This is a genomic window from Burkholderia sp. LK4 (genome assembly GCF_001043615.1).
Taxonomy (GTDB): Bacteria; Pseudomonadota; Gammaproteobacteria; order Burkholderiales; family Burkholderiaceae; genus Burkholderia; species Burkholderia cepacia.
This window is the reverse complement of the sequence record NZ_LDUL01000121.1, coordinates 1-49,139: the sequence shown is the minus strand read 5'-3', so window position 1 is coordinate 49,139 and position 49,139 is coordinate 1. Positions and strand designations below refer to the sequence as shown.

The 49,139-nt window shown below is 69.0% G+C and carries 39 protein-coding genes; 29 read left to right on the top strand and 10 right to left on the bottom strand.

Annotated features, from left to right (window positions below; all coding sequences use genetic code 11):
• Nucleotides 1–189: 189 nt before the first annotated feature.
• From VK92_RS37910 to VK92_RS37895, 4 genes are all read right to left on the bottom strand, one after another.
• Nucleotides 190–1,530, bottom strand: a complete 1,341-nt coding sequence (locus VK92_RS37910; RefSeq protein ID WP_048028891.1) for a type II toxin-antitoxin system HipA family toxin — start codon at nt 1,528–1,530, stop codon at nt 190–192.
• A gap of 2 nt (nt 1,531–1,532) precedes the next feature.
• The gene (locus VK92_RS37905; RefSeq protein WP_048024704.1) at nt 1,533–1,973 is read right to left on the bottom strand and encodes a helix-turn-helix domain-containing protein; all 441 of its coding nucleotides are present in this window, start codon (nt 1,971–1,973) and stop codon (nt 1,533–1,535) included.
• Between the two features lie 160 nt (nt 1,974–2,133).
• Complete coding sequence (gene ribBA / locus VK92_RS37900) at nt 2,134–3,258, bottom strand: bifunctional 3,4-dihydroxy-2-butanone-4-phosphate synthase/GTP cyclohydrolase II (RefSeq protein ID WP_048024702.1); 1,125 nt, start codon at nt 3,256–3,258, stop codon at nt 2,134–2,136.
• Nucleotides 3,255–4,193 carry an alpha/beta hydrolase gene (locus tag VK92_RS37895; RefSeq protein ID WP_048024700.1) on the bottom strand — a complete coding sequence of 313 codons (939 nt, stop codon included), beginning with the start codon at nt 4,191–4,193 and terminating at the stop codon, nt 3,255–3,257. The genes ribBA and VK92_RS37895 overlap by 4 nt, the downstream gene beginning before the upstream one ends.
• Before the next feature lie 281 nt (nt 4,194–4,474).
• Here VK92_RS37895 and VK92_RS37890 point away from each other — a divergent pair, with 281 nt between their 5' ends.
• The gene (locus VK92_RS37890; RefSeq protein WP_021162732.1) at nt 4,475–5,665 is read left to right on the top strand and encodes a helix-turn-helix transcriptional regulator; all 1,191 of its coding nucleotides are present in this window, start codon (nt 4,475–4,477) and stop codon (nt 5,663–5,665) included.
• A gap of 199 nt (nt 5,666–5,864) precedes the next feature.
• On the opposite strand, the gene VK92_RS37885 is transcribed toward VK92_RS37890, so the two are convergent.
• Complete coding sequence (locus VK92_RS37885) at nt 5,865–6,530, bottom strand: cation diffusion facilitator family transporter (RefSeq protein WP_048024699.1); 666 nt, start codon at nt 6,528–6,530, stop codon at nt 5,865–5,867.
• A 92-nt stretch (nt 6,531–6,622) separates the two neighbouring features.
• Nucleotides 6,623–7,519, bottom strand: a complete 897-nt coding sequence (locus VK92_RS37880; RefSeq protein ID WP_048024697.1) for a LysR family transcriptional regulator — start codon at nt 7,517–7,519, stop codon at nt 6,623–6,625.
• Nucleotides 7,520–7,642: 123 nt separating this feature from the next.
• On the opposite strand from VK92_RS37880, the gene VK92_RS37875 reads away from it, so the two are divergent.
• From VK92_RS37875 to VK92_RS37860, 4 genes are all read left to right on the top strand, one after another.
• Nucleotides 7,643–8,938 carry an MFS transporter gene (locus VK92_RS37875; RefSeq protein WP_048024695.1) on the top strand — a complete coding sequence of 432 codons (1,296 nt, stop codon included), beginning with the start codon at nt 7,643–7,645 and terminating at the stop codon, nt 8,936–8,938.
• 64 nt (nt 8,939–9,002) lie between these two features.
• Nucleotides 9,003–9,893: an amidohydrolase family protein gene (locus VK92_RS37870; RefSeq protein WP_048024694.1), complete on the top strand. Its 891-nt coding sequence runs from the start codon at nt 9,003–9,005 to the stop codon at nt 9,891–9,893.
• Nucleotides 9,894–9,901: 8 nt separating this feature from the next.
• Nucleotides 9,902–10,789, top strand: a complete 888-nt coding sequence (locus tag VK92_RS37865) for an isocitrate lyase/PEP mutase family protein (RefSeq protein ID WP_048024693.1) — start codon at nt 9,902–9,904, stop codon at nt 10,787–10,789.
• Nucleotides 10,790–10,860: 71 nt separating this feature from the next.
• Nucleotides 10,861–12,189: an MFS transporter gene (locus tag VK92_RS37860; RefSeq protein ID WP_048024692.1), complete on the top strand. Its 1,329-nt coding sequence runs from the start codon at nt 10,861–10,863 to the stop codon at nt 12,187–12,189.
• Between the two features lie 280 nt (nt 12,190–12,469).
• Here the strand turns inward: VK92_RS37860 and VK92_RS37855 are convergent, their stop codons facing one another.
• A complete protein-coding gene (locus VK92_RS37855; protein ID WP_048024691.1) occupies nt 12,470–12,961 on the bottom strand; it encodes a papain-like cysteine protease family protein in 492 nt (163 codons plus the stop codon).
• A 261-nt stretch (nt 12,962–13,222) separates the two neighbouring features.
• Between VK92_RS37855 and VK92_RS37850 the strand changes: the two genes are divergently transcribed.
• Entirely contained in the window at nt 13,223–14,242 is a 1,020-nt protein-coding gene (locus tag VK92_RS37850) for a DNA-binding protein (protein ID WP_048024690.1), read from the top strand.
• Nucleotides 14,243–14,355: 113 nt separating this feature from the next.
• On the opposite strand, the gene VK92_RS37845 is transcribed toward VK92_RS37850, so the two are convergent.
• Nucleotides 14,356–15,924 carry a hypothetical protein gene (locus VK92_RS37845; protein ID WP_048024688.1) on the bottom strand — a complete coding sequence of 523 codons (1,569 nt, stop codon included), beginning with the start codon at nt 15,922–15,924 and terminating at the stop codon, nt 14,356–14,358.
• 308 nt (nt 15,925–16,232) lie between these two features.
• Between VK92_RS37845 and VK92_RS37840 the strand changes: the two genes are divergently transcribed.
• The 8 genes from VK92_RS37840 (at nt 16,233) to VK92_RS37805 (ending at nt 26,208) form a co-directional block, all read left to right on the top strand.
• Nucleotides 16,233–16,853, top strand: coding sequence for a TetR/AcrR family transcriptional regulator (locus VK92_RS37840; RefSeq protein ID WP_021162725.1), 621 nt, complete (start codon nt 16,233–16,235; stop codon nt 16,851–16,853).
• Nucleotides 16,854–17,087: 234 nt separating this feature from the next.
• Entirely contained in the window at nt 17,088–18,146 is a 1,059-nt protein-coding gene (locus tag VK92_RS37835; RefSeq protein WP_048024686.1) for an NADP-dependent oxidoreductase, read from the top strand.
• Nucleotides 18,147–18,239: 93 nt separating this feature from the next.
• Entirely contained in the window at nt 18,240–18,539 is a 300-nt protein-coding gene (locus VK92_RS37830) for a putative quinol monooxygenase (RefSeq protein WP_021162723.1), read from the top strand.
• A gap of 147 nt (nt 18,540–18,686) precedes the next feature.
• A complete protein-coding gene (locus VK92_RS37825) occupies nt 18,687–19,142 on the top strand; it encodes a (2Fe-2S)-binding protein (RefSeq protein WP_021162722.1) in 456 nt (151 codons plus the stop codon).
• A 1-nt stretch (nt 19,143) separates the two neighbouring features.
• The gene (locus VK92_RS37820) at nt 19,144–21,378 is read left to right on the top strand and encodes a xanthine dehydrogenase family protein molybdopterin-binding subunit (protein ID WP_048024684.1); all 2,235 of its coding nucleotides are present in this window, start codon (nt 19,144–19,146) and stop codon (nt 21,376–21,378) included.
• 15 nt (nt 21,379–21,393) lie between these two features.
• Nucleotides 21,394–22,692 carry a c-type cytochrome gene (locus VK92_RS37815; protein WP_048024682.1) on the top strand — a complete coding sequence of 433 codons (1,299 nt, stop codon included), beginning with the start codon at nt 21,394–21,396 and terminating at the stop codon, nt 22,690–22,692.
• Between the two features lie 152 nt (nt 22,693–22,844).
• Nucleotides 22,845–24,290 carry an NAD-dependent succinate-semialdehyde dehydrogenase gene (locus VK92_RS37810; RefSeq protein WP_048024680.1) on the top strand — a complete coding sequence of 482 codons (1,446 nt, stop codon included), beginning with the start codon at nt 22,845–22,847 and terminating at the stop codon, nt 24,288–24,290.
• Between the two features lie 439 nt (nt 24,291–24,729).
• Nucleotides 24,730–26,208, top strand: coding sequence for a sensor domain-containing diguanylate cyclase (locus tag VK92_RS37805; RefSeq protein WP_048024679.1), 1,479 nt, complete (start codon nt 24,730–24,732; stop codon nt 26,206–26,208).
• Nucleotides 26,209–26,266: 58 nt separating this feature from the next.
• Here VK92_RS37805 and tagH read toward each other — a convergent pair whose 3' ends face one another.
• Together tagH and VK92_RS37795 are read right to left on the bottom strand one after the other, a co-directional pair.
• Entirely contained in the window at nt 26,267–27,706 is a 1,440-nt protein-coding gene (gene tagH, locus VK92_RS37800) for a type VI secretion system-associated FHA domain protein TagH (RefSeq protein WP_048024677.1), read from the bottom strand.
• A 44-nt stretch (nt 27,707–27,750) separates the two neighbouring features.
• Nucleotides 27,751–28,137, bottom strand: a complete 387-nt coding sequence (locus VK92_RS37795) for a TssQ family T6SS-associated lipoprotein (protein ID WP_048024676.1) — start codon at nt 28,135–28,137, stop codon at nt 27,751–27,753.
• A 631-nt stretch (nt 28,138–28,768) separates the two neighbouring features.
• On the opposite strand from VK92_RS37795, the gene tssJ reads away from it, so the two are divergent.
• From tssJ to VK92_RS37720, 15 genes are all read left to right on the top strand, one after another.
• Nucleotides 28,769–29,284 (top strand): type VI secretion system lipoprotein TssJ, encoded by a 516-nt coding sequence (gene tssJ, locus VK92_RS37790; protein ID WP_042977289.1) that lies wholly within the window; start codon nt 28,769–28,771, stop codon nt 29,282–29,284.
• Nucleotides 29,281–30,696 (top strand): type VI secretion system baseplate subunit TssK, encoded by a 1,416-nt coding sequence (gene tssK, locus VK92_RS37785; protein ID WP_048024674.1) that lies wholly within the window; start codon nt 29,281–29,283, stop codon nt 30,694–30,696. The genes tssJ and tssK overlap by 4 nt, the downstream gene beginning before the upstream one ends.
• 15 nt (nt 30,697–30,711) lie before the next feature.
• Entirely contained in the window at nt 30,712–32,034 is a 1,323-nt protein-coding gene (locus tag VK92_RS37780; protein ID WP_048024672.1) for a DotU family type VI secretion system protein, read from the top strand.
• 1 nt (nt 32,035) lies between these two features.
• Complete coding sequence (gene tssM / locus VK92_RS37775) at nt 32,036–35,665, top strand: type VI secretion system membrane subunit TssM (RefSeq protein ID WP_048024671.1); 3,630 nt, start codon at nt 32,036–32,038, stop codon at nt 35,663–35,665.
• On the top strand, nt 35,647–36,345 hold the full coding sequence (tagF, locus tag VK92_RS37770; protein WP_122982963.1) for a type VI secretion system-associated protein TagF: 699 nt from the start codon (nt 35,647–35,649) through the stop codon (nt 36,343–36,345). The genes tssM and tagF overlap by 19 nt, the downstream gene beginning before the upstream one ends.
• A 75-nt stretch (nt 36,346–36,420) precedes the next feature.
• Complete coding sequence (locus VK92_RS37765) at nt 36,421–38,802, top strand: serine/threonine-protein kinase (RefSeq protein WP_048024668.1); 2,382 nt, start codon at nt 36,421–36,423, stop codon at nt 38,800–38,802.
• Nucleotides 38,789–39,913 carry a type VI secretion system protein TssA gene (gene tssA, locus VK92_RS37760; protein ID WP_082160881.1) on the top strand — a complete coding sequence of 375 codons (1,125 nt, stop codon included), beginning with the start codon at nt 38,789–38,791 and terminating at the stop codon, nt 39,911–39,913. The genes VK92_RS37765 and tssA overlap by 14 nt, the downstream gene beginning before the upstream one ends.
• Nucleotides 39,914–39,986: 73 nt before the next feature.
• On the top strand, nt 39,987–40,541 hold the full coding sequence (gene tssB, locus VK92_RS37755) for a type VI secretion system contractile sheath small subunit (protein WP_048024666.1): 555 nt from the start codon (nt 39,987–39,989) through the stop codon (nt 40,539–40,541).
• Nucleotides 40,534–42,042 (top strand): type VI secretion system contractile sheath large subunit, encoded by a 1,509-nt coding sequence (gene tssC, locus VK92_RS37750; protein ID WP_048024664.1) that lies wholly within the window; start codon nt 40,534–40,536, stop codon nt 42,040–42,042. The genes tssB and tssC overlap by 8 nt, the downstream gene beginning before the upstream one ends.
• 71 nt (nt 42,043–42,113) lie before the next feature.
• Nucleotides 42,114–42,605: an Hcp family type VI secretion system effector gene (locus VK92_RS37745; RefSeq protein ID WP_027791618.1), complete on the top strand. Its 492-nt coding sequence runs from the start codon at nt 42,114–42,116 to the stop codon at nt 42,603–42,605.
• Between the two features lie 16 nt (nt 42,606–42,621).
• The gene (gene tssE / locus VK92_RS37740; protein WP_048024663.1) at nt 42,622–43,170 is read left to right on the top strand and encodes a type VI secretion system baseplate subunit TssE; all 549 of its coding nucleotides are present in this window, start codon (nt 42,622–42,624) and stop codon (nt 43,168–43,170) included.
• Nucleotides 43,171–43,174: 4 nt separating this feature from the next.
• Complete coding sequence (gene tssF, locus VK92_RS37735) at nt 43,175–45,046, top strand: type VI secretion system baseplate subunit TssF (protein ID WP_048024660.1); 1,872 nt, start codon at nt 43,175–43,177, stop codon at nt 45,044–45,046.
• A complete protein-coding gene (gene tssG, locus VK92_RS37730) occupies nt 45,043–46,137 on the top strand; it encodes a type VI secretion system baseplate subunit TssG (RefSeq protein ID WP_048024717.1) in 1,095 nt (364 codons plus the stop codon). Before tssF ends, tssG begins: the two co-directional genes overlap by 4 nt.
• 12 nt (nt 46,138–46,149) lie before the next feature.
• On the top strand, nt 46,150–48,810 hold the full coding sequence (gene tssH, locus VK92_RS37725; RefSeq protein ID WP_048024659.1) for a type VI secretion system ATPase TssH: 2,661 nt from the start codon (nt 46,150–46,152) through the stop codon (nt 48,808–48,810).
• The coding region (locus VK92_RS37720) for a contractile injection system protein, VgrG/Pvc8 family (protein ID WP_048028889.1) at nt 48,807–49,139 on the top strand (333 nt) is incomplete at its 3' end. The genes tssH and VK92_RS37720, both read left to right, overlap by 4 nt.

Here is a 49,139-nt window from a genome sequence, read left to right as displayed (position 1 = left end):
GCGGATTCCATGAGGGGGCGGGGGCGGGATTGGGCACGGCGACCATTGTGCGGCGGTGGCGCGGGCGCGCATCGTCCGGGTGGACGAGCCCGGCACAATCCGTTCCGGGCGGGCGCCCGATTCAGTACATCGAAGCGCGCCACCGGAAGCCAAAGCCCGCCGCGAACCCGACCGTCTCCCGTCGATCCGTCACGCGAGATCGCCTGCCTTGAGCTTGCGGACCTGACGACGCATCCCGTCGAAGATCGCATCCGCGACGTCCATCGGAAATTCCGCCGGGATCTGCGCCGCGGCTTCCGCGATCGCAGGCTCCGTGCGAGCGACGACGGCCGCCATCGCGGCGTGCACGTCGTCTTCGGTCAGGCCGACGCGCCGGCCCTGCGCGACCCAGTGGCGCGGCTGGATCTCGCCGATCACGTAGTGCCGGTTCTTCCCGCACACGGCCATCGCGAGCCGCGCGCGGCGCGGCGGAAGCTGGTTGCGGCGCGTACCGATGATCGGATGCGCGGACAGCACATCGTACAGTGGCGTGCTGCGGTACGTGTTGCCGGGCAGGTGCGCGATGCTGAAGTTCTTCGCATGCCCGTCGATCGCCGCCAGCACCCAGAACACGAGCTGCGCGACGAAGAAATTCATCCGGTCGGGCGCGGCGTCGGCCGAATTGGCGAGGATGCCCATGATCGTGTCGATGCCCGGGCCGCCGTCGGATTCGTATTTCGCGCCCGACGGCGTGCCGGTCGCCTGGCACATGTCCTCCTGCGGCAACCGCAGGATCCACGTGCGGTCGCGCGAAGCACGCCGGTCGAAGCGCTCGACGATCAACGCCTTCTGGTCGTCGAACCGGCCGATGTCGCACGCCGCGACCGGCAAGCCGTACGCGGCGACGAGCTTCGCGCACAGCCATTCGTTTTCGACGGAGGTCCGCATGTCGGCCTGCATGTTTCCGACACGCCCGAGCGGCAGCTTGAAGATGTGCGTCGTCGGCGTGCTGCCCGACGGCCGCAGCCAGCGGTTTCCCTGGCGCAGCAATGCCGTCTTTTCCTGCGCGCCGGCAATCGACAGGCGCAGGTCGCCTTCCGGCTCCGCATGGCCGGGCAGCGGCGCGGCGGTCGCGTGGCGCAGCGCCTCGGCGACGGCCGTATCGTCGAGCGTCACGCCGTCGATCGTCTCGAGATCGATGGGCGTTTCGCCGGGCGGCAGCATCTGGATCGCGCCGACGCAATCGCGGCCGATCGACGCGAGCAGCTCGAACGGCGCCGTCGACCGGAGCCGGTAACGCTGCGCGATGCGGCGGCGGATCGGCTCGCTGTCCGGCAGCAGGTTGTCGAAATAGTCGGCGACGATCGCGCCCTGGTGCGGCTGGTTGCCGGGCGTGAAGGGCAGCGACAGCGACAGCGGCCGCCCCTGTGGATCGTCGAGCCAGGCCGGCAGGTAGACGAGACGCTCGACGCCGCGCCGGACTTCCCAGTAGCCCACCGGAATGCCGTTCATCCACAGGTCGAGCCGGTCGTGACGGGCACGCGTGGCCATCGTCACCAGTCCTCCCGCTTCGAAACCCGTGGCTTGCCGGGTGTCGCCGTCGCGGGCCGCTTGCGCGCGGCGCCGGCCGCAGGCCGGGCTGGTTTCTTGGCGGCCGTGGTGCCGCGCGCCGCATCCGGCTTGCGTTTGCTCGCGGCGGGTTGGCGAACCGCCGGCGCGGCATCGGCATCGGCATCGGCATCGGGCTCAGGATCGGCCGATGCCACCGAAGCGTCCTGCGTGCCCAGCGCGAGCGTCATGCGCACGCCGAGCGTGTTCAGCACCTTGAAGAGCCGCTCGATGCTGACCGCCGACGGGTTGGCTTCGAGCTGCGCGTAGGATTGCTGCGTGACGCCCAGGCGGGCGGCCAATTGCGCCTGCGTGAGCCCCGCGGATTTCCGGAAGCCGACGAGTATCGGACGCAGCTGGGTCAGGGTCTGGACAGGAAAGGCCATCGGGCGCTCCGCGGAATGACAGGCGATCGTTTGTAATCGGAAAATACAATCTACAGCATGTATTGTCAAAATACAAACCAAAGACTGTATCCAACAAAAACAAACGATAGCCTGTCAAGCGGGTGACCCGCCGACCATCCCGCGTCAACGCGGCAACGCGTCACGCCGCCCGCAGCGGGTTCGCATGCGCGCTTCGCACGCTTTCCGGATCGTCGTCGCCGAGCGGAATGAACGCCATGATCTCCAGGTCGTGTCCCGACAGCGCGGGCAACCGGAACGGGCTCGACAGCACGTTCAGCCGCCGCACGCCGAGCTCGCGCAGGATCTGCGAGCCGATTCCCGTCACGCGTCCGTCGCGCCGCGCATGGCCGGCCGGCATCCGCATCGCGTCGCCGCGCATGTCGCAGTCGAGCAGCACCGCGACCCCGCAGCCGGCCGCGTCGATCCGTTGCAGCGCGGCATGCAGCGGCCACGAATGCGCGGACGGCTCCGCATCGAGCAGGTCGAGCAGCGAATGGCATTCGTGCACGCGCGTCAGCACCGGCGTCGACGGATCGGGCTCGCCGCGCACGAGCGCGAGATGCGGCGCGCCGTGCACGGTGTCGCGATACTCGATCGCACGGAATCGTCCCCACGGCGTATGCAGCGGCCGCTCGCCGACGCGTTCGACGAGCGATTCGTGTTCGCGCCGGTAATGGATCAGGTCGGCAATCGTGCCGATCTTCAGCCCGTGATGCGCGGCGAACGCCTTCAGCTCGGGCAGCCGCGCCATCGTGCCGTCGTCGTTCATCACCTCGCAGATTACCGATGCGGGCGTGAGCCCCGCGAGCGCCGCGAGATCGCAGCCGGCCTCGGTGTGCCCCGCGCGCACGAGCACGCCGCCCGGGCGTGCGGCGATCGGGAACACGTGGCCCGGCTGGACGAGATCGTCGGGGCGGGCGCCCGCCCGCACCGCCGCGCGAATCGTATGCGCGCGATCGGCCGCCGAAATGCCGGTCGTCACGCCTTCGGCCGCCTCGATGCTGACGGTGAACGCGGTGCCGAACGGCGTACCGTTGTGATCGGCCATCGGCGGCAGGCGCAACTGCTCGCAGCGCTCGGCGGTCAGCGTCAGGCAGATCAGCCCGCGCCCGAAGCGCGCCATGAAATTGATCGCTTCCGGCGTCACGTGATCGGCCGCGATCACGAGATCGCCTTCGTTCTCGCGATCCTCTTCGTCGACGAGCAGGACCATCCGGCCCGCACGCAACTCGTCGACGATCTCCAGCGTGCCGGCGACGCTCATGGCGCCTCCGTCGCGTCGAACGCGCGGCGCAGCGCGTCGGCGCCGAAGGTCAGCACGCGGTCGGCCGCATCGATCGCGCCGAGCATGCTGGCGAAACCGTGAAGCTGGCCCGGCCAGCGCACGACGGTCACCGGCGTGCCGGCCTGTGCGAGACGCAGCGCATACGCTTCGGCCTCGTCGCGCAGCGGATCGAATTCGGCGCTGACGATCGTCGCCGGCGGCGCGCCCGCGACGTCCGGCGCGGCGAGCGGGCTTGCAAGCGGCGACGCGCGATCGGCGCCGTCGTCGAAATAGTGGCGCTTGAACCAGCGCATCATGTCCGCCGTCAGGAAATAGCCGTTGCCGAGCGTTTCGTACGACGGATGCTCGGTCGCGCAATCGACGACCGGATACAGCAGCAACTGGTGCGCGATTGCGACGCCCGACCCGCGCAACTGCAGTGCGGCGACCGCCGCAAGATTGCCGCCGGCGCTGTCGCCGGCAACCGCCAGCGCGCCGGCGCATGCGCCGAGATCGCGCGCGCTGGCGGCGGCCCACCGCACGGCGTCGCATGCGTCGTGCGCGGCGGCCGGGAAACGCGCCTCGGGCGCGAGCCGGTAGTCGACCGACAGCACGAGCGTGCGCGCACGGGCCGCGAGGCTGCGGCACAGGTTCGCGTGCGAATCGATGCCGCACGCGACGAAGCCGCCGCCGTGGAAGAACACCGTGAGCGGCAACGGCCCGTCGGCAGCGGGCCGATACAGCCGTGCGGACAACTGACGGCCCGATGCGGGAATCTGCCAGTCCTCTTCGGCGGCGACGGCTTCGCCCGGGGCGAATGCGCCACCGGCGGCGAGACTCGCGCGATACGCGGGAACGGTGAGCTGCGCGAAATCGATCGCGGGTGCCTGGGCGAACGCGGCGAGCAGCGCCTGCGCCTGTGGGTCGAGCGGCATGGGGACTCCTGTCTGAATCGGATGCGGTTTGAATCAGGTAAACCCGTGTCGCGGTTTTCCCTGAGTCCGCGCCGGACGCTTGCCGGCACGGCCTGACGGGCATTCCAGCGTAGCGGGCAGGGCGCCACATCATCCGATCGGACGATGGTTGGTTCGCCCGGATGGCCAATTCTCACCATTCAGTGAATCTCCCGATGACGCCGGAATTTAGACGCGTCTTAATCATGGCGGCGCGGTTGGGTCGCGTCGGAAACATGTCGTATGGAGGATGGAGCGTGCTGATGGAGACGAGATGGGCTCCGCAAGAGAGCCAGGCAACCAGTGACGAAGCCGACATCGGCGTCGCGGATTTCAGCGAGCTGATGGCGCGCATCTACCAGGGCCCGCTGGAAACGCCGCCGTGGGCGGGCGCGCTCGAGCTGGTTCGCCGGTTGCTGCAGGCCAACTACGTGACGCTGATCCTGCGTGCGGCCGCGAGCGACCGCCGCGCGCCGCTGTCCGTGCACGCATCGGAATACGGCCCGGTCGTGCCGGGTGACGGCGAAGCGTCGTACAACAACTACTACTATTCACTCGATCCGTTCGTCGGCCTGCCGGCCGATCGCGTGGTCACGGTCGACGATGTGTTCGGCGACACGGGCTGGCTGTCGAGCGAACTGTACAAGCAGTTCCTGAAGCCTCAGGACGTGCGCTACATCCTCGGCGCAGACCTGCGCACACCGTCGGGCGTCGAGTGCCGGTTCCGCGTATGCCGCAACCATGCGTCGAAGCAGTTCTCCGCGCGCGACAAGGCGATCTGCGCGTTGCTGCTGCCGCACCTGAAGCGTGCGGTCGAGCTGCATTCGCGGCTCGACACGGCCGAGGTCGAGCGCTCGATCTACGCGAACGCGATCAACCGGATGCAGATCGGCACGATCACGCTCGACGAGAACGGCACGATCATCGACATGAACAGCGTCGCCGACGAGATCCTGAAGCAGAACAACGGTCTGACGATTGCGCGCGGCACGATCGAGGCGACCGACGCGCAGGAGAACCGCACGCTCAAGCGGCTGATCCGCCACGCGGTGATGGGGCACCACGGCACGGCCGCGGCGACCGTCGAGGCGATGCCGATCACGCGCAGCTTCGACAAGCCGCGCCTCGGGCTGCTGGTGCGCACGGTGCTGCTGTCCGACTGGTCGGAGGACAACAAGCGGCGGCCGGCCGTCACGCTGTTCCTGCGCGACCCCGACCGCAAGCCGCAGGGTGCGCAGGAAATCATCCGCAAGCTGTTCGACCTGACGCCGGCCGAGACGTCGCTCGCGCTGCTGCTGACGAACGGGCTGACGCTCGAGGAGGCCGCGGAGGAATCGGGGATCAGCAAGAACACCGCGCGCACGCACCTGCGCGCGATCTTCTCGAAGACGGGCGTCACGCGCCAGGCGACGCTCGTGCGGATTCTGCTCGGGAGCGTCGTGCCGCTCGGGTAAGCGACACCGACGCCGATTCATCGGAACCGGCCGCATTCGTCCGGCGATACATCGGCAACGATCGACGCGTCACGCGCCACGTGCCACGCCTTGGCGACGACATCATGCGAAAGCGGCTCGCATTCGCGCGAGCCGCTCCTTCATTCAGCGCAGCCGCTCGCGGAGACCGGATGCCCGACGCCGGCGCTGCCGGGCACGTTCACGACCCGCGCGTGGAACGACCCGCCCACGACGCCAGCGCCGGCCACTGCGCGCAGCCGCGCCGGATGAAACCGGCGCCCGTGCGGATCACGAGCGCGCCGATCGCGAGCGCGGCCAGATCGTCGAGACGGCCGAAGCCGACCCGTGCCGCGCCCATCGCGAGCGCCGCCAGCAGTGACGCCAGCGCATCGGTCCGGACATGCCAGCCGCTCGCCTCGAGCAGCGCGGAGCCCGTCTCGCGTGCCTTGCGCAGCATCCAGTGCGACAGCGCGGCCTTGCCGGCGAGCGTGACGGCAACGAGCGCGAGCGTCGTCATGCCCGGCTGTACGACGGGCGGCGCAGCGAACCGGTTCGTCGCGTGCCAGATCATCTGCGCGCCGGTCGCCACGAGCAATGCGCCGAGGCTCGCGAGCGCAAGCGGCTCGCAGGTCGGGCGCCGTTCCGGCGGCAGGCGCGCGTCGAGCCGGCATGCAACGAGGATCAGCGCATCGGCTGCGAGATCGATCGCCGCGTGCGCGACGTCCGCGAGCAACCCCGACGAATGCGCGGACCATGCCGCGACCGTCTCGACGACGAGCAGCAGCAGGTTGATCGCAAGGCTGGCGGCGAGGGCACGGGACGTGGCCGCATAAACGTGGGGCGTGGCGCGCGACGTGCGCTGCATGGCGGATTCGTCTGTCGAAAGCGTGGGTCAGACCCGAACGCTACCGGGCGACGGTGGCAGATCGGTGACAACGCCGGATGCGGCGCGGCCGGTCAGCGCTGCACGTCCGCCGACGGCAGCAGCGCGGCGAAGCGATCCGCGAGCGTCGGGCGCGACCGCGCGGGCCAGATCGCGCTGAGTTCGAACAGCGGCAGCGCGCCGCCATCGCGGATGGTGCTGTAGGCGACGCCTTCGAACGCGAACGTATGAATCGAACGCGGCAGCAGCGACACGCCGCACCCGGCGGCGACGCACGAGATCACGGTCAGCGTGCGGTTCACGTCGAGCACGATGTCGACCGGGTGTCCGGCCTGCCGGAAGGCGCTCAGGATGCCCGCGCGGATCAGCGGCAGCTGGTCGTGCGGAAACCAGACGAGCCCGGTGCCGGCGAGATCCTGCAGCGTGACCGTGCCGTCGGGCTGGCGCCGGAAATCCTTCGGCAGCACGGCGACGAGCGGATCGCGCCGGATCAGCTGCTCGCGCATCCGGCCGTTGACCGCGACCGGCGTATGCAGCAGGCCGATGTCGATCTCGCCGCGCTCGAGCGCGATCGCCTGCTCCGCATTGCTCATCTCGCGCATCACGAGTTCGACGTCGGGCGTGTTTTCGCGCAACGCGCGGATCGCGCGCGGCAGCGTGTCGAACAGCGCGGCGCTGACGAACCCGATCGTCAGGCGCCCGGCGCGCTGCGCGCCGATCTCGCCGGCCCGGTGTGCGGCCGCGTCGAGGCGCGCGAGGCTCAGGCGCAGGTCGTCGACCATCGCGAGGCCGGCCGCCGTCAGTGTGGCCCCGCGCCGCGAGCGGTCGAACAGCCGGACACCCAGCTCCTTCTCCATCCGGTTCAGTGCCTGGCTGAGCGCCGGCTGCGCAATGCCGAGCTCGCTGGCCGCGCGCGTGAAGCTGCCCGTATCGACGATCGCGAGGAAGTAGCGAACGTGCCTGATTTCCATAAGCTCACGTTATGAATAATTATTCAAAACATGGTAGCGAATTATCCCCGCGCTTCATAGGATGCTCATCGGGCCACACCATCCGGCGCACGACACCGGCATGACCACACGAGGAGACCTGCATTGAACTGGACCCGTGAGCTATCGACGACCGAACGGCGCACGTTGCGCGGCTGCTTTGCCGGCTGGGCACTCGACGGGCTCGACACGCAGATGTTCAGTCTCGTGATCCCCGCGCTGCTGACGACCTGGGGCATCGGCAAGGGGCAGGCCGGCCTGATCGGCGGCGCGACGCTCGTGGCGGGCGCGCTCGGCGGGCTGCTGGCCGGCATGATCGCCGACCGCTACGGGCGCGTGCGCGCGCTGCAGATCACCGTGTGCTGGTTCTCGCTGTTCACGTTCCTGAGCGCGTTCGCGCAGAACTTCGAGCAGTTGCTGGTGCTGAAGGCGTTGCAGGGGCTCGGGTTCGGCGGCGAATGGACGGCCGGCGCGGTGCTACTCGCCGAAACGGTCGGCGCGCGCCATCGCGGCAAGGCGATGGGCATCGTGCAGAGTGCCTGGGGCTTCGGCTGGGGCGGCGCGGTGCTGCTGTACATGCTGGTGTTCGCCTGGCTGCCGGCCGAATGGGCCTGGCGCGTGCTGTTCGCGATCGGCGCGCTGCCCGCGCTGCTGGTGCTGTATATCCGCCGCGCGATTCCGGAGCCGCCGCGCGCGACGCCGGTCGACGCGACCGCGCAGGCAACGGCGGGCGCCGGCGAAGGGCCGACGGTCGGCATCTTCGACCGCTCCGTGGTGCGCGCAACCGTCGTCGGCGGGCTGATCGGCGTCGGCGCGCACGGCGGCTATCACGCGATCACGATCTGGCTGCCGACCTACCTGAAGACCGAACGGCACCTGTCGGTGCTCGGCACCGGCGCGTATCTCGCGGTCGTGATCGTCGCGTTCATCTGCGGCTGCTTCGTCAGCGCGTACCTGCAGGACCGGATCGGCCGCCGCCGCAACGTGATGCTGTTCGCCGCGTGCTGCGCGGTGATGGTGAACCTGTACGTGTTCCTGCCGCTGAACGACGTCGCGATGCTGCTGCTCGGTTTCCCGCTCGGCCTGTTCTCGGCCGGCATCCCGGCGACGCTCGGCACGCTCTTCAACGAGCTTTACCCGCGCAACGTGCGCGGCCGCGGCGTCGGCTTCTGCTACAACTTCGGCCGCATCGCGTCGGCCGGCTTCCCGGTGCTGGTCGGGCGGATGGGCGAGTCGCTGCCGCTCGGCACGGCACTCGGCATCGACGCGGGCATCGCATACGGGCTGGTCGTGATCGCGGTGTGGTTCCTGCCCGAAACGCGCAACCGGCGGCTGTCCGGCGCGGCGCCCGGCGGCGACGCGGATGCCGCCGGCCAGCCGCGCGCCGAGGCGTCGTTGTAGGTTTCACCGCTTCCCGCCATCGAATCGCCCGGCGCAGCGGCCGGGCGCCCCTTGCAGACTTGTCATGGATTGCCTCGTGAATCACCTCGTCGAACAGGTTCCGGCCGCGTCGTCAGTGGACGCGTGGTACGCCGGAGATCCCGCCGTCGCCGCCGTCGATGCGCATGCGCACGTGTTCGCGCGCGGCCTGCCGCGCGCGCCCGTGATCCGGCATGCGCCCGACTACGATGCGCCGCTCGACGCGTACGTCGCGCACCTCGCCGCGCACGGCATCACGCATGCGGTGCTGGTGCAGCCGAGCTTCCTCGGCACCGACAACACGTATTTCGTCGACGTGCTGCGCCGTTACCCGCGCCGCTTCCGCGGCGTCGCGGTGGTCGATCCGGCGATTTCGGACAACGATCTCGACGCGCTCGACCGGGCGGGCGTGGTCGGGATGCGGCTGAACCTCGTCGGGTTGCCGATCCCGGATTTCGGCGCACCCGCCTGGCGTGCGCTGCTTGCCCGCATCAACGCGCTCGGCTGGCACGTCGAGATCCATCGCGGCATCGAGGATCTGCATGCGATCACCGCGCCGCTGCTCGCGCAGTGCTGCACGCTGGTGATCGACCATTTCGGCCGCCCGTCGCCCGCGCTCGCCGAGCGCGCGCCCAGCTTCCGCCGCCTGCTGCTGCTCGCGGATACCGGCCGCGTCTGGGTCAAGCTGTCGGCCGCGTATCGCAACAGCGCGGCCGGCGACGGCGCGATCGACGCGTTCGGCGCAGCGCGCGCGCTGCGTACCGCGTTCACCGCCGAGCGGCTGGTGTGGGGCAGCGACTGGCCGCACACGCAGCACCGCGAGCGCGTCGATTTCGACGCCGCGCATGCGGCGCTCGAGCGCTGGCTGCCCGACCCCGGCGAGCGCATGCGCGTGCTGCGCGATACGCCGCGAACCCTGTTTCGTTTCGACCAATGAGGCCTTGCATGTCCGATCAAACTGCACTTCGTCGCGCCGGTTTCCGGCGCAGTATCGCCGCCCGCCAGGGGCTGCTCGTCGCCGGCACGTTCAACGCGCTCAGCGCCCGGGTCGCGGCCGATCTCGGCTTCGGCGCGCTGTACCTGACCGGCGCCGGCGTCACCAACATGTCGCTCGGCTTGCCCGATCTCGGCTTCGTCGGCCTCGGCGAACTGGCCGAGCACACCGCGCGCGTGCGCGATGCGGTGGAGCTGCCGCTGATGGTCGATGCCGATACCGGTTTCGGCAATGCGCTGAACGTGCTGCACACCGTGCGCACGCTCGAGCGCAGCGGCGCCGACGCGATCCAGCTCGAGGATCAGGTGCTGCCGAAGAAATGCGGCCATTTCGCGGGCAAGGAAGTGATTCCGGCCGGCGAGATGGTCGGCAAGCTGAAGGCGGCCGTCGACGCGCGCGTGGATCCGAACCTGCTGATCGTCGCGCGTACCGATGCGGCCGCCGTCCATGGCATCGACGACGCGATCGAGCGCGCGCACCGCTATGCGGAAGCCGGCGCGGACGTGCTGTTCATCGAGGCGATGGACACGCCGGAGGACGTCGAGCGGCTGCCCGCGCTGTTCGACACGCCGCAGCTCATCAACATCGTGATCGGCGGCAAGACGCCGACGCGCTCGCGCGACGACCTGGCGCGCCTCGGTTACGGCGTCGTGCTGTACGCGAATGCGGCGCTGCAGGGGGCCGTGCACGGGATGCAGGCCGCGCTGACCGAATTGCGCGACACGGGCCGGCTCGACGAAAACCCCGCGCTCGTCGCGCCGTTCGCCGAACGGCAGCGGCTCGTCGACAAGGCGCGCTTCGACGCGCTCGACGCCCGCTACGGTGCCGATCGCGCCTAAGCCGCCGGCACGGGCGGGGCCGGCAACCCCGGCGGCGGCCCGGCACATACGAACAAGAACAGGAGACAAGCGTGGCAATTTCCCCCACCGGGGCGGCCGGCGAGCGGCCGCGCATCGGCTCGATCGTCGGCGGGCTCGCCGGCAACCTGATCGAGTGGTACGACTTTCTCGCGTACAGCATCTTCTCGATCTACTTCGCGCCGGCATTCTTTCCGGCCGACCGGCCGACCGTGCAACTGATGAACACGGCGGCCATCGCGGCCGTCGGGTACATCGCGCGGCCGGCAGGGAGCTGGCTCGTCGGCGTCTGCGCGGACCGGCGCGGACGCAAGGCCGCGCTGACGAAGTCGGTGCTCGCGATGTGCGCGGGATCGATGCTGATCGCCGTCACGCCCGGGTACGCGACGATCGGCGTGCTCGCGCCGGCGCTGCTGGTCGCCGCGCGGCTGCTGCAGGGGCTCAGCATGGGCGGCGAATACGGCACCAGTGCGACCTACCTGAGCGAGATCGCGCCGCCGAACCGGCGCGGCTTCTACGTCGGCTTCCTGCAGGTGAGCGTGGTCGCCGGCCAGCTCGTCGCGCTCGGCCTGATGCTCGCGATGCAGCGCATCTTCGCCGGCACGCACGACCTCGAGCGCTGGGGCTGGCGGATTCCGTTCTTCGTCGGCGGCTTGCTCGCGCTGTTCGCGCTCTACATGCGCCGCAACGTCGTGGAGAGCGATGCGTTCATCGCCAGCCGGGCGCGCGCGGCGAAGACGCGCATGACGGCCGATCTCGCAGCCCACTGGCGCGAACTGCTGCTCGCGATCGGCATCACGGTCGGCGGCACCGTGGCGTTCTACACGTACACGGTCTACATGCAGAAATACCTCGTCAACTCGGTCGGGCTGCACAAGGAGACGGCGACCTGGATCTGCACCGCCGCGCTGCTGCTGTACATGCCGCTGCAGCCGCTGTTCGGCCTCGTGTCGGACCGCGTCGGCCGCCGGCCGGTGCTGCTGTGGTTCGGGATCGGCGGCACGCTGCTGTCCGTGCCGATCTTCACGACGCTCGGGCATGTTCACGAACCGCTCGCCGCGTTCGCGCTGGTATTCGCGGGGCTGGTCGTGCTGAGCGGCTTCACGTCGGTGCACATGCTGGTGAAGGCCGAGCTGTTCCCGCCGCAGATCCGCGCGCTGGCGGTCGGGCTGCCTTACGCGCTGACGACGGCGATCCTCGGCGGCACGACCGAATTCGTCGCGCTGCGGCTGAAGGCGAGCGGCAACGAGACGATGTTCTTCTGGTACGTCGCCGCGTGCGCGGCGATTTCGCTGCTCGTGTACTGGCGGATGCCGGAGACGCATCCGGCGAAGCGCGGACGCCCATCCCCGGCGGCAGTCGCCGCGTCGGCGTCGCGCTGATCCGGCGTCGGCGTCGCGCACGATCCGGCATCGGCGCGTCGGTGACGAATCCGTCGATACGTGCACGGCGTCGCCCGGTTCACCCGCGACGTCGAAACAGCGGCAGCCGCTATGGCGCAACGCGGGCTCCTCGTTCTTCTGTTTTCGTCACGGATGTGCCGGGTGGATGCCGAAGACGCGGCAAGGCAGGGCACCGGCGGTCAATCCCGCAACGTTGACGGTTTTCCGAGGCGGTTGCTGGGGCGTTTCCGCCGGGCGGGGGATGGACGCCCCAAGGCCATCAATAGCGGTGCTGCCCCTTCACCAGCAGTCCGTCGGGTCTCCACCGTCCGGCGTCGAGCGTGCCCAGCAGCATCGTGCGCGCGGGCGGCCCCTCCGGGTCGTTGTAATGAACGATGCGTTGCTGGATGCCCGTGATGACGATCACGTGACCGATTTCAGGCTGGTCCGGCCGATCCAGGAAGTGCCCCGCAGCCCAGATCGGGCCATAGTCCGTCAGAACCGACGCGAGCCACTCGGGCGTAATGGCCGTCGGCTGATTGAGCGCCACGAGCCCTTCGGCCGCGCACAAGTCGGGGATCCGCGACGGGGGAAGCCCCTGATCCGCCCGCCATAACTCCGGCATGCCCAGGCGCGGCCCGGGGCGGTGGAAGTAGGAAACCATGCATGCCGCCGCATACCAGCACGCGTTCTTCAGTGCCCTGGATCCTGACTTGGTCTTCTTTACGCCGCTCTGATCGACCAACGGCACGTTCAATCTGACGTCCACCATTTCGGATCTCCCGGCAGGAGTGATCCCTAAGCGTATGAAGAATCGGGTGCGACGACAACTTTCATGACGGGTGGTTGTATCGGCGCAGCCGGCATGCGCCGATGCAGGAGGAGGGGCAAACGGACGTCTGCCATTTCACACGCCGCGTCGATACGCATCGATCTCGACATTATAGAAATAATGTCAAATTACAGGATGTAATGAATTGGATTTTTAACGGTTTACGTTATATTATTTACGAAATTTCCACCGAAATCCGCCATGTCCGATCTCGCCGCCGACGAATCCCGCCTGACCGCCGAAATCGAGCGCCTCAAGGCCGACTTTCCGAAAACCCGCGAGCTGTATCGCGAAGCCTGCGCGCTGCTGTTCTTCCGCTTCGGCATCACGCCCACCGCGAACCGGCTGTACCAGCTCGTCCGCAAGGGGAGCATGAGCACACCGACAGCCGTCCTCGGCGAGTTCTGGGCCGAGTTGCGGGAAAAGAGCCGCGTCCGCATCGAGCATCCCGACCTGCCGGCCGATCTGCAGGCCGCCGCCGGCGAACTGGTCGCGGCGCTCTGGAATCGGTCGAGCGCCGACGCGGCCACCGCCCTCGACGCATTGCGCGCGGAAGTCGAAGCCGAGCGGACGACGGCGAAGGCAGAAGTCGCTGCGCTGCAGGCTGAGCTGGCCCGTACCGAAACCGCGCTGGAGCAACGCACGGCCGCGCTGCTGGCCGCGCAGGTGCGCATTCAGGAACTGGAGCAGGCGAGGGCCGCCGACGAAGCATCGCGGCAAGCGCTGCAAGCGGACATCGAGCGCCTGACGGCCGACAACGCGGAGGGCGACCGCGCACTCGCGCAGGCCCGCGCGGATTTCACCACCCAGCTCGACCGGCTGCGCGACGATGCCGGGCGAGCCGAGGAACGCTTGCGTGCGTCGGAGAAGCGGGCGCTCCAGGAGATCGATCGAGAGCGGCTCGCCGCCGCGCGACTGCAAAAGGAGCTCGATGCGATGACATCGCGCGCGGAGCAGCGCGATGCGCAGCAGCGGAAAGATGTTGCCGCGCTGCAGGCACAACTGGGCGACGCGCTGCATCGATGCGGCGTGCTTCAGGGGCAGCTCGACGCTGCGCAGGCGACCGATGCGGCGCGCGGCAAGGAACTCGATGCACTGCGGCGCGAGATGACGGTGCTCGTGCGCCGCGCGCCGCTGCGCGGTGCCAAGGCGGCACCGGCTGCGCAACGGGATGAGCGAAGGGCGCGCACGAGGAAGCGTGCTGACGAAGTGCCGCGCTGACGGCGCGGCCGCGAGCGTGCATCAGCCGATGGCGGCGCACGCCCTAATCCCGCAACAAGCAGGCAAGAGCCGAATCCCACCAGCGCGATCGCTCGCCCGCCCACCGCAACAGCTCAACTCGACACATACCGCGACGGCAGCGCCGGCGCATCTGCCGGAATCGTGACGAGCGACGTGTTCAACCAGCCCTGCGGCGTACCGTTCGACTGCGCATAGGCGCCGACGTACGGCATCATCCGCGTCGTCTGATAGACCTGCGGCGTCCACCCGGCGGGCGCGAGGAAGATCGACGTCGCGCGCTTTTCGCTATACGCGGACGCGCCGTACGTCGAGATGTTCCACAGCGTCTGCTGATACGTCGCATAGTCGGCGTTGTGCCGCGAACCGCCGGCCTGCCAGCCTTCCAGCTGGATGAACGTGTTGTACGTGCCGGCGCCCGCGAGCAGGTTGTTCACCGTGCGCCCATAAAGGAACGACAGGATCAGCCCGCAGTTCGCCGGCGCGAAATCGCTGCCGACGCTCAGGTAATAACGACCCGTCGTGTTCAGGACCGACGCGTAGTGCGAGTTGCCGATATCCGTCGACGTCGTCAGCCCGCTCGCACCCATGAAGCTGTCGAACGCCTGCATCGTGACGCCTGCCGGCAGGTCGCTCGTCGCGCTGATCGCGACGATGTGCGAACCGGCCGCGAGCAGCGTCAGGAACGCAGAGAGCGTACCGGCGATCCAGTTGCCCTGCGCATCGACGAACGGAAACGCGCGATAGCCCGTCAGCGCGAACACCGCCGGATCGGTTCCGGCCTGCCACGCGATCTGCGGCACCCACATCGTCAGCGGGCCGGCATTCGATGCGCCGGATACATACCGCTTCAACGCATCGATCAGCTGCGCATCGGCAGCGGGCAGCACGCCATACGCCGAGCCGTTCTGCCAGCGCTGCACCCATTGCGCGACGAAGCCCGCGAGCTGGCCGCCGGTAAAGTCGGCGGGCGGCACGTAGCCGAGCGAGCCCGTGCTTTGGTACGCAGACTGGATCGCCGCGGCGGTGCGCACGTTGCTGCCGAACATGCTGTTCGCGAAATCCTGGCAGTTGTTGCCCGGCGGCGTCGCCAGTTGCGCGAGCGGGGCAACCCACGCACCGTTCGCGGTGGCGACGCCGCGATACAGCGTGAGATTCGCGACCGAGTCGTGACCGGGAAACGTCGCGGCGTCGGCGCCCGACACGTAACCTGCCGACGGCGTGACGCTGACGGTGGTCGGCTGCGACCCGAACGGATGCGTGTACGAGATCGCAAACGACGCGTCGCCGCCGGCAAGGCCGAACGATCCCGTGCAATCGCCCCAGCTGTTCGACGCGCCGACAGCCGTCGATTGCCCGGTCGCAATCGTCGATTGCGACGCCTGCGGCAGCGAGCCGCTCTGGCTCGCCGCATTGCCGTATGCGAGCGTCGTCGACGGAATCGCATTGACCACGTTGATCGTAATCGAGCGGTCGGCGATGCCGTAGCTGCGCGTGGAGGTATTCGCGGCGGCGGCGGCGAACGACGACGCGGCAGTCGGGCTGCCGTCACCGCCGCAGCCCGCCAGGGTGCCGACGAGCGGCGACAGGGTCAGCGCGGCGCCGCGCTGGATGAAGCGCCGGCGGTTCGGCGCGGACGGGCGTTCGGGTTTCGAAGCGGTCATGGGCGTTCCTGGTCACTGGTTTGGGGAGGCTACATCGACGATCCGGCGCATTGCACACGTGTGCAATGCCGGTGGAAAGTGCGCAGCCAGCCGGCGCATGCGCCGCGCGTATTTATGCGGGAGACCGATGAAACGCCTGCGACGAAACCGAGTCGTGCGTGTGACGCCGCACGCGCGGCAACGCGGGCGGGAACGAGGAAAGCCGCCGCAACGTTTGGGTGCCCGCCGGGGATCGGGTAAAGTGCCGCTCAACATGCCGGGCCGATGCCGCTAGACGACCGGTCTAATCGTTGCTAACATACGCCACCATGAATGCATCTTCGGGCGCCGAAGTCCGCCAGCACATCCTGAATATCGCCAAGCCGATCATGCTCCACAAGGGGTTTTCGGCGGTTGGCCTGAACGAGATTCTCGCTGCGGCGGGCATCCCGAAGGGCTCGTTCTACCATTACTTCGGCTCGAAAGAGGCATTCGGCGAAGCGCTGCTCGAAGCGTATTTCGACAGCTATCACGCGCATCTCGACAACCTGCTCAAGCATCAGGCCGGCACCGGCGCCGAGCGCCTGATGACGTACTGGCGCAACTGGCTGCACACGCAATGCGCGGACGATCCGCAAGGCAAGTGCCTCGCGGTGAAGCTCGGCGCGGAAGTGTCGGATCTGTCGGAAGCGATGCGCGCGGTGCTGCGGCAGGGCACGAGCCAGATCATCGAGCGGCTCGCGGGCGGCATCGAGGCCGGGCTGGCCGACGGCTCGCTGAGCGGGATCGCCGATCCGTCGCACACGGCCGCGATCCTCTACGAGATGTGGCTGGGTGCGACGCTGCTGGAAAAGATTCACCGCGACCGCAAGCCGCTCGAAAGGGCGATGGTCGAAACGCGGCGCATGCTGAACCTGCCGCCGGCCGAGCATGGCGGAGCACAGTCGTAACCCGGGCGCGCATCGGCGCGCCTTGTTTTTGCCCTGAATCTAGACGACTGGTCTACTCAAACACGCATGACGAACGTGCCACGCCGCGTTACGCTGTTCCCGATTGTTTCAAGCGCCCGCACGCAGCCGCGACGGCCCGATCGCCGACGTTGCCGCATGCGGGCATCTCCGCTGGTCCACCCCTGATCCAATCGTGCCCACGAAGCACGCACATTTCTGTTGACGGAGACTCCCATGCCGCAAAGCAAGACCGCAAACCGCCAGATCGTCCTGAATTCGCGCCCGGTCGGCGCGCCGACACCGGGCAACTTCCGCACCGAATCCGGTGCCGTGCCGACGCCCGGTGCCGGCCAGGTGCTGCTGCGCACGGTCTGGTTGTCGCTCGACCCGTACATGCGCGGCCGGATGAGCGATGCGCCGTCCTATGCGCCGCCGGCCCAACTCGGCCAGCCGATGGTCGGCGGCACCGTTAGCCAGGTCGTCTCGTCGAACCTGCCCGCGTTCCGCGAAGGTGACCTCGTGGTCGCGGGCGCCGGATGGCAGGACTATGCGCTGTCCGACGGCCGCGACCTGATTCCGCTCGGCCGCGACGTCGCGCATCCGTCGTATGCACTCGGCGTGCTCGGCATGCCGGGCTTCACCGCCTATACGGGGCTGCTGAAAATCGGCGAGCCGAAGGCCGGCGAAACCGTCGTCGTCGCGGCGGCGAGCGGCGCGGTCGGCGCGGTGGTCGGCCAGATCGCCAAGCTGAAGGGCTGCCGCGTGATCGGTGTCGCGGGCGGCGCCGACAAGTGCGCATACGTGACCGATACGCTCGGTTTCGACGCGTGCGTCGATCACCGCGACCCGGCATTCGCCGCGAAGCTGAAGGACGCATGCCCGAACGGCATCGACGTCTATTTCGAGAACGTCGGCGGGGCCGTGTTCGACGCGGTGTGGCCGCTGCTCAACGATCACGCGCGCGTGCCGGTGTGCGGGATCATCGCGCACTACAACGACGCGGCATACGACGACACCGCGGTGTCGACCGGCCGTGATCGCGTGCCGGCACTGATGGGCACGATCCTGCGCAAGCGCATCCGGGCGCAGGGTTTCATCATCCTCGACCACTATGCGACCGGTTATGCACCGTTCCTGAAGGAGATGAGCGAATGGGTCGCGCAGGGCAAGGTGAAGGCGCTCGAGGACGTCGTCCCCGACCTGGCCGACGCGCCGGAAGCGCTGATCGGCTTGCTGGCCGGCAAGAACTTCGGCAAGGTCGTCGTGCGCGTGGGTCCGGACGAACTGGCCTGATACCGCGGCACGGCAAACCATGACGGTTGCACGCTGGCGTCGCGCGACGCCGGCTTGTGGCATGCTCGATTTCGATTCAAAAGGAGTGACAAGATGGCGCTTCACGTGATTGCTTCCCTGTACCTGAAACCCGAACATGCGGAGGCCGCCGAAGCCGAACTGCGCAGCATGGTCGCGAAGACGCGCACCGAGCCCGGCAACCGGCGCTACGACCTGTTCCGCGAGCAGGACGGTTCGCCCAACCTGCACCTGTACGAGATCTACGACGACCAGGCTGCGTTCGATGCACACCTCGCGAGCCCGTATTTCGGCGAATTCCGCGTGAAATCGGCCGACTGGTTCGCGGCGCCGCCGGTCATCAAGGTGCTGTCCGGCATCGACGTGGCCGAGTAACAACGCAGCACCCACGCCGCGGCCCGCCCCGACCCGGGCCGCGCGGCAGCCGTCTCGCCCGGCAACGGCGAAGACAGCGACGAAATCGAAAACCCCGCGCGGCGCGCGATGCGCGTCGTTTCCCCAATACACCGGCCCGGAGGCTGAATGGTCACCCTCAACATCAACGGCGAAACCCGCACGGTCGACGCCCCCGACGACATGCCCTTGCTCTGGGTGCTGCGCGACGTCGTCGGCCTCACCGGCACGAAATTCGGCTGCGGGATCGCGCAATGCGGCGCGTGCACCGTGCATCTCGACGGCGTCGCCGCGCGCTCGTGCGTGCTGCCGGTCGCGGCCGTCGCGGGCCGCAAGATCACGACGATCGAAGCCGTCGGCGCGACGCCGGCCGGCCACAAGGTCCAGCAGGCGTGGCGCGAGCTCGACGTCGTCCAGTGCGGCTATTGCCAGTCGGGGCAGGTGATGGCCGCCACCGCGCTGATCGCATCGAACCCGAACCCGAGCGACGCCGACATCGACGCGGCAATGGCCGGCAACATCTGCCGCTGCGGCACGTACAACCGGATTCGCGCGGCCGTGAAGCAAGCCGCGAAGGAGGCGTGACATGTCCCGAGGACTGATCGAAGCAGGCAAGGTCGCTGGACAAGCCGCCGGCGCGGGCGTATCGCGCCGTTCGTTCCTCAAGCTCGGCATGTCGCTGGGCGCGGCGGCGGGCGGTGGCCTGCTGCTCGGCTTCAGCCTGCCGGCGGCAGGCGACGATGCACGCCGTTCGGTGATCGGTGGCGACGGCGATGAAACCGCGCGCGCAGGCGTGTTCGCACCGAACGCGTTCGTGCAGATCGACCGCGCCGGCAAGGTCACGCTGGTGATGCCGAAAGTCGAGATGGGGCAGGGCGTCTACACGGCGCTGCCGATGCTGATCGCCGAGGAACTCGAAGTGCCGCTGTCGAGCGTGACGCTCGACCATGCGCCGCCGAACGAGAAGCTCTTTCTCGATCCGCTGCTCGGCGGCCAGCTCACCGGCGGCTCGACGTCGATACGCTACGCATGGGAGCCGCTGCGCCGCGCGGGCGCGACCGCGCGCACGCTGCTGGTCGCGGCCGCCGCGAAGCAATGGAACGTCGATCCGGCATCCTGCCGTGCGGTGAACGGCGAAGTGCAGCATCCGCCGAGCGGCCGGCGCACGTCGTACGGCCAACTCGCCGACGCCGCGGCGAAGCTGCCGGTGCCGAAGGACGTCGCGCTGAAGAAGCCGGCGGATTTCAAGCTGATCGGCACGCCCGCGAAGCGGCTCGATTCGCCGGAGAAGGTCGACGGCACCGCGCAGTTCGGGCTCGACGTGCGGCTGCCCGGCATGCTGTACGCGGTGATCGTGAACAGCCCGGTGTTCGGCGGCACGGTCGCGAGCATCGACGATACCGCCGCGAAGAAGATCCCGGGCGTGCGCCAGGTCGCGCGCGCGGACAACGCGGTCGCGGTCGTCGGCGATCACACCTGGGCCGCGAAGCGCGGCGCATCGGCGCTGGTCGTGAAGTGGAACGAAGGCGCCGGCGCGAAGGTATCGACGAAGGACATCGTCGCCGATCTCGCGCAGGCCGCGGCGAACGGCAAGGGTGCCGTCGCCCGCAAGGACGGCGACGTCGGCAAGGGTTTCGCGGATGCGAAGACGCGCGTCGACGCCGTGTACGAGCAGCCGCTCCTCGCACACGCGACGATGGAGCCCGTGAACTGCACGGTGCACGTGCGCGCCGACGGCTGCGAGATCTGGGTCGGCACCCAGGTGCCGACGCGGGCGGTCGACACCGTGCAGCAGCTCACGAGCTTTCCGCCGGAGAAGATCGTCGTGCACAACCACCTGCTCGGCGGCGGCTTCGGCCGGCGCCTAGAGACGGACATGATCGGCCAGGCAGTCAAGATCGCGAAGCAGGTCAACGCGCCGGTGAAGGTGATCTGGACGCGCGAGGAAGACATCCAGCACGACATGTACCGCCCGTACTACTACGACCGGATCTCGGCGGGCCTCGACGCGAACGGCAAGCCGATCGCGTGGCAGCACCGGATCGTCGGCTCGTCGATCCTCGCGCGCTTCGCGCCGCCCGCGTTCCAGCACGGCGTCGATCCCGACGCGGTCGAGGTGGCCACCGACCTGCCGTACGACCTGCCGAACCAGCTGATCGACTACGTGCGGCAGGAGCCGCGCCACGTACCGACCGCGTTCTGGCGCGGCGTCGGGCCGACGCGCAGCACGTTCGTCGTCGAGAGCTTCATCGACGAACTGGCCGCGCAGACCAAGACCGACCCCGTGCAATACCGCCGCGCGCTGCTCGGCAAGACGCCGCGCGCGCTCAACGTGCTCGACGTCGCGACGAAGGCGGCCGGCTGGGGCCCGTCGCTGCCGACGGGGCAAGGCCGCGGCATCTCCGTGATGCACGCGTTCGGCAGCTTCTTCTCGATCGTCATCGACGTCGCGGTGGACAACGGCGAGGTGCAGGTCAAGCGCGTCGTGTGCGCGGTCGATTGCGGCATGTCCGTCAACCCGAACACGATCGAGGCACAAGTGCAGGGCGGCATCATTTTCGGGATCACGGGCGCGCTGTACGGCGAGATCACGATCGAGGACGGCCGTGTCGTGCAGAGCAATTTCACCGATTACCGGATGCTGCGGATCAACGAGACACCGCCGATCGAGGTGCATCTGGTGAAAAGCGGTGAAGCGCCGGGCGGGATCGGCGAACCGGGCACGGCCGCGACGGCCGCGGCATTGTCGAACGCGATCTTCGCGGCGACCGGCAAGCGGCTGCGCAAGCTGCCGGTCGGCGACCAGCTGAAGACGGCTTGAGGGGAGGCGACGATCATGCGAAACCTCACCCTGAATACGTTCCGTGCATCGCTGCTCGCGCTGTCCGCCATGCTGGCCGGCCCGGCCGCGCAGGCCGCGCAGACGGCACCGGCCGACAGCGCGCTCGTCGCGCGCGGCGCATACCTCGCGAAAGCGGGCGACTGCGTCGCGTGCCACACCGCGCCGCGCGGCACGCCGTTCGCCGGCGGCCTCAAGATGGTCACGCCGATGGGCGCGATCTACACGACCAACATCACGCCCGATCCGGAAACGGGCATCGGCGGCTATACGGAAGCCGAGTTCGCCGGCGCGCTGCGCAAGGGCGTCGCGAAGGACGGTCACAACCTGTATCCGGCGATGCCGTATCCGTCGTACGCGAAGCTGAAGGACGAGGACGTCAAGGCGCTGTACGCGTACTTCATGCACGGCGTCGAACCGGTGAAGCAGGCGAACCGGCCGTCCGACATCCCGTGGCCGCTCAACATGCGCTGGCCGCTCGCGTTGTGGAACATGGTGTTCCTCGACACGACGCCTTACGCCGACAAGCCGGCCAAGGACGCGATGTGGAACCGCGGCGCGTACCTCGTGCAGGGGCTCGGGCACTGCGGATCGTGCCACACGCCGCGCGGCGTCGGCTTCCAGGAGAAGGCGCTCGACGAAGGCGGCGCGGCGTACCTGTCGGGTGCGCCGATCGACAACTGGTTCGCATCGAACCTGACCGGCGAGCCCAACACGGGGCTCGGCCGCTGGAACGAGGCCGAGGTCGCGCAGTTCCTGAAGACCGGCGCGAACCGCCATGCGACCGCGTTCGGTTCGATGGTGAGCGTGATCAACCACAGCACGCAGGCCCTCACGGACGACGATCTGGCGGCAATCTCCCGTTACCTGAAATCGCTGCCGGCGGCAGGCGGCACGGGGGCGCCGCCGTACCGCTACGATCCGAAGGCGACGCAGGTCGCGCTGGGCCGGCCGGCAGCCGATCCGGGCGCGAAGGTGTATAACGCTTACTGCCTGCATTGCCACGGCGCGGACGGGCGCGGCTACGCGCCGCTGCTCGCGCCGCTCGCCGGCAATCCGAACGTGCTCGAAGGCGATGCCGCGTCGCTGATCAACGTGACGCTGAACGGCAGCGAGACGCTCGTGATCGATGGCGTGCCGTCCGCTTATCCGATGCCGGCGTTCTCGAACCAGTTGAACGACCAGCAGATCGCCGACGTGCTGACCTTCATGCGCGCCGGCTGGAACAACGGCGCGCCGGCCGTGCAGGCGGCGGACGTCGCGAAACTCCGCAAGGCGACGGCGGCCGCGCACTGAGCGCGACTCCATGCGGAACGATGGCGGGCCGGCGTGCCTGCCGTCGATGCCGCCGGGTGCGTGCCAGCCCCGGCGGCCTGGCTTTTTCTGTCAACCGGCGCGCGGCCGCTCGCGGCAGCGCGCGTTTATCGACGCAATGTAGGGGTGTCTGGATGGCTAACGTGACTTATACGGATACGCAACTGCTGATCGACGGCGAGTGGGTCGACGCCGCGAGCGGCAAGACGATCGACGTCGTGAACCCGGCGACCGGCAAGCCGATCGGCAAGGTGGCCCACGCGGGCATCGCCGATCTCGACCGTGCGCTCGCCGCCGCGCAACGCGGCTTCGAGGCGTGGCGCAAGGTGCCCGCGCACGAGCGCGCGGCGACGATGCGCAAGGCGGCCACGCTGGTGCGCGAACGTGCCGACGCGATCGCGCAGCTGATGACGCAGGAACAGGGCAAGCCGCTCACCGAAGCACGCGTCGAAGTGCTGTCGGCGGCGGACATCATCGAATGGTTCGCGGACGAAGGCCGCCGCGTGTACGGCCGGATCGTGCCGCCGCGCAACCTCGGCGCGCAGCAGACCGTCGTGAAGGAGCCGGTCGGCCCGGTCGCCGCGTTCACGCCGTGGAATTTCCCGGTCAACCAGGTCGTGCGCAAGCTGAGCGCCGCGCTGGCAACCGGCTGCTCGTTCCTCGTGAAAGCGCCGGAAGAAACCCCGGCGTCGCCGGCCGCGCTGCTGCGCGCGTTCGTCGACGCGGGCGTGCCGTCCGGCGTGATCGGCCTCGTGTACGGCGATCCGGCGGAAATCTCGTCGTACCTGATCCCGCACCCGGTGATCCGCAAGGTCACGTTCACGGGTTCGACGCCGGTCGGCAAGCAGCTCGCGTCGATGGCCGGCCTGCACATGAAGCGCGCGACGATGGAGCTCGGCGGTCATGCGCCGGTGATCGTCGCCGAGGACGCCGACGTCGCGCTCGCGGTGAAGGCCGCCGGCGGCGCGAAGTTCCGCAACGCGGGGCAGGTCTGCATTTCGCCGACGCGCTTTCTCGTGCACAACAGCATCCGCGACGAATTCACGCGCGCGCTGGTCAAGCATGCCGAAGGGCTGAAGGTCGGCAACGGCCTCGAGGAAGGCACGACGCTCGGTGCGCTCGCGAACCCGCGCCGGCTCACCGCGATGGCATCCGTCGTCGACAACGCGCGCAAGGTCGGCGCGCGCATCGAAACCGGCGGCGAGCGGATCGGCTCGGAAGGCAACTTCTTCGCGCCGACCGTGATCGCGGACGTGCCGCTCGAAGCGGACGTGTTCAACAACGAGCCGTTCGGCCCGGTCGCGGCGATCCGCGGTTTCGACAAGCTCGAAGACGCGATCGCGGAAGCGAACCGTCTGCCGTTCGGTCTCGCCGGCTACGCGTTCACGCGTTCGTTCGCGAACGTGCACCTGCTCACGCAGCGCCTCGAAGTCGGGATGCTGTGGATCAACCAGCCCGCGACGCCGTGGCCGGAAATGCCGTTCGGCGGCGTGAAGGACTCGGGCTACGGCTCGGAAGGCGGGCCGGAAGCGCTCGAACCGTACCTCGTCACGAAGTCGGTGACGGTGATGGCCGTCTGACGACCGTCTGACGGCCGACCGATCGCGTGCGCGGCGCCCCGGCGCGGCGCGCACGATCGGCGCGGGCCGGGCGGCACTCGCGTTGCGCGACGCGCAACGGCACGCCCGGTCTCCCGCCTGCTTTCCCGCCGGCCGTGCATTCGCATGGCAACCTGACGGGAATTTCAATACGCGTACCACTGCGGACGGATTGTTTCGATTCCGTCATCGGCAGCGCCACACGACAGGCCACGCGACGCCCCTCGGTGAACGAGCGCCGGCACCCGGTGCCGGCCCGAGCGGAACACGATCCGCCCGACACCGCTCAGGTCACGTCGTACGCAACCCGGCAAGTCAGGACTGCACCTCGTACCCGGAAGCCGTACTTTTTGGTATAGGTTATCCAGAACAAACCATAACGACCGGTGCGTCAACGCCGGGCCAATCTGAGAGGACACGGATGCATCCGCGGTCGGCAGCGCCGTACTACGTTGTGCTGGCGGGGACCTTGATAGCGTGCGCGCTGATGGGCCTCTGCGTGTTGCAGTTGTTTCAGAGCCGTCACGATGCGCTCGATCGCGCGCGCGAGACGTCGCGGAATCTCGCGATCGTCGCCGAGCGCGACATCGAACGCAACATCGAGCTGTACGGCCTGTCGCTCGAGGCGGTGATCCAGGGCCTCCAGCGGCCGGACGTCATGGCCGCCTCGCCGGCGCTGCGGCGCGGCATCCTGTTCGATCACGCGATGACGGCGAATTTTCTCGGCTCGATGCTCGTGCTGGATTCCGCCGGCAACATCATCCTGGATTCGGCGAACGACGTGCCGCGCCAGGGCAATTTCGGCGACCGCAAGTACTTTACGGTTCACCGCGACAATCCGGACGCCGGGCTTTACATCAGCGATCCCTTTGCATCCCGGCTGCGTGGCGGCTCGCTCAGCATTGCGCTGACGCGCCGCGTGTCGAACCCGGACGGCTCGTTCGCCGGCATTGCAATGATCGCGGTCAATCTCGAGTATTTCCACACGCTGTTCGCCGGCCTCGCGCTCGGCTCGCACGGCGCGATTTCGCTGATCGGCACGAACGGCATCATGTTCATGCGCCAGCCGTTCGACGTGCGCACCATCGGTCGCGACATCAGCAAGGCGGCAACGTTTCGCCACTTCAAGACGGCACCGGAAGGCTCGTTCATCGAGACCTCGACGATCGACAACGTGCGCCGCCTGTACTACTTCAAGACGCTGCCGCACCTGCCGCTGATCATCATGGTCGCCGAGGCGGAGCAGGACATCTACGCCGCGTGGCGGCACCGGGCCATCACGATCGGCGCGCTGGTCGCCACCTTCGGCGCGGCGTTCATCGTGCTGTCCTTCATGCTGGGCTCGCAGCTGCGGCGCAGGATGCGCGCCGAATCCGAGCTGGTCATGCTCGCGCGCACCGACGGCCTCACCGGGCTCAACAATCGCCGCTCGTTCGGGGAAGTGCTGGATCTCGAATGGCGCCGCGCGCGCCGTGCCCGATCGGTGTTTTCGCTGCTGTTCGTCGACGTCGACCGCTTCAAGGCCTACAACGACACGTATGGCCATCAGGCCGGCGACGACGCGCTGGCGGCGGTCGCACGGTGCATCGGCGACAACATCCGGCGCCCGGCGGACACCGCCGCCCGCTATGGCGGCGAGGAATTCGTCGTGATCCTGCCGGATACGCCGGCGACGGGCGCGACCGAGATCGCCGAAAGGATTCGTGCCGCCATCGACGGACTGGCGATCGAACATGCGGAAAGCGAATTCGGGCGCGTCACCGCGAGCATCGGCGTGGCAAGCTGGGCGCCCGGGCAGGAAGGGGAGGTCGAGTCGGTGATCAAGGCAGCCGACGAGGCGTTGTACGTCGCGAAGGAAACGGGGCGAAACAAGGTCGCGTCGTGTGGTGCGGCCACCTGACGCCTCCGCCGGCACCCATCGCCCGCGACCGATGGATAGCGCGCGCGCGGTTCGACGCTCAATGCCGGCCGCTGCCGCGATAGCTTTCCACTTCCGCGTCGTAAGCCGCCAGAAACGCCTTGCCGAACACCGACGCGAAATCGTCCTCGATCGCGAACACCGTGTCGCGATGGGTCGCCGCGTAGCGATCCCACATCCTCGCCTTGTACAGCACGGGCACGCGCTTCTCGTACCAGCGCGTCGCGTCGTCGCGCTCGCGCAGGCGTTGCGGTGAAAAGCGCGTCAGCAGGTCCATCAACGCCGCGCGCATGCCGGCGACCATGCCGATCTGGTGCGCGTGCAGATCCTGGAACGCGTCGCTGACCGCGCTCTGCGGCGACATGAAGCCCGGCAGCGGCAGCCCGAACATCTGCCGCAGCACGGCGCCGCCGTCGGGCAGCAGCTTCAGCGGATTGTTCTCGCGATCGAGCAGCATCGTCATGTGCGCCTTCACCTCGCGCTTCAGGATGCTGCGCGACGACAGCAGCTCGACCGTGCCGTTCGCGAACAGCGCCAGCAACTGGCCCGCGATGAACAACTGCTCGGCCGACCACTGATGCGATTCGGCGGCGGTGTCGAGCCCCGCGCCTTCGAAGAACGCGCTCAACAGTTCGTCCGGGGTCGGCGCGCGCGCAGCATGCGGCGCCGCATGCTGCGCCGGATCGTCGGCCGGCCGCGTATCGGTGCGCGCGGCGGCCGGTTGCACGCGCACGTGCTGCGTCCACTCGGGCGCGTGATCCGCCTGCGTCGCGGATGACGCATCGCGATCCGCGTTGCCGCGATCGGCTTGCGCCGCCGTGCCCGCTGTGCCGAGATCGCCCGACGACTGCGCGAACAGGTCGAGCGGATCGGTCGACAGCTGGTGCAGGTCGCGCTGCGACGGCGCGGGCGGTGCGGCCTGTTGCGCGGCGCCCGTCCGTGCGGGGCCGCCCGCCCGCGTAGCGGCGTCCGCCGCCTTGCCGCGCGGTGCGAGACGATCCTGGAGGAGCCCCCACAGCCGGTTGCCGGCGCCTTTCGTATCGATACGCGATGACGACGGTTGCGCGGGTGGCGCTGCCGCCCGGGCCTGCGCTTGCATATCGACGTGCATGCCGGTATCGGTCGTCATGTCGATGACCGGTGCGTGGCCTCCATCGCCACCGTCGTCACGTTCGGCGCGCAGCACGTACGGCCCGATGCGGATGATGTCGCCGGTGTTGAGCGCGCGCTCCTGCGCATAACCGACCGGCTCGCGGTTCACCTCGATCGTCGAGACGCTGCTCAGGTTCTTCAGCAGGCAGGCGTCGTCGCCCACCTGCAGCAGCGCCTGCAGCCGCGAAATCTGCCGCGTGTCGTCGCGCAACACGAGATGGTTGTCGCTGGCCCGGCCGATGGTGCCGCCCGGCGGATGAAACACGACGGCGTCGTAGGAGTCGTTTTCGACCGGCTCGCCGGCATGTTCGATCACGATCAGTTGCATGTCATACGTCGCTCGGTGAAGTGCTCGCGCGCAGGCCGGTTCGTTCAGGACGACGACGCATGCCTGCGGCGCGCGAATTCGAACGCGGGCCCCCAGATCGGATGTCCCTTCTCGGCAGGGGACAAGTCGAAGCGCGGGTTGAGGTCGAGAATTTTCGAGAACTCGGCGCGGCACGGCGTGATGCGGTTCGTCACGCAATAGCTGAACGCGAGGAGCTTGTGCGCGGCAACCTGCGTGTCGGTGTCGGCGCCGTCGATTTCCTTCGCGTGGCTCAGCAGCACGATCGTGCGCCCGTAGTCGCCGCTGTCGTACGCGGCGCGCGCGCTGTCGACCGTCGCGCGTGCAGCCGACTGGGTCGGGGACGTACTGCACCCGCCGGCCCCCAGCAACAATGCGCCGAGGAAAAGAACGAGCGATGAACGACCTTTCATTATTGAAATCAGGAATTGGCGTAATTGGAAGGTGCCACACAAGCGCTGTTGGATTCTAGTGCCAATCATCGATACGGAATCGCCTGTTACGTTTTGTTTCATTTGGCCATTCCATTTCCACGTGAATGCAGAATCGACTACGAATTTCAGTGCTTGTGAATCCAGAAAAACGGCCTATAGTTCGCTGTGTTTTTCGGATTCGTCAGTTGTTTGGTCAGCGCACGTCAATGCACGAAAAAACGGGCCGTCCGTTCGTGCGAAACGAATAGCCTGGCACACCGTCAGCGCCGCGAGCGTTCGTTGCACGGTGGCCGGCCGGCTTGCGCCCCAAGCCCATCCGACAGGGTGTCCACTTCACAGAACCGGGCCGCGACGGCGAACCGGTCGGATTGATTTTTGCCAATAACTTATCAACCCCAATTCAATTGACCCCCATCTCGCCGAATCGACTTCCAAAATCCATGAATGATATGACCCGGCTTTTTACAAGAACAATTTGCCGATACGGATTGCGATGGATGGATATACGGATTACACAATTACCGATCAATTAATTGTCCCTTTTTCAATCGGATCATCCGGTTTCGTGGTCGAAAACCGGCGAATGGCTATTGGGTGGCGAGGGTGGAATATGCAATGGCGGTCGAGCAGTTTCATCGTATGGGGATGCGTGATGCTGTTGCCGGGGTGCGGCGCGACGGAGCACGCCGCGGCGGTGCCGTATGCGATCACGGTCGACGTTGCGCCCGACGTCAACCCTGACCCGAACCGCAAGCCTGCGCCGATCGTGCTGAAGGTGTTCCAGCTCCGCGCGGCATCGTCGTTCGACAGCGCGGATTTCTTTTCGCTGCAGGACAAGCCGGAGAACGTGCTCGGCGCGGACCTGCTCGGCACCGATCGCGTGATCCTGCGGCCGGGCGAGTCGCGCACGCTGCACTATCGCGGCAACGTCGAGGCCGGCGCGATCGGCGTGGTCGCCGAATACCGGATGCTCGAAAAGAACCGCTGGCGGCTGACGGTGCCGCTGCCGCGCGCGAAGCAGCTCAATCTCTACAAGTTCTGGCAGACGTCGCCGGGCGAGCTGAAGCTGTCGATCGCGGTGCGCAACGGCGGCCTCGCACTGAACGATGCGAAGGGGCGCCCATGACCGAACCGACGATGTCCGCGACACCGGTCGCGGCGCTCCGCCAGCGGGTGGTGTGGACCGAGGGGATGTTCCTGCGGCCGCAGCATTTCCAGCAGCTCGAACGGCACTGGGAACGCTACGTCGCGCTGCGCTGCCTCCCGCTGCAGGGCTTCTTCTGGGGTTTCGACACGCTGGAGCTCGACCGCGAGCAACTGGCGCTCGGCAAGGTCGCGCTGCGCACCGCGTCGGGTGTGATGCGCGACGGCACGCCGTTCGACCTGTCCCATCCGGACGATCTTCCCGAACCGCTCGACGTGCCGGCCGACGCGAAGGACCAGCTCGTCGTGCTCGCGTTGCCGCTGTGGCGCGGCGGCGGCGAGGAGGTGTCGTTCGGTGCAGGCGGAGGCCATGCCGCGAACGGCGCGAACGGTACGAGCGGCACGAACGGCGGTGGCGATGTCGCGCGCTACGTCGTGCGCGAATACGAAGTGGCCGACGCGAACGCGGTCGCGCTCGGTCCCGCACTGCTGCAGACGGGGCGCCTGAACGTGCGGCTGATGCTCGAAGCCGAGCTGACCGGCGACTGGCACGCACTCGGCGTCGCACGGATCGTCGAGCGGCGCACCGATGCGCGGCTGCTCGTCGACGACGGCTACATCCCGCCGCGCCTCGTCGCGCAGCACGACGCCGTGCTGCTGGCCTACGCACGCGAGCTGCACGGGCTGCTCACGCAACGCAGCGAGGCGCTCGCGGAACGGCTGTCGGAGCCCGGGCGCGGCGGCGTGTCGGAAGTCGCGGACTTCCTGCTGCTGCAGCTCGTGAACCGCTATCTCGCGCTGACCTGGCATGCGCAGCAGCACGTGTCGACGCATCCGGAGGCGCTGTTCTGCGACTGGCTGAAGCTCGCGTGCGACCTGAGCACGTTCACGGCGGCCGGCCGGCGCCCGCAGTCGCTCGCCGTCTACGTGCACGACGACCTGCGCACGAGCTTCGCGGAGCTGATGACCGAACTGCGGCGGTCGCTGTCGACGGTGCTCGAGCAAAACGCGATCCAGATCGAGCTGCGCGATGCGGGCAACGGCATCCGCGTCGCGACGCTGGCCGACCCGGTGCTGCGCGATACGGCCGGCTTCGTGCTCGCGGTGCGCGCTGACATACCGGCCGACAGCCTGCGCGCGCGTTTTCCCGCGCAGGCCAAGCTCGGGCCGGTCGAGCGGATCCGCGATCTCGTGCAGCTGCAACTGCCGGGCATCACGATGCGCCAGTTGCCGGTCGCGCCGCGGCAGATCCCGTATCACGCGGGCCATACGTACTTCGAGATCGACAAGGGCAGCGACCTGTGGAAGCAGCTGGCGCGCTCCGGCGGTCTCGCCTTTCATTTCGCCGGCGAATTCCCTGGACTCTCGATGGAGTTCTGGGCGATACGCGGGTGAGGGCGGGGCGACGCGATGAATTCCTCCTCCGATTCGATCTCCCCCGGCGCAGGCGGATTCGTGCCGCCGAATCCGGGCGGCATGCATCCGGCCGCGGCGGGCGCGGCCGGCCCGACCGCAACGCAGCCGCGCCCCGGGCGCTGGGCCGCGAGCGGCACGAACCCGCTCGTCGCGGCCGCGAATCCGTTGCTCAACCTCGTGCCGCAGATTCGTTCGACCGTCCATCACCCGAATCCCGCGTGGCTGCGCGAGCATCTCGTCGTCGAGATCCGGCAGTTCGAGGCGCGCGCGCAGGAGGCCGGCGTGCCGTCGGAAGCGATCATCGGCGCGCGCTACTGCCTGTGCACGGCGCTCGACGAGGCGGCCGCGCTGACGCCATGGGGCGGCAGCGTGTGGTCGTCGCACAGCCTACTCGTGTCGTTCCACAACGAGACCTGGGGCGGCGAGAAATTCTTCCACCTGCTCGAACGCCTGTCGCAGCAGCCGCGCCAGCATCTCGACCTGCTCGAGCTGCTGTATTTCTGTCTCGCGCTCGGCTTCGAAGGCCGTTATCGCGTGCTCGACAACGGCCATGCGCAGCTCGACGCGCTGCGCCACCAGCTCGCGCTCACGATCCGCTCGGTGCGCGGCGAATTCGAGCCGGCGCTGTCGCCGCACTGGCGCGACGTCGTCACGCGCGATGTCGCGCGCCGGTTCGTCGTGCCGCTGTGGGTGTGCGTGGCGCTCGCGCTGCTGATCGGCTTCGGCGTGTTCGTCGGGCTGCGGATCGCGCTCGCCGGGCATTCGGACCGGCTGTTCGCGTCGATCGACGCGCTGCACGTGCCGAAGCTGCAGCCCGCGCAAGCGCCGCCGCGCGCGGCACCGGCCCCGCGCATCGCGAAGTTCCTGGAACCGGAGATCGCGGCCGGCCTCGTGTCGGTGCGCGACGCCGCCGATCGCAGCGTGATCGTGCTGCGCGGCGACGGGTTGTTCAAGTCTGGATCGACGTCGGTGATCGACCGCTACGTGCCGGTGCTCGCCCGTGTGGCCGATGCGCTGGACAAGGTGCCCGGCAACGTGCGCGTGACCGGTTATACGGACGACACACCCGTGCATACCGCGCGCTTCGCGTCGAACTGGGACCTGTCGCGCGAACGCGCGGAAGCCGTGCGCGGCATGATCGCCGCGCGGCTCGACCATCCGGAACGGCTCGCGGCGGAAGGGCGCGGCACGCTCGACCCGGTCGCGCCGAACGATTCGCCCGCGAATCGCGCGCTGAACCGGCGCGTCGAGATCACGCTGCTGCCGGCGCCCGGCAGTGCCGCCGTCGGCGCGAGCGCAACGCTGGGGGCCAACTGACATGAACCAGGCTGTCGCGCGTTTCGTCCGGCCGTTGCCGTCGCGGGAGATCTGGACCTTCGCTGGTCTCGTCGTGCTCGCATGCTTCGTGTGGCTCGCGGGCCCGCTGTTCGCGTTCGCCGAGGTCCGTCCGCTCGAAAGCGGCTGGGCGCGCGGGCTGACGATCGCGGTGCTGTTCATCGCGTGGGGCGCGCGCGTCGCGTGGCGCAGCTGGCGCGCCGGCCGGCTCAACGCGCAGTTGCTGAACCAGCTGCGCGAGGCGGCGCCCGGGCCGGCCACCGCCGACGATCCGGCGAAAGCGCAGCTCGACGAGTTGCGCAGCCGCTTCGACGAAGCCGCGACGCTGCTGAAGAAGGTCCGCTTCGGCCAGGCCGACACCGTGCGCAAGGGCCTGCCGCGCTGGTTCGACCGGATGTCGCGCCAGTATCTGTACCAGTTGCCGTGGTACGTGTTCATCGGCGCGCCGGGCTCGGGCAAGACCACCGCGCTCGTGAATTCCGGGCTCAGTTTTCCGCTCGCCGAGCAGTTCGGCCGCGCGGCGATTCGCGGCGTGGGCGGCACGCGCCATTGCGACTGGTGGTTCACGAACGACGCGGTGCTGATCGACACGGCCGGCCGTTATACGACGCACGAAGGCAACCGTGCGCTCGACGAGGCCGAGTGGAAAGGCTTCGTCGACCTGCTGAAGAAGTACCGCACGCGCCAGCCGCTGAACGGCGCGATGCTGACGATCAGCGTGGCCGACCTGCTCGGCGCGTCGGAGGCCGAGCGCACCCAGCACGCGATGGTGCTGCGCAAGCGGCTGCTCGAACTGCGTGCGCAGCTTGGCATTCGCTTTCCCGTGTACCTGCTCGTGACGAAGGCCGACCTGCTCGCGGGCTTCGCCGAGTATTTCGGCAACTACGGCCGCGCGGAATGCGCCCAGGTGTGGGGTTTCACGTTCCCGCTCGCGCAAAGCGAGGCGCCGGGTTTCGATCTGCGTGCGGCATTCGACCGCGAATACCGGCTGCTGCACCAGCGGCTGAACGACGGTCTGCCCGAACTGCTCGCTGCGCAGACCGACGCGCGCCAGCGCGAGATGACGTACCTGCTGCCGCAGCAGATCGCCGACCTGCAGGACATGCTCGGCCAGTTCGTCGCCGAGGTGTTTTCCGTGTCGAGCTACGAACCGATGCCGATGCTGCGCGGCGTCTACCTGACGAGCGGCACGCAGGAGGGAACCGCGTTCGATCGCGTGATGAGCGGCATCAAGCGCTTCCTGAAGATCGAGGGCGTGCCGCCGGTCGCGCAGGTCGGCTCGACCGGCCGCAGCTTCTTCCTGAAGTCGCTGCTGCAGGAGCACATCTTCCGCGAAGCCTCGCTCGCCGGCAGCGACCTGCGCTGGCATCAGAAACGGCGCGTGCTGCAGATCGCCGGCTACGTGCTGCTCGCGCTGGTGTGCGTGGCCGTGCTGGTCGCGTGGCTGCGCAGCTATTCGAACAATCGCGCGTATCTCGACCAGATCGGCGCGCGCGTGCCGGCCGTCGATGCGCAGATTGCCGGCGCGAAATTCTCCGATGCGGCCGACGTCGCCCGCCTGCTGCCCGTGCTCGACGCGCTCGGCGGCCTCGCGAATACCGGCGGCGTCGACCTGCAGCATCCGCCGCTCGCGTACCGGTGGGGGCTGTTCCAGGGCGAGAAGATCGACGAGGCCGTCGACGCCGTGTACCGGCGCGCGCTCGAGGACGTGCTGCTGCCGATCGCCGCGAGCCGGATGGAGGCCGCGCTGCGCGACGCGCGGCCCGACGAGACCGAATTCGCGTATGCGGCGCTGAAGGCGTACCTGATGCTGTACGACAGCGCGCACTACGATCCTGCGTTCGTGCAGGCCGTCGTCGATCTCGAAATGGAACGCGCGCTGCCGCCCGATTTCTCGCCGGCCGAACGCACCGCGCTGCGTGCGCATCTCGCCGCGCTGTTCGGCGGCCGCGTCGCGGTGTCGCCGTATCCGATGAACGAGCGGCTCGTGGCCGACGTGCGCGACCGGCTGCGGCAGGTGCCGTTCTCGCAGCGGCTGTACCGGCAGCTCACGCTGACGCTGCGGCCGGCCACCGCCGCGTTCGACTTCAGCGTCGCGCGCGCGGTCGGCCCCGACGCATCGCTGGTGTTCCGCCGCCAGGGCGGCAAGCCGCTGTCGGAAGGCGTGCCGGGCCTCTATACGCGCAACGGCTATCGCAACGTGTTCGCGCCGCGCCTGGCCGGCGAGGTCGACGCCTACGGGCGCGAGGAAGTGTGGGTGCTGAACCTCGGGCTCTCCGAGATTCCCGGGCCGAACGACGCGGCCGCGTGGGCCCGCGATATCCGCCAGCTCTACCTGAACGACTACCTGAAGATCTGGGACGACTACCTCGCCGACATCAAGCTGCAGCGCACCGCGACGCTCGCGCAGAGCATCCAGGTGGCGCGCGCGCTGTCGTCCGCCGATTCGCCGCTCACGCGGCTGATGGTCGCGCTCGCGCGCGACACGGCGCTCGGCGATGCACCGGGCGGCGGGGCGCGCAATCTCGCCACGCGCGCGCAGGACAAGGTCGACGAGGCACGCAGCTCGCTGTCGCAGATCTTCGCGAGCCAGCGAAGCGATGCGAACACGTCCGCCGCGGCGCCCGCGAGCGCCGAGCAGATCGTCGACAGCCACTTCGCCGGGTTGCGCACGTTCGCGCCGGGCAGCGGCGACCAGGCCCAGGCGTTCAATGACGTGCTGAAGTCGATCGACGCGCTGTACACCTACCTGACGGCCACCGACGACGCATTGAGGAGCGGCGCGCAGCCGCCGCCGTCCGACGCGCCGGCGAAGCTGCGCGCACAGGCCGGCCGCCTGCCGACACCGTTCCGCGAAGTGCTCGACGACCTGTCGAACGTCGCGAACGGCAGCGTGGCGACCGTCGAGCAGCGCAGCGTCGCGACGCGGGCCGGCGCGAACGTCGGCGACTTCTGCCGGCAGGCGATCGCGGGGCGCTATCCGTTCGCGCGCGGATCGTCGCGTGACGTCGCGCCGGCGGATTTCGCGCAGATGTTCGCGCCCGGCGGCCTGATGGACGACTTCTTCCAGAAGAACCTGCAGTCGATCGTCGATACGACGTCGCACCCGTGGCGCTTCGCGAACCGCAATGCGGACGCCGATCCGTCGGCCGCCGCGATGCTGGCGTCGTTCGAGAAGGCGGCGGTGATCCGCGACGCCTATTTCGGCGGCGGTGCGCGCACCGCGCAGCTGAAGGTGCAGATCCAGCCGCTCGAAATGGACCCGTCGATCACGGAGATGGTGCTCGACGTCGACGGGCAGATCGTCCGTTACGCGCACGGCCCGCTCGTGCAGAGCGCGGTGGACTGGCCGGGCCCGCGCGGCAGCAACCAGGTGCGGCTGCAGGTGTCGGGCCAGGCCGGCGCGACCGACGGCTTCTCGACCGACGGGCCGTGGGCGCTGCACCGGCTGTTCGACCGCGCGGCCGTATCGGCCGGGCGCGGCTCCGACCAGATGATTGCGCGCTTCACGGTCGACGGCAAACCGATCGTGCTGCAAGTGAATGCGGGCAGTGTCCGCAACCCGTTCAGGCTGCCCCAGATGGAGTCCTTTACATGCCCTCCGAAGCCATGAGCCCGACACCGCCGTTCACGCGTACCGACGGCGATGCGCCGGCCTGGTACGGGAAGATTCCCGGCGCCGGCGACTTCGTGAACAGCCGGCTGCCGCATGCGCTCGCGCTGTGGTGGGAGCGCTGGCTCCAGCAGGGGATGGCCGCGATGCGCCAGCGCGGCGCGGACGAGATCGAGCGCCATTACACGGTCGCGCCGGTCTGGAATTTCCTGATCCCGGCGGGCGCCGGCGCGTCGTGCGTGCAGCCGGGCTGCCTCGCGCCGAGCTGCGACCGCGTGGGGCGCTACTACCCGGTGATCGTGACGCTGCCGATGCGTGCGGCCGATTACTGGAACGGGCTGCCGGACGCCGCCGACGCGTTCTACTGGCAGGTCGGACAGGCGCTGCTCGACGCGATCCGCCATGCGCGCGCGCCGGGCGATCTCGAGCGGACGCTCGAACGCGTGCGGCTCGCACCGGGCGTCGGTCGCGACTCGGCGGACATCGTCGATGGTATGCCGGCGGCGCCGCCGGACCGCACGGCGCCGGCAGCATGGCCGGGGCTGTCCGGTTACTTCGATCCGCACGGCGGCACCAGCTTCTGGTGGACCAACCGCGCGGACGGATCGCCGCTGCGCACGCACGCGCACACGGGCACGCCCGACAACGCGCTGTTCCTGACGCTGTTCGGCGGCGGTTAGCGGTCGGACAGAAGGACAGCGGGCCGCCGGGCGCGGCGGCGGACGGAAAGGACGCGGTTTCGAGAGGTGGTGGAGATGAAGGACGCTGGATCGAGGGACAACGAGCACGACACGGCGACACGCGGCGACGCATCCGGATTCACGGTGCGGCCGCTGCCGCTCGGCCATCGCCTCGGCGAATTGCAGCTCGACGAGGTGCTCGGCATCGGCGGCTTCGGGATCGTCTATCGCGCGTTCGACCGCACGTTGCGGCGTGCGGTCGCGATCAAGGAGTACATGCCGTCGATGCTGGCCACGCGCGGCGGCGACTATACGGTATCGCTGCGCTCCGAGCGGTTCGCGCAGGCATTCGACGCAGGACGCGGCGCGTTCCTCAACGAAGCGCGCCTGCTCGCGCAATTCGACCATCCGGGGCTCGTCAAGGTCCTGCACTTCTGGGAAAGCCACGGCACCGCGTACATGGTGATGCCGTTCTATGAGGGGCGCACGCTCAAGCAACTGCTCGACGGCGGGATGCGGATCAGCGAGACGCAGCTGCGCAACATCGTCGGCGCGCTGCTCGGCGCGCTCGACACGCTGCATCGCGCGCAGTGCTTCCATCGCGACGTCGCGCTCGACAACGTGCTGATCCGCCCGAACGGCAGCGCGATCCTGCTCGACTTCGGCGCGGCGCGCAAACGGATCGGCGATCTGGTCGACGACGGCGCGATGATGATCAAGCCCGGCTACGCGCCGATCGAGCAATACACCGACGATCCCGCGTTCAGCCAGGGGCCGTGGACGGATCTCTATGCGCTCGGCGCGGTGATGCACGCGATGATCACCGGCGAGTTGCCGCCCGCGGCCGTCGTGCGCAGCATCAAGGACACATACCGGCCGCTCGCGTCGCGTGAACTGCCGGCCGGCGAGGTGTACAGCCCGGCTTTTCTCGCGGCCGTCGATCATGCGCTGCAGTTGCGGATTCCGGACCGGCCGGAATCGGTCGCGGCATTCGCGGCGGAACTCGGGTTGCGGGACTTCGACCGGACGGGCAGCGGGTATGGCGCGCCCGCCGTGCCGCCCGTGGGCGATGCGGGCAGGGGCGAGGGAGACAAGGGGGCGGCTTCTGTCGAGGCCGGTACCCAGTCGGCTGCGGCAGCGACTTCGATCGGTGCGGGTGGGACCGCTTCGGGTAGCGCTGCGCCGGACGCGCGGCCGCCGACGCAGGCGGGTGCGGGTCCTGTATCGACGCCCACGGACACGGCATCCGCATCGCCCGGTGTGTCGGACGGCAAGCCGGAAACCGATGATGGGTCTTCGACGTTGAAAGCGGCCACGCAAGGCGCAGCCGCCACGGTGGCTGCGGGAGCGCTCGCAGCTTCCGCATCGCATGCGTCCCGGCCGGCCGCGAAACCGGTTGAATCCGATGCGCCGAATGGAAACGTCGAACGCGCGAAAGAACCGGCCGCTGCTCGAACCGACACGCACGACGAAGCCGGCGCGCGATCCGCAAGTATCGGTACGGAGATCGGCGCGCGTGGTGCGGCTGGTTCCGGGGAAGCGGTCACGTTCGCGGCTGAAGGTGCTGGTGCTGGCGTCGGTGCCGGTGCCGCTGCCACCAGTACAACCGCACCGTATCCCGCCGCATCGTCGTCAGCGTCGTCAGGCGGCGCTTCCGTGTCGACCGGTGCCCAGCGCGGCCAGCCCCCCGCCGGATCGCGCAAGCGCCGGCTGCCTGTCTACGCCGGGGGCACGGTCGTTGCGCTGATCGCCGTCGGCCTTGCCGCGACCTATCTGTCGCGTCCCGCCCGCGTGGCCGACGAGCCCGCGCCCGTCGCGAGCCAGCCGCAGGCCGGCACGTCACCGCCCGCGAGCACGCCGGCAGCCGCACTGGCCCAGCAGGGGCCGACTCCGCTCGTCGTGCCGCCGTCCAGCCTGCCGGCCGGATCGTCTGCCCAGGTTCCGCCGCCACGCGTCGCCGCCGAGCCTGCCAGCACGCCGGCCGTCGAGGCCGCCGCGCCCGCGCCGCAGGTGGCGACCACCGTGACGAACGCGGCCCCGCCGCCGGCTGGCGCCAGTCCCGCCATCGCGCCCGCCGGCAGCCTCGACGCGTCGGAGCGCGTCGTCAACGTACCGCCGTCGGAAGCCGCCGTACCGCCGATGACGTCACCATCCCCGGCACCGAAACCGCCGGACAGCCAGACAGCCGTGGCCGCCGTGAATGCGCTGCCCGCCGAGCAACAGCCGCGTGCGCCGAAGGCGCAGGAAACGGTGCAGGTGCGTTTCAACGTGCGGCCATGGGGCGACGTCTACGTGAACGGCGCGCGGCGCGGCGCGAGCCCGCCGCTGCGTTCGGTAGCGCTGACGCCGGGCGTCTATGTGATCGAAATCCGCAACGGCTCGCTGCCGCCGTTGCACCGCACCGTGGCGATCGATTTCGGCAGCAAACCGGTCAACATCGACTATGCATTCGAATGACGTCAGCCAGGCGGCGCTGGCCGCCGCCGCTTTTTCCGCGGTGCCGCCCGGCATCCCTGCGACGCCGCGCGCGGGCCTGATCGGCCCGTTGCTCGCGGATGTCGCGCCCGATGCGCCGTGCGGCGCGAACCTCGAATACGACGCCGAGTTCCTGCAGTTGCAGGAGCGTGCGACGCCGCGCGCCGAGCAGCAATACGGCGACACCGTGATCCCGGCCGAAGCGCCCGACTGGCGCGCGGTCGAGCGGCTCGCGCTGGCGCTGTCCGCGCGCACGAAGGACCTGCGCGTGATCGCCTGTCTCGCGCGAAGCTGGACCGAGCAGCACGGCATCCCCGGTTATGCGGACGCGCTCGCGCTCGTCGCGAACCTGCTCGAGCGCCGCTGGGACACCCTGCATCCGCGGCTCGACGCAGACGGCGAACCGGACCCGACACCGCGGATGAACGCGCTCGCCGACGTGGCCGGCGCACACGACTGCGCGCGCGCGGCGCGCCGCCAGCCGCTGTTCGAAGGCGGGCCGAGCGTGCGCGACGCCGAACGGCTGCTCGATGGCCGCGACGACGTCGGCAGCCCCGCGACCGGCAGCCGCGAAAGCCTGCTGGCCGCGCTGTCGGCCGCGTCGGGCGACGGCACGACGCCGCTCGACGCGGCGCGCGCGGCACTGCACGCGCTGGATGCGATCCGCGTGTGCGTGACCGACAAGCTGGGCCGCGAATGGGCACCCGACGAAGGCGACGCGGAGAGGGCGCTGCGGCGGATCGTACGCGAGGTGCCGCTACCCGAGCCGCAACCGGTGTCGCCCGACACGCAGCAGGCCGTTCCCGGCGACGCATCGCAGGCTGCACTGGCACCCGCTGCGTCGACGCCGATGCCGAACGCCCACGCGTGGCGCGAAGCCGCCATCACGAGCCGCGACGACGTGCGCATCGGTCTCGACAAGATGTGCCGCTATTTCGAGCAGCACGAACCGAGCCACCCGGCGCCGCTGCTGCTGCGGCGCGCGCAGCGGCTGCTCGCGCTCGACTTCTACGAAATCATCCGCGACCTCGCGCCGGAGAGCCTTGCGAAGCTGGACCTGCTGAGCGGCGAGCGAAGCGAATCAAACGGATGAACCGAACGAAAGAAACCGCCATGCGGGCGGCAACGACGGACTGCGCAACCTGATCGATGTGAAGGAGTGGACGATGACGGACAGAACCAAGGCGGCGGGCAGCGGACAGAAGTTCATCGCGCGCAATCGGGCGCCGCGCGTGCAGATCGAGTACGACGTCGAGACCTACGGCGCCGAACGCAAGGTGCAGTTGCCGTTCGTGATGGGCGTGATTTCGGACCTGGCGGGCAAGCGTGCCGAGCCGCTGCCGGACCTGCCGGAGCGCAAGTTTCTCGAGATCGACGTCGACAACTTCGACGAGCGGATGAAATCGATCGCGCCGCGCGTCGCGTTCCAGGTGCCGAACACACTGACGGGCGAAGGGATGCTCAACGTCGACATGACGTTCGAGCAGATCGACGATTTCTCGCCGGCCGCGATCGCACGCAACGTCGACGCGCTGCGCCGGCTGCTGGAGGCACGCACCGAGCTGTCGAACCTGCTGTCGTACATGGACGGCAAGCACGGTGCCGAGCAACTGATCGAACGCGCGATCAACGACCCCGACCTGCTGAAGACGCTCGTGCGCGAACCGCACGCGAGCGCACAGAGCGGCGACGCGACCCAACCGGAGGCCCGCGATGAATGATCCCGTCCAGTCCCGCGCCGATGCGCGCGACGCCGCGCAACCCGCCGTCGCGCACGACGAATTCGCGGCGCTGCTGCAGAAGGAGTTCAAGCCGAAGACGGCCGAGGCGCGCGAATCGGTCGAGCGCGCGGTGCGCACGCTTGCGCAGCAGGCGCTCGAACATACGGTCGGCATGACGACCGACGCATACGGCAGCGTGAAGCAGATCATCGCGGAGATCGACCGCAAGCTTTCCGAGCAGATCAACCAGATCCTGCATCACAACGAGTTCCAGACGCTCGAAGGCGCGTGGCGCGGGCTGCATTACCTCGTCACGCACACCGAGACCGACGAGCTGCTGAAGATCAAGGCGCTGCCGGCGTCGCGCAACGAAGTCGCGCGGATGCTGAAACGCTACAAGGGCGTCGCGTGGGACCAGAGCCCGCTGTTCCGCAAGATCTACGAGGAGGAATACGGTCAGTTCGGCGGCGAGCCGTTCGGCTGCCTGGTCGGCGATTTCCATTTCAACCACAGCCCGCCCGACGTCGAGATGCTCGGCGAGCTGTCGAAGATCGCGGCGGCCGCGCACGCGCCGTTCATCGCCGGCGCGTCGCCGGAGCTGATGCAGATGGATTCGTGGCAGGAGCTGTCGAACCCGCGCGACCTGACGAAGATCTTCCAGAACACCGAATATGCGGCGTGGCGCAGCCTGCGGCAGTCGGAGGATTCGCGCTACATCGGGCTCGCGATGCCGCGTTTTCTCGCGCGGCTGCCGTACGGCGCGCGCACCAACCCGGTCGACGAATTCGACTTCGAGGAAGACACCGACGCCGCGAACCACGACCGCTACACGTGGGCGAACTCGGCGTACGCGATGGCCGCGAACATCAACCGCTCGTTCAAGCAGTACGGCTGGTGTTCGTCGATCCGCGGCGTCGAATCGGGCGGGGCGGTCGAAGGACTGCCGAGCCACACGTTCCCGACCGACGACGGCGGCGTCGACCAGAAATGCCCGACCGAGATCGCGATCAGCGACCGCCGCGAGGCCGAACTCGCGAAGAACGGCTTCATGCCGTTCGTGCACCGGAAGAACTCGGATTTCGCGGCGTTCATCGGCGCGCAGTCGCTGTACCAGCCGGCCGAGTATCACGATCCCGACGCGACCGCGAACGCGCGCCTGTCCGGCCGCCTGCCGTACCTGTTCGCGTGCTGCCGCTTCGCGCATTACCTGAAGTGCATCGTGCGCGACAAGATCGGCTCGTTCCGCGAACGCGACGACATGGAGCGCTGGCTGAACGACTGGATCATGAACTACGTCGACGGCGACCCCATCAATTCGTCGCAGGAAACCAAGGCGCGCAAGCCGCTCGCGGCCGCGCAGGTGGTGGTCGACGAAGTCGAGGACAACCCCGGCTACTACACGTCGAAATTCTTCCTGCGGCCGCATTACCAGCTCGAAGGGCTCACCGTGTCGCTGCGGCTCATCTCGCGGCTGCCGACCGCGAAGGCGGCCAACGAATGAGCGGCGGCACACGCAACGATTGGACTTCAACGTGGCATTCATCCTGACATCGCACTGAAACGGAGACGGTTATGGGCGTGGCAATGTTTATGAAGGTGGACGGCGTGACCGGCGAATCGGCGGACGCGCAGCACAAGGGCTGGACCGACATCCAGTCGTTCACGTGGGGCGCGAGCCAGCCGGGCGCGATGGCGAGCGGCAGCGGCGGCAACGCGGGCAAGGCGAGCTTCAACGACCTGGTCGTCGCCGCGTACATGGACAAGGGGGCACCCGCGATCATCAAGAACTGCGCGAACGGCAAGCATTTGTCGTCGGTCGAGATCTCCGCGTGCAAGACCGGTGGCACGCAGGTCGAGTTCATGCGCGTGACGCTGCAGGAGGTGCTCGTCACGTCCGCGCAGGTCGCGGGGATCGATCCGGGCGACGTCGCCGACCGGCTGATGATGCACTACGGCTTCCAGGCCGCGAAGGTGAAGAAGCAGTACTGGCAGCAGAACGACAACGGCGGCAAGGGCGCGGAGGTGACCGTCGGCTGGAACATCAAGGAAAACACCGAGATGTGACGGCGCGGAGACGACCATGGACGACCCGCGAACCCGCGACGGCCGGGAGGGCAACCTGCGCGACCGGCTACAGCCCGCGCTGCTCGACCGGCTCACCGACGACACGCCGCAGCGCGCGAGCGAAGCGCCCGGCGCGCAGTGGATCGGCACAGAACGCCTGCGTGCGGCCGTGCTGCGCGATCTCGCATGGCTGCTCAACACGCGCAACGCCGAGGACGGTTTCGTCGACTGGCCGGCGTTCGCGCATGCGCAGGCGTCGGTGCTCAACTACGGGATGCGGCCGCTCGTCGGCAAGCCGATGTCGGGCGTCGAGCGGATGTCGGTCGAGGCGTCGATCCGCGACGCGATCGTCCGTTTCGAGCCGCGCATCGCGCCCGACAGCATCGACGTTCGCAGCGTGACCGATGCGCCGGGCGGCCGCGCCGGCGAACGGCGTCACAACGTGCTGCTGTTCGAGATTCGCGGCACGCTGTGGTCGATCCCGCATCCGCTCGAATTCGTGCTGCGCTCCGACCTCGATCTCGAGACGGGCGCGATGTCGCTGCAATCCGTGGCGGGAACCTGACGCGATGGATACGCGCCTGCTCGACTACTACAACCGTGAACTCGCGTACCTGCGCGAGCTCGGCGGCGAATTCGCGCAGCAGTTCCCGAAGGTGGCCGCGCGGCTGCGGCTCAATGAATCGGGGCCGCCCGACCCGTACGTCGAGCGGCTGCTCGAAGGCTTCAGCTTCCTCACCGCGCGCGTGCAGCTGAAGATGGACGCCGAGTTTCCGCGCTTCACGCAGGCGCTGCTCGATGCCGTGTATCCCGGTTATGTCGCGCCGCTCCCGTCGATGGCGATCGTGCGGTTCGCGCCGATGCTGAACGAAGGCAGCCTCGCGCAAGGCTGGCGGCTGCCGGCCGGCACGGCGCTGCGTGGACGGCCGGCCGCGTCCGAGCAGACCGCGTGCGAATTCCGTACCGCGCACGACCTGACGCTGTGGCCGCTCGAACTGACCGATGCGAGCGTCACCGGCGCGCCGTCGTGGCTGCCGCGCGGCGTCGTCGCCGCACGGCAGGACGTGCGCGGTGCGCTGCGCATCCGGCTGAAGGCGCGCGGCGGCGCCAGGCTGTCGCAACTGCCGCTCGACCGGTTGACGTTCCATCTCGCGGGCCCCGAGCGCGACGCGCTGCACCTGCTCGAACTGATCGCCGCCCATGCGCTCGGCGTCGTGTGCCACGACCCGGCGCAGCCGCCGCGCTGGCTGCATACGCTCGATGCCGACGCGATCGTCCACGAGGGTTTCGATCCCGCGCAGGCGATCCTGCCCGACGACGGCCGCAGCTTCCACGGCTACCGGCTGCTGCGCGAGTATTTTGCGTTTCCGGCGCGTTTCCTGTTCTTCAGCATCGGCGGGCTGCGTGCCGCGCTCGCACGCGCGACCGGCGACGAGTTCGAACTGACCGTGCTGTTCGACCGCCACGACGCCGCCCTCGAAGCGGCCGTCAGCGCGCGCCACCTCGCGCTGAACTGCACGCCGGCCGTGAACCTGTTCGCGCGCCGCGCCGATCGCATCCAGTTGCAGCCGGGAGCGCGCGAACACCATGTCGTCGTCGATCGCAGCCGGCCGCTCGACTACGAGGTCTATGCGGTGCAGCGCCTCGCGAGCGAGCAGCGCGACGACGGCCAGTCGCGCGAATTCCGGCCGTTTCACGCGTCGTTCGCCAGCGACGACGGCAACCACGGTGCGTACTACACGGTGCGGCGCGAACCGCGGCTCGTCTCCGCCCAGGCGCGCGCGAACGGCACGCGCACCGGCTACGTCGGCAGCGAGACCTACGTGTCGCTCGTCGACAGCCAGTGCGCGCCATACGACGAGACGATGCGCTACCTGGCGGCCGACACGCTGTGCACCAACCGCGACCTCGTGCTGCTGCAGCCGCCCGGCGACGCGAACACGTTCACGCTGCGCGTGTCGGCCCCGGTCGACAGCATCGTCGCGATCCGCGGCCCGTCGCGGCCGCGCCCGCCGATCGCCGATGCGCAAACCGCGTGGCGGCTGATCCGCCATCTGGGGCTCGCGCGTCACACGCTGACCGATCTCGACGACGACGAGGGCGCGCATGCGCTGCGCGAACTGCTCGGCCTGCATGCCGACCCGGCCGATGCCGCGATGCGCCGGCAGATCGACGGTGTACTGCGCGTGGCGTTCTCGCCGGTGTTCCGCCGGCTGCCGGCGTCGGGCCCCCTGATGTTCGGGCGTGGCGTGCGGGTCGACGTGACCGTCGACGACCATGCGTTCTCCGGCGAGAGCCCGTTCCTGCTCGGCGCGGTGCTCGAACAGTTCTTCGCGCGCCACGTGTCGATCAACGCGTTCGCCGAATGCGTGCTGACCAGCGCGCAACGCGGCACGCTCGCGCACTGGCCGGCGCGTGTCGGCAGGCGGCCCGCGATATGAAGCGCGACATGTCTCCGCGTGCCGGAACGGCCACCGAAGCCGCACGCCGCGACGCGTGGTGGGCGCGCCTGCGTGCCGCGCCGCACGGTTACGACCTGTTCCAGGCGCTGCGCTGGCTCGATGCGCTGTCGCCCGGCCGCGCGCCGCTCGGCCATGCCACGCGGCCGCGCGACGAGCCGGTGCGGCTCGGGCAGCGACCGTCGCTCGCGTTCGCGGCGTCGATGCTCGCCGGCGTGTCCGACGACGGCACCGTGCCGCCGCGCATTGCGATTCACGGATTCGGGCTGTTCGGCCCGAACGGGCCGCTGCCGACGCACCTGACCGAATACGCGCACGAACGCGCCGCGCAGCACGACGACCCGACGTTTGCCGCGTTCGCCGACCTGTTTCATCACCGGCTGATCCTGCTGTTCTACCGCGCGTGGGCCGACGCGCAGCCGACGGTGAGCCTCGATCGCCCGGAACGCGCACGCTTCGACGGTTATGTCGCGAGCCTGATCGGCCGGGCGGCACAGGGCGACAAACCGGCCGCGCAAGCCAACGCCGATACCGACACGCTTGCGCCGCATGCACGCTATTTCCATGCGGGCCATCTGGTGCGGCACACGCGCAACCCGGAAGGGCTCGTGCAGATCCTGCGCCGGCATTTCGGTGTCGAGGCCCGCATCGTCGAACACGTGCCGCAGTGGGTTGCGATCGAGCGGTCGCAGCGCTGCACGATCCGCGCGACGCGGCCGACGCTGCGGGTCGGCGCCGTCGCGCTCGGTATCGCCGTGCGCGATGCGCAGTCGCGCTTCCGGATCGTGCTCGGCCCGCTGTCGCTCGACGCGTACCGTCGCTTCCTGCCGGGCGGCCCGCATGCCCGGCAGCTCGCGTCATGGGTGCGCGAATACGTCGGCATCGAGTTCGACTGGGACGTGCAGCTCGAACTGGCGGCCGACGCGGTGCCTGCGATCGCGCTCGGTGCGCCCCAGGGCATCGGCCGCACCGCTTGGCTCGGGCAGCGGCTCGAACCGGGCCCCGCGCGTGACCTCGTCGTCCGCTACGACGTGCGGCGCGGCGGCGCCCCCCTTCATCGCGAAACCGCCTAAACGGGAACCGTCATGTCCGATATCGGCCGCGCCAACCTGTTCGGAAAACTGAATCCGTTCCTCTACGAGACGCTCGAGCAGGCGACCGGCTTCTGCCGGCTGCGCGGCAATCCGTACGTCGAGCTCGCGCACTGGTTCAAGCAGATGCTGCAACGGCCCGACGGCGACCTGCAGCGCGTGCTGCGCCACTTCGGGATCGACGATGCCGCGATCGACCGCGGGCTCGTCGCCGCACTCGACAAGCTGCCGCGCGGCGCGGGCTCGGTGTCGGATCTGTCCGTGCATATCGACGACGCCGTCGAACGCGCGTGGGTGTACGCGACGCTGAAGTACGACGCGACGCGCATTCGCGGCGCGGTGCTGCTGCTCGCGATCCTGAAGACGCCGCAGTTGCGCAACGTGCTGGTGGCGATCACGCGGGAATTCGAACGCATCGTGCCGGACGTGCTCGCCGACGCGCTCGAATCGATCGTCGAAGGCTCGCCCGAGGCGCCGCCGGCCGGGCAAGCGGCGCCGGGCGGCGGCACGGCGTTGCGCGGCGCGGCCGGCGCCGCGGATGGCCCGGCACTCGCGCGCTTCGCCGTCGACCTGACCGCCCGCGCGCGGGCCGGCGAGATCGACCCGGTCGTCGGGCGCGACGCCGAGATTCGCCATATCGTCGACATCCTGCTGCGGCGCCGGCAGAACAACCCGCTGCTGGTCGGCGAGGCCGGCGTCGGCAAGACGGCCGTTGCGGAAGGTTTCGCGCTGCGGATCGCCGCCGGCGACGTGCCGCCGTCGCTGCGCGACGTCGCGCTGTACCTGCTCGACATCGGGCTGCTGCAGGCCGGCGCGAGCGTGAAGGGCGAGTTCGAGAGCCGGCTGCGTGGCGTGATCGACGAGGCGATGTCGTCCGAGCGGCCGGCGATCCTGTTCATCGATGAAGTCCACACGCTCGTCGGCGCGGGCGGGGCGGCCGGCACCGGCGACGCCGCGAACCTGCTGAAGCCCGCGCTCGCCCGCGGCCTGCTGCGCACCATCGGCGCGACCACGTGGTCCGAGTACAAGCAGTACATCGAGAAGGACCCGGCGCTGACGCGGCGTTTCCAGCTCGTGCACGTGCACGAACCGGAAGAAGCGGCCGCGCTGACGATGCTGCGCGGCCTGGCCGGCAAGCTCGAGGCGCACCACCGCGTGCTCGTGCTCGACGACGCGCTGCAGGCCGCCGTCACGCTGTCGCACCGTTACATTCCCGCGCGCCAGTTGCCGGACAAGGCGATCAGCCTGCTCGACACGGCCTGCGCGCGCGTCGCCGTCAGTCAGCACGCGGTGCCCGCGCCGATCGAGGATGCGCGCCGCCGCATCGACAGCCTGCGCGTCGAACAGGAGCGGATCGGGCGCGAATGCGCGCTCGGCACCGGCGATACTGCGCGGCGCGATGCGATCGATCACGACATTGTCACCGCCCGGACCGAACTCGACCGGCTCGACACGCGCTGGCAGACCGAACGCGACGCATTGACGGCGATCGTCGATGCCCGCGCGCTACTGCTCGACGACGACCCGTCGCACGTGCTCGACGCCGCCGCGCGCGTCGCCGCTCAAACCCGTCTGTCGGCCGCCCAGCAGGCGCTGGCCGAGCTGCAGGGCGATGCGCCGCTCGTGCTGCCCGCCGTCGACACGCACGCCGTGGCCGCCGTCGTCGCCGACTGGACCGGCATTCCGCTCGGCCGGATGGTGCGCGACGAAACGCAGGCCGTGCTGAAGCTCGCCGATACGCTCGGCGAACGCGTCGTCGGCCAGAAGCACGCGGTCGAACTGATCGCCGAGCGCATCCAGACCGCGCGCGCCAGGCTGGACGACCCGAAGAAACCGCATGGCGTGTTCCTGCTGTGCGGGCCGTCCGGCGTCGGCAAGACCGAAACCGCGCTCGCGCTGGCCGACACGCTGTACGGCGGCGAACACAATGCGATCACCATCAACATGAGCGAGTTCCAGGAGGCGCATACCGTGTCGACGCTGAAGGGCGCGCCGCCCGGCTATGTCGGCTACGGGCAGGGTGGCGTGCTCACCGAGGCCGTGCGACGGCGCCCGTACAGCGTCGTGCTGCTCGACGAGATCGAGAAGGCGCATCGCGACGTGCACGAGATTTTCTTCCAGGTGTTCGACAAGGGCTGGATGGAGGACGGCGAAGGGCGCGACATCGATTTCCGGCATACGGTGATCCTGCTGACGTCGAACGTCGGCGCCGATCGCGTGATGCAGCTGTGCCGCGATCCCGAGCGCCTGCCCGACGTGCAGACGCTCGCCGATGCACTGCGCGCGCCGCTGCTCGACGTGTTTCCCGCCGCGCTGCTCGGCCGGCTGACCGTCGTGCCGTACTACCCGCTCACCGACGCGACGCTTGCGCGGATCGTCGCCCTGCAGTTGCGGCGGATCGAGCAACGGATCGACGCGCATCACGGCATCCGGCTGCGCTGCACCGACGCGGCGACCGCGCTGGTCGTCGAGCGCTGCCGGACGATCGAGTCCGGCGGCCGGATGGTCGACGCGATCCTCACGCATACCGTGATGCCGCGCATCGGCCGCGCGATCCTGCAGGCGACGCTCGAAGGCCGCACGCTGTCGTCGATCGAGCTGGGCGCGGCCGACGGTGAATTCGCCTACCGGTTCGACGAGGAGGAGACGACTTGAATCGCGTATTCACACTCGACAGCCCGCACGGCGACGACCTCAAGTTCCATACGCTCGACGGCAGCGACGAACTCGGCCGGCTGTTCGAATTCCGGATCGAGGCGCTCGCCGACAGTCACAGCCTGTCGCTGAAGGACATGCTCGGGAAACCCGTGACGGTCCGGATCGAACAGCAGGACCTGTCGACGCGCTACCTGAACGGCATCGTGGCGCGCGCGTCGCTCGCCGGCCGGCGCGCCGAGCGGTATTACGGCTACGAGCTGATCGTGCGGCCCTGGTTGTGGCTCGCGACGCGCCGCTCCGATTGCCGGATCTTCCAGAACAAGACC

Bases quoted from the DNA above. Each gene is read 5' to 3' on its own strand.
- VK92_RS37910 (WP_048028891.1), bottom strand. From the start codon at position 1,530: ATGGCCACGCGTGCCCGTCACGACCGGCTCGACCTGTGGATGAACGGC.
- VK92_RS37905 (WP_048024704.1), bottom strand. From the start codon at position 1,973: ATGGCCTTTCCTGTCCAGACCCTGACCCAGCTGCGTCCGATACTCGTC.
- ribBA (WP_048024702.1), bottom strand. From the start codon at position 3,258: ATGAGCGTCGCCGGCACGCTGGAGATCGTCGACGAGTTGCGTGCGGGC.
- VK92_RS37895 (WP_048024700.1), bottom strand. From the start codon at position 4,193: ATGCCGCTCGACCCACAGGCGCAGGCGCTGCTCGCCGCGTTCGCCCAG.
- VK92_RS37890 (WP_021162732.1), top strand. From the start codon at position 4,475: ATGGAGACGAGATGGGCTCCGCAAGAGAGCCAGGCAACCAGTGACGAA.
- VK92_RS37885 (WP_048024699.1), bottom strand. From the start codon at position 6,530: ATGCAGCGCACGTCGCGCGCCACGCCCCACGTTTATGCGGCCACGTCC.
- VK92_RS37880 (WP_048024697.1), bottom strand. From the start codon at position 7,519: ATGGAAATCAGGCACGTTCGCTACTTCCTCGCGATCGTCGATACGGGC.
- VK92_RS37870 (WP_048024694.1), top strand. From the start codon at position 9,003: ATGGATTGCCTCGTGAATCACCTCGTCGAACAGGTTCCGGCCGCGTCG.
- VK92_RS37865 (WP_048024693.1), top strand. From the start codon at position 9,902: ATGTCCGATCAAACTGCACTTCGTCGCGCCGGTTTCCGGCGCAGTATC.
- VK92_RS37855 (WP_048024691.1), bottom strand. From the start codon at position 12,961: ATGGTGGACGTCAGATTGAACGTGCCGTTGGTCGATCAGAGCGGCGTA.
- VK92_RS37850 (WP_048024690.1), top strand. From the start codon at position 13,223: ATGTCCGATCTCGCCGCCGACGAATCCCGCCTGACCGCCGAAATCGAG.
- VK92_RS37845 (WP_048024688.1), bottom strand. From the start codon at position 15,924: ATGACCGCTTCGAAACCCGAACGCCCGTCCGCGCCGAACCGCCGGCGC.
- VK92_RS37840 (WP_021162725.1), top strand. From the start codon at position 16,233: ATGAATGCATCTTCGGGCGCCGAAGTCCGCCAGCACATCCTGAATATC.
- VK92_RS37835 (WP_048024686.1), top strand. From the start codon at position 17,088: ATGCCGCAAAGCAAGACCGCAAACCGCCAGATCGTCCTGAATTCGCGC.
- VK92_RS37830 (WP_021162723.1), top strand. From the start codon at position 18,240: ATGGCGCTTCACGTGATTGCTTCCCTGTACCTGAAACCCGAACATGCG.
- VK92_RS37825 (WP_021162722.1), top strand. From the start codon at position 18,687: ATGGTCACCCTCAACATCAACGGCGAAACCCGCACGGTCGACGCCCCC.
- VK92_RS37820 (WP_048024684.1), top strand. From the start codon at position 19,144: ATGTCCCGAGGACTGATCGAAGCAGGCAAGGTCGCTGGACAAGCCGCC.
- VK92_RS37815 (WP_048024682.1), top strand. From the start codon at position 21,394: ATGCGAAACCTCACCCTGAATACGTTCCGTGCATCGCTGCTCGCGCTG.
- VK92_RS37810 (WP_048024680.1), top strand. From the start codon at position 22,845: ATGGCTAACGTGACTTATACGGATACGCAACTGCTGATCGACGGCGAG.
- VK92_RS37805 (WP_048024679.1), top strand. From the start codon at position 24,730: ATGCATCCGCGGTCGGCAGCGCCGTACTACGTTGTGCTGGCGGGGACC.
- tagH (WP_048024677.1), bottom strand. From the start codon at position 27,706: ATGCAACTGATCGTGATCGAACATGCCGGCGAGCCGGTCGAAAACGAC.
- VK92_RS37795 (WP_048024676.1), bottom strand. From the start codon at position 28,137: ATGAAAGGTCGTTCATCGCTCGTTCTTTTCCTCGGCGCATTGTTGCTG.
- tssJ (WP_042977289.1), top strand. From the start codon at position 28,769: ATGCAATGGCGGTCGAGCAGTTTCATCGTATGGGGATGCGTGATGCTG.
- tssK (WP_048024674.1), top strand. From the start codon at position 29,281: ATGACCGAACCGACGATGTCCGCGACACCGGTCGCGGCGCTCCGCCAG.
- VK92_RS37780 (WP_048024672.1), top strand. From the start codon at position 30,712: ATGAATTCCTCCTCCGATTCGATCTCCCCCGGCGCAGGCGGATTCGTG.
- tssM (WP_048024671.1), top strand. From the start codon at position 32,036: ATGAACCAGGCTGTCGCGCGTTTCGTCCGGCCGTTGCCGTCGCGGGAG.
- tagF (WP_122982963.1), top strand. From the start codon at position 35,647: ATGCCCTCCGAAGCCATGAGCCCGACACCGCCGTTCACGCGTACCGAC.
- VK92_RS37765 (WP_048024668.1), top strand. From the start codon at position 36,421: ATGAAGGACGCTGGATCGAGGGACAACGAGCACGACACGGCGACACGC.
- tssA (WP_082160881.1), top strand. From the start codon at position 38,789: ATGCATTCGAATGACGTCAGCCAGGCGGCGCTGGCCGCCGCCGCTTTT.
- tssB (WP_048024666.1), top strand. From the start codon at position 39,987: ATGACGGACAGAACCAAGGCGGCGGGCAGCGGACAGAAGTTCATCGCG.
- tssC (WP_048024664.1), top strand. From the start codon at position 40,534: ATGAATGATCCCGTCCAGTCCCGCGCCGATGCGCGCGACGCCGCGCAA.
- VK92_RS37745 (WP_027791618.1), top strand. From the start codon at position 42,114: ATGGGCGTGGCAATGTTTATGAAGGTGGACGGCGTGACCGGCGAATCG.
- tssE (WP_048024663.1), top strand. From the start codon at position 42,622: ATGGACGACCCGCGAACCCGCGACGGCCGGGAGGGCAACCTGCGCGAC.
- tssF (WP_048024660.1), top strand. From the start codon at position 43,175: ATGGATACGCGCCTGCTCGACTACTACAACCGTGAACTCGCGTACCTG.
- tssG (WP_048024717.1), top strand. From the start codon at position 45,043: ATGAAGCGCGACATGTCTCCGCGTGCCGGAACGGCCACCGAAGCCGCA.
- tssH (WP_048024659.1), top strand. From the start codon at position 46,150: ATGTCCGATATCGGCCGCGCCAACCTGTTCGGAAAACTGAATCCGTTC.